The 57,671-nt window shown below is 36.7% G+C and carries 44 protein-coding genes (1 of these 44 only partly in view); 11 read left to right on the plus strand and 33 right to left on the minus strand.

What is annotated here, in order from left to right; translation table 11 throughout:
- Nucleotides 1-219: 219 nt before the first annotated feature.
- The 3 genes from GVN22_RS01215 to GVN22_RS01225 all read left to right on the plus strand — a co-directional run bounded on the left by GVN22_RS01215 (nt 220) and on the right by GVN22_RS01225 (nt 7,762).
- A complete protein-coding gene (locus GVN22_RS01215; RefSeq protein ID WP_166549239.1) occupies nt 220-2,196 on the plus strand; it encodes an alpha-1,4-glucan--maltose-1-phosphate maltosyltransferase in 1,977 nt (658 codons plus the stop codon).
- Nucleotides 2,197-3,020: 824 nt separating this feature from the next.
- On the plus strand, nt 3,021-6,062 hold the full coding sequence (locus GVN22_RS01220; RefSeq protein WP_205690743.1) for a TonB-dependent receptor: 3,042 nt from the start codon (nt 3,021-3,023) through the stop codon (nt 6,060-6,062).
- Nucleotides 6,063-6,076: 14 nt separating this feature from the next.
- Nucleotides 6,077-7,762: a RagB/SusD family nutrient uptake outer membrane protein gene (locus GVN22_RS01225; protein WP_166549240.1), complete on the plus strand. Its 1,686-nt coding sequence runs from the start codon at nt 6,077-6,079 to the stop codon at nt 7,760-7,762.
- Between the two features lie 144 nt (nt 7,763-7,906).
- Here GVN22_RS01225 and GVN22_RS01230 read toward each other — a convergent pair whose 3' ends face one another.
- From GVN22_RS01230 to GVN22_RS01320, 19 genes are all read right to left on the minus strand, one after another.
- Nucleotides 7,907-8,338 (minus strand): nuclear transport factor 2 family protein, encoded by a 432-nt coding sequence (locus GVN22_RS01230; RefSeq protein ID WP_166549241.1) that lies wholly within the window; start codon nt 8,336-8,338, stop codon nt 7,907-7,909.
- Between the two features lie 99 nt (nt 8,339-8,437).
- Nucleotides 8,438-9,238: a lipid II flippase Amj family protein gene (locus GVN22_RS01235; RefSeq protein WP_166549242.1), complete on the minus strand. Its 801-nt coding sequence runs from the start codon at nt 9,236-9,238 to the stop codon at nt 8,438-8,440.
- Between the two features lie 77 nt (nt 9,239-9,315).
- Nucleotides 9,316-10,674: a M56 family metallopeptidase gene (locus tag GVN22_RS01240; RefSeq protein ID WP_166549243.1), complete on the minus strand. Its 1,359-nt coding sequence runs from the start codon at nt 10,672-10,674 to the stop codon at nt 9,316-9,318.
- Nucleotides 10,671-11,042, minus strand: a complete 372-nt coding sequence (locus tag GVN22_RS01245; protein WP_166549244.1) for a BlaI/MecI/CopY family transcriptional regulator — start codon at nt 11,040-11,042, stop codon at nt 10,671-10,673. The genes GVN22_RS01240 and GVN22_RS01245 overlap by 4 nt, the downstream gene beginning before the upstream one ends.
- Before the next feature lie 122 nt (nt 11,043-11,164).
- Entirely contained in the window at nt 11,165-11,905 is a 741-nt protein-coding gene (locus GVN22_RS01250) for a hypothetical protein (protein ID WP_166549245.1), read from the minus strand.
- A 75-nt stretch (nt 11,906-11,980) separates the two neighbouring features.
- Nucleotides 11,981-13,366 (minus strand): PAS domain S-box protein, encoded by a 1,386-nt coding sequence (locus GVN22_RS01255; protein ID WP_166549246.1) that lies wholly within the window; start codon nt 13,364-13,366, stop codon nt 11,981-11,983.
- Nucleotides 13,367-13,696: 330 nt separating this feature from the next.
- Nucleotides 13,697-16,123, minus strand: coding sequence for an outer membrane beta-barrel family protein (locus GVN22_RS01260; RefSeq protein ID WP_205690744.1), 2,427 nt, complete (start codon nt 16,121-16,123; stop codon nt 13,697-13,699).
- Nucleotides 16,124-16,382: 259 nt separating this feature from the next.
- Nucleotides 16,383-17,669 carry a HAMP domain-containing sensor histidine kinase gene (locus GVN22_RS01265; RefSeq protein WP_166549247.1) on the minus strand — a complete coding sequence of 429 codons (1,287 nt, stop codon included), beginning with the start codon at nt 17,667-17,669 and terminating at the stop codon, nt 16,383-16,385.
- The gene (locus GVN22_RS01270; protein ID WP_166549248.1) at nt 17,666-18,340 is read right to left on the minus strand and encodes a response regulator transcription factor; all 675 of its coding nucleotides are present in this window, start codon (nt 18,338-18,340) and stop codon (nt 17,666-17,668) included. The genes GVN22_RS01265 and GVN22_RS01270 overlap by 4 nt, the downstream gene beginning before the upstream one ends.
- Before the next feature lie 271 nt (nt 18,341-18,611).
- Nucleotides 18,612-20,438 carry a YncE family protein gene (locus GVN22_RS01275; protein WP_166549249.1) on the minus strand — a complete coding sequence of 609 codons (1,827 nt, stop codon included), beginning with the start codon at nt 20,436-20,438 and terminating at the stop codon, nt 18,612-18,614.
- Between the two features lie 238 nt (nt 20,439-20,676).
- The gene (locus tag GVN22_RS01280) at nt 20,677-23,940 is read right to left on the minus strand and encodes a TonB-dependent receptor (RefSeq protein ID WP_166549250.1); all 3,264 of its coding nucleotides are present in this window, start codon (nt 23,938-23,940) and stop codon (nt 20,677-20,679) included.
- Between the two features lie 86 nt (nt 23,941-24,026).
- Nucleotides 24,027-24,383 (minus strand): hypothetical protein, encoded by a 357-nt coding sequence (locus GVN22_RS01285; protein ID WP_166549251.1) that lies wholly within the window; start codon nt 24,381-24,383, stop codon nt 24,027-24,029.
- Between the two features lie 152 nt (nt 24,384-24,535).
- Nucleotides 24,536-25,795 carry an MFS transporter gene (locus GVN22_RS01290; protein ID WP_240915541.1) on the minus strand — a complete coding sequence of 420 codons (1,260 nt, stop codon included), beginning with the start codon at nt 25,793-25,795 and terminating at the stop codon, nt 24,536-24,538.
- Between the two features lie 110 nt (nt 25,796-25,905).
- Nucleotides 25,906-26,967, minus strand: a complete 1,062-nt coding sequence (gene arsB, locus GVN22_RS01295) for an ACR3 family arsenite efflux transporter (RefSeq protein WP_166549252.1) — start codon at nt 26,965-26,967, stop codon at nt 25,906-25,908.
- A 132-nt stretch (nt 26,968-27,099) separates the two neighbouring features.
- On the minus strand, nt 27,100-27,573 hold the full coding sequence (locus GVN22_RS01300; protein WP_166549253.1) for a DUF6428 family protein: 474 nt from the start codon (nt 27,571-27,573) through the stop codon (nt 27,100-27,102).
- A 310-nt stretch (nt 27,574-27,883) separates the two neighbouring features.
- On the minus strand, nt 27,884-28,216 hold the full coding sequence (locus GVN22_RS01305) for a helix-turn-helix transcriptional regulator (RefSeq protein ID WP_166549254.1): 333 nt from the start codon (nt 28,214-28,216) through the stop codon (nt 27,884-27,886).
- A gap of 32 nt (nt 28,217-28,248) precedes the next feature.
- The gene (locus tag GVN22_RS01310) at nt 28,249-28,869 is read right to left on the minus strand and encodes a protein-tyrosine-phosphatase (RefSeq protein ID WP_166549255.1); all 621 of its coding nucleotides are present in this window, start codon (nt 28,867-28,869) and stop codon (nt 28,249-28,251) included.
- Between the two features lie 376 nt (nt 28,870-29,245).
- Entirely contained in the window at nt 29,246-29,752 is a 507-nt protein-coding gene (locus tag GVN22_RS01315) for a GNAT family N-acetyltransferase (protein ID WP_166549256.1), read from the minus strand.
- A 144-nt stretch (nt 29,753-29,896) separates the two neighbouring features.
- Nucleotides 29,897-31,924 carry a glycoside hydrolase family 3 N-terminal domain-containing protein gene (locus GVN22_RS01320; protein WP_166549257.1) on the minus strand — a complete coding sequence of 676 codons (2,028 nt, stop codon included), beginning with the start codon at nt 31,922-31,924 and terminating at the stop codon, nt 29,897-29,899.
- 134 nt (nt 31,925-32,058) lie between these two features.
- Between GVN22_RS01320 and GVN22_RS01325 the strand changes: the two genes are divergently transcribed.
- The 5 genes from GVN22_RS01325 to GVN22_RS01345 all read left to right on the plus strand — a co-directional run bounded on the left by GVN22_RS01325 (nt 32,059) and on the right by GVN22_RS01345 (nt 39,965).
- Nucleotides 32,059-32,919: an AraC family transcriptional regulator gene (locus tag GVN22_RS01325; protein WP_166549258.1), complete on the plus strand. Its 861-nt coding sequence runs from the start codon at nt 32,059-32,061 to the stop codon at nt 32,917-32,919.
- A gap of 543 nt (nt 32,920-33,462) precedes the next feature.
- Nucleotides 33,463-33,882 carry a hypothetical protein gene (locus GVN22_RS01330; RefSeq protein ID WP_166549259.1) on the plus strand — a complete coding sequence of 140 codons (420 nt, stop codon included), beginning with the start codon at nt 33,463-33,465 and terminating at the stop codon, nt 33,880-33,882.
- A gap of 174 nt (nt 33,883-34,056) precedes the next feature.
- Nucleotides 34,057-35,142 (plus strand): efflux RND transporter periplasmic adaptor subunit, encoded by a 1,086-nt coding sequence (locus GVN22_RS01335; protein WP_166549260.1) that lies wholly within the window; start codon nt 34,057-34,059, stop codon nt 35,140-35,142.
- A 181-nt stretch (nt 35,143-35,323) separates the two neighbouring features.
- Nucleotides 35,324-38,530, plus strand: a complete 3,207-nt coding sequence (locus GVN22_RS01340; protein ID WP_166549261.1) for an efflux RND transporter permease subunit — start codon at nt 35,324-35,326, stop codon at nt 38,528-38,530.
- A complete protein-coding gene (locus tag GVN22_RS01345) occupies nt 38,523-39,965 on the plus strand; it encodes a TolC family protein (RefSeq protein ID WP_166549262.1) in 1,443 nt (480 codons plus the stop codon). The genes GVN22_RS01340 and GVN22_RS01345 overlap by 8 nt, the downstream gene beginning before the upstream one ends.
- 301 nt (nt 39,966-40,266) lie before the next feature.
- Here the strand turns inward: GVN22_RS01345 and GVN22_RS01350 are convergent, their stop codons facing one another.
- The 9 genes from GVN22_RS01350 to GVN22_RS01390 all read right to left on the minus strand — a co-directional run bounded on the left by GVN22_RS01350 (nt 40,267) and on the right by GVN22_RS01390 (nt 46,597).
- Complete coding sequence (locus GVN22_RS01350; RefSeq protein ID WP_166549263.1) at nt 40,267-40,611, minus strand: hypothetical protein; 345 nt, start codon at nt 40,609-40,611, stop codon at nt 40,267-40,269.
- 290 nt (nt 40,612-40,901) lie between these two features.
- On the minus strand, nt 40,902-41,243 hold the full coding sequence (locus tag GVN22_RS01355) for a hypothetical protein (protein WP_166549264.1): 342 nt from the start codon (nt 41,241-41,243) through the stop codon (nt 40,902-40,904).
- A 252-nt stretch (nt 41,244-41,495) separates the two neighbouring features.
- Nucleotides 41,496-41,879, minus strand: coding sequence for a hypothetical protein (locus GVN22_RS01360; protein ID WP_166549265.1), 384 nt, complete (start codon nt 41,877-41,879; stop codon nt 41,496-41,498).
- A gap of 115 nt (nt 41,880-41,994) precedes the next feature.
- Nucleotides 41,995-42,360 carry a hypothetical protein gene (locus GVN22_RS01365; RefSeq protein ID WP_166549266.1) on the minus strand — a complete coding sequence of 122 codons (366 nt, stop codon included), beginning with the start codon at nt 42,358-42,360 and terminating at the stop codon, nt 41,995-41,997.
- Nucleotides 42,361-42,740: 380 nt separating this feature from the next.
- A complete protein-coding gene (locus tag GVN22_RS01370; RefSeq protein WP_166549267.1) occupies nt 42,741-43,652 on the minus strand; it encodes an AraC family transcriptional regulator in 912 nt (303 codons plus the stop codon).
- 84 nt (nt 43,653-43,736) lie between these two features.
- On the minus strand, nt 43,737-44,171 hold the full coding sequence (locus GVN22_RS01375) for an ester cyclase (RefSeq protein ID WP_166549268.1): 435 nt from the start codon (nt 44,169-44,171) through the stop codon (nt 43,737-43,739).
- Nucleotides 44,172-44,184: 13 nt separating this feature from the next.
- Nucleotides 44,185-44,949: an SDR family NAD(P)-dependent oxidoreductase gene (locus GVN22_RS01380; protein WP_166549269.1), complete on the minus strand. Its 765-nt coding sequence runs from the start codon at nt 44,947-44,949 to the stop codon at nt 44,185-44,187.
- A gap of 298 nt (nt 44,950-45,247) precedes the next feature.
- Nucleotides 45,248-45,643, minus strand: a complete 396-nt coding sequence (locus tag GVN22_RS01385; protein WP_166549270.1) for a hypothetical protein — start codon at nt 45,641-45,643, stop codon at nt 45,248-45,250.
- A 363-nt stretch (nt 45,644-46,006) separates the two neighbouring features.
- Nucleotides 46,007-46,597 (minus strand): hypothetical protein, encoded by a 591-nt coding sequence (locus tag GVN22_RS01390; protein WP_166549271.1) that lies wholly within the window; start codon nt 46,595-46,597, stop codon nt 46,007-46,009.
- 2,164 nt (nt 46,598-48,761) lie between these two features.
- Here GVN22_RS01390 and GVN22_RS01395 point away from each other — a divergent pair.
- Entirely contained in the window at nt 48,762-49,154 is a 393-nt protein-coding gene (locus GVN22_RS01395) for a hypothetical protein (RefSeq protein WP_166549272.1), read from the plus strand.
- Nucleotides 49,155-49,380: 226 nt separating this feature from the next.
- On the opposite strand, the gene GVN22_RS01400 is transcribed toward GVN22_RS01395, so the two are convergent.
- Genes GVN22_RS01400 through GVN22_RS01410 form a run of 3 tightly spaced genes read right to left on the minus strand, consistent with a single transcriptional unit; the run spans nt 49,381 to nt 51,810 of the window.
- Complete coding sequence (locus GVN22_RS01400; protein WP_166549273.1) at nt 49,381-50,124, minus strand: hypothetical protein; 744 nt, start codon at nt 50,122-50,124, stop codon at nt 49,381-49,383.
- Nucleotides 50,125-50,134: 10 nt separating this feature from the next.
- Nucleotides 50,135-51,142, minus strand: a complete 1,008-nt coding sequence (locus tag GVN22_RS01405; protein WP_166549274.1) for a bestrophin family protein — start codon at nt 51,140-51,142, stop codon at nt 50,135-50,137.
- Nucleotides 51,142-51,810, minus strand: a complete 669-nt coding sequence (locus GVN22_RS01410) for a potassium channel family protein (RefSeq protein ID WP_166549275.1) — start codon at nt 51,808-51,810, stop codon at nt 51,142-51,144. Before GVN22_RS01410 ends, GVN22_RS01405 begins: the two co-directional genes overlap by 1 nt.
- A gap of 774 nt (nt 51,811-52,584) precedes the next feature.
- Between GVN22_RS01410 and GVN22_RS01415 the strand changes: the two genes are divergently transcribed.
- Nucleotides 52,585-53,076: a hypothetical protein gene (locus tag GVN22_RS01415; RefSeq protein WP_166549276.1), complete on the plus strand. Its 492-nt coding sequence runs from the start codon at nt 52,585-52,587 to the stop codon at nt 53,074-53,076.
- A 486-nt stretch (nt 53,077-53,562) separates the two neighbouring features.
- Nucleotides 53,563-54,276, plus strand: coding sequence for a metallophosphoesterase (locus tag GVN22_RS01420; protein ID WP_166549277.1), 714 nt, complete (start codon nt 53,563-53,565; stop codon nt 54,274-54,276).
- A 175-nt stretch (nt 54,277-54,451) separates the two neighbouring features.
- On the opposite strand, the gene GVN22_RS01425 is transcribed toward GVN22_RS01420, so the two are convergent.
- The gene (locus tag GVN22_RS01425) at nt 54,452-56,401 is read right to left on the minus strand and encodes a RagB/SusD family nutrient uptake outer membrane protein (protein WP_166549278.1); all 1,950 of its coding nucleotides are present in this window, start codon (nt 56,399-56,401) and stop codon (nt 54,452-54,454) included.
- Nucleotides 56,402-56,419: 18 nt separating this feature from the next.
- A protein-coding gene (locus GVN22_RS01430; protein WP_166549279.1) for a TonB-dependent receptor crosses the window boundary here: on the minus strand, nt 56,420-57,671 show its end. 1,886 nt of this gene lie beyond the right edge of the window; only the last 1,252 of its 3,138 coding nucleotides appear in the window; the start codon falls outside the window, past its right edge; the stop codon is at nt 56,420-56,422.

Raw genomic sequence — 57,671 nt, forward strand, 5'->3', positions numbered from 1 at the left:
GCATTGCTTGTGTCAATCTTTGGTATTGCTCTACTATTAAATAACATTTTTATAAACAAAAACATTCTGTGTATCTAGAGTAAGTTTTGAACAATGTTTTGGAGATCTCAGCTTGCCGAAATGATAATTATCTAATAATCAACCTTTAATCTCTTAACTCATTTTTCTTCATTGTTATTTAGATACCAAAACCATTTTCCCATTTTAGAACAAATAGCTATGGCTAAGACAAAACAATCTTCAAAAAAACCACAAAACGGACAGAGTCGAGTAATTATCGAACGTGTAACTCCTGAAATCGATGGAGGGCGTTTTGCTATTAAAGCTGTACAAGGGGATACCATTCATGTAGAGGCTGACGTTTTTTTGGATGGTCACGATATTCTCGCAGCAAGATTGCTCCATAAGCGCAACAATGCCAAAGACTGGATTGAAACCCCCATGTATTTTATCAATAACGACCGCTATGGGGCATCGTTTGGAGTCGAAGACAATGGTTTATACGAATACACCATCGAAGCATGGGTAGACCATGCCGCTAGCTGGGAGCACGAAATCAGCATGAAAATTAAGGATGGACAACATGTCAATATTGAACTACTCGTAGGCGCTAATTTATTAGATTATATGGCAACAGTAGCTTCAGCATCGGACAAGCCGCTGATTGAACATGCGGCAAGCCTATTCCGTAATCCTGAAGAATACCAACATGCTATTGAGTTTGCTACAGGAGCTACCATGCACGATTGGATTCAGTTATACCCTAATAAAAAGTATATTAGCACTTACAAGACACTCAAACTTTGGGTTGACCGTGAAAAAGCTGCTTTTTCTTCTTGGTATTCGATGTTTCCTCGTTCAGCTGCATCAAAAAAAGGAGTACATGGTACTTTCAAAGATGTTGAAGAAAATGTAATTCCTCGTATCAAATCGCTTGGGTTTGATGTGTTGTATATCCCTCCTATTCACCCAATTGGACATCAGTTTAGAAAAGGGAAAAACAACTCGACCACCTGTGAACCTGGCGAACCTGGAGTTCCCTATGGTATTGGTTCTGAGTTGGGCGGCCATACAGCAATTCTTCCAGAATTAGGCACTTTGGATGATTTGAAACATCTGATTCAGACTTGTAAAGAAAATGGTATTGAATTAGCTACTGATTTAGCCATTCAATGTTCGCCAGATCACCCTTATACTAAAGAACATCCAGAATGGTTTAAGGTTCGTCCTGATGGAACCATTCAGTATGCAGAGAACCCTCCTAAGAAATATCAAGATATCTATCCCATCAATTTTGAGTCAGAAAACTGGGAAGCACTATGGGATGAATTGAAAAATGTCATCATGACTTGGGCAGACTGGGGTATCCGTCTTATTCGTGTAGACAATCCACATACCAAATCATTTAATTTCTGGGAGTGGGTTATTGCAGAAGTACAAGCCGTATATCCTGACATGATTTTCTTGGCGGAGGCATTTACTAAGCCAAAAGTAATGGCGCAACTTGCCAAATTGGGTTATGCCCAATCATATACCTATTATACTTGGCGCAATAACAAAGCCGAATTGACAGATTATATGATGGAGTTGACGCATACCGAACAGAAATATTATATGCGTCCTAACTTTTGGCCGAATACCCATGATATTTTGCCATGGTGCTTGCAAGGTGGTTTAGAACCGATGTTTATCACACGTTATTTTATGGCAGCTACACTTTCGGCTAATTATGGTATTTTCGGACCTGTATTTGAAAGCATGAACCACGAAGCAAATCCTGGAAAAGAAGAATATCGTAATTCGGAGAAATACGAAATCAAGCACTGGGATTGGTCTTTTGAAAATAAATTGACCCATATTATTCGTTTGACTAATCAAGCTCGTGTCGAAAACTCGGCTTTGCAACGAACCAATAACATTACTTTCTGTCAAATTGAAAATGACCAAGTATTAGCGTATCTAAAAACTCATGCAAATGGCAACCGTATTTTATGCGTTGTAAACTTAGACCCTTACAATCGCCAAGGAGGTGTAGTGAGAGTACCACTTTCGCAAATCCATAAGCATCAAGACCAAGAATATGTCGTTCATGATTTGTTGACAGGAGCCAAATATCACTGGAAAGGCGAATATAATTTTGTGGATCTTGACCCACATATTATGCCAATGCACTTGTTCAGAATTGAAGATATATAGTTACTGTTTTTTATTTAGGTTAATGAGTAAAATTAAAATGATTTTACCTGCACTGGGCTCTAGGCTTTATGCTGTAAGCTAAATGTTGAAAGGTATTTCTCGTGAAATAACGAAAGCTTTTTTGCCTAATGCCTTAGGCTTAAAATCTAAAGCATAATATGGCAATCTTATGTTGCATTACTTCTTAGGTGTTTAGTATCAAATCACATTTAGAAATTGCTTATTACTACCTAAGTATATTAAGAAATTATTAAGCCCAACTTCATACCTTAAGAAGTTGGGCTTATTTTTGGTTAAAATCATAAGCAAAAATACAGATACAATTGCATAGAGCCATTTTTTGAAACAATTCGGTTTACAATCGATTTCATAAAAATACTTGCCAAAAAATGATTTATTAATAAAAAAAATAATTAAATTTCTATTCCTAGGCTTAATTCAGATAAATTTCAGCTGTAAAGTTATCTCCAAACCAATATGACCATTTGAATATGATTATAACACATACTCTCTATCCAGCTCAATTATTCTTACCAAAATCCTCCTGTTTTTTCGGTAAAAAACGGCAATAGCTAGCCCTCTAATATTTCACTTTTTCTTAAAATCTCCATATTTCATTATGTGAGACTGGATAAACTTTGCCCAATGTTAAGAATAAATCAAGTTGACTTAATGATTTATTTACAGCCTCTCGGTTTTGATGGGATAACTTGCGCCTCCAAATTAAGCATTGGTGAATGCTAGAGACAGGATACTCGTGATTTTCTATAATTCTAAAAAGTATACAACATCCTGATACTCATACTTATCAACCCAATTTTATCATGAACAAACTCTACTCTCAGAGTCTTACCAGCAAACTAGCCGCTGGTTTGCTATTAGGTGTTTGTGTGGGGCTTTCGCCCACACCGCTTCATGCTCACAACCGTGCAGCATTATCTAATTACAGCTTAGAAAAATTAATGACTAGTGAAATTCCTGTAAAAGGAAAAGTCATTGATGCCACAACTAACGAACCGCTTATTGGTTGTTCGGTTGCAGTGAAAGGTAGCAAGCGTGGTGTAAATACCGACGCAAAAGGAAATTTTGCATTGAATGTTGACGAAAAGGCAACTTTGGTCATCACTTTTGTAGGATACGAAAGACAAGAAATAGCGGTAAATGGCCGTACACAAATAGAGGTTTCGTTAAAATCAACTGCGTCTGACTTAGAACAAGTTGTTGTCGTAGGTTATGGTAGTACAACGAAAAAAGATGTAACAGGTTCGGTAAAATCATTGAAAAGTGCCGAATTTAACCAAGGTATTATCAACACTCCTGAATCTTTATTACAAGGTAAAGTATCTGGGGTAAATGTAACTTCAGCGAGTGGTGAACCAGGTGGTACACAAAACATTACGGTTCGTGGACCAGGTGGTGTTCGTACAGGTAGTACTCCATTGTTTGTAGTTGATGGAATGGCGCTTGATAACTCGTCAACAGGTGGTGCAACCAACCCTTTGACATTTATGAACCCTCAAGACATTGAGTCTATCGACGTATTGAAAGATGCTTCAGCTACGGCTATCTATGGATCAAGAGGTGCCAATGGGGTTATTTTGATTACTACTAAAAAAGGAAAATCAGGATTCTCTTCGTTGACATATTCTGCTAGCTACGGTTTGTCTACTATGGCTCGTCCGTTGAATGTATTTACAGCTGATGAATATCGTAAGCAAGTAGTAGCTGTTGGTGGTGTATTAGAAGATTTTAAAGGCAATACCGACTGGCAAAAACAAATCAGCCGTACTGCTGTGACACAAAACCATAACTTATCTTTTGGTGGTGGTGCTGACAAATTGACTTATTATGGTTCATTTGGTATCCAGAATCAAGAAGGTATTATCAAAAATAGCCAGTTGAATCGTTACTCTGGTCGTTTGAATGTTACGCAAAAACTATTAAAAGACCGTTTGACTGTTGATGTAAACTTAAATGCGTCACAGACCTACAACGAACGTCCTCCAATCGGATCTGTATTGGGTAGTGCTATTTCTACAAACCCAACGATTCCTGCTTATGACGCCAATGGCAATATCTATTTGTACCAATCAGGTACAAACCCATTGTTGGCTTTAAAGTTGGAGAAAGATGCAACAACCACTACCAGACTTTTGGGGAATATCTCTCCTTCATTGAAAATTACAGACCACTTAACGTACAAACTTAACTTCGGGATTGACTATTCAAGCGCACACCGTGATTTGCAATCCTTGGCTAACGCTGTACCACAACAAGATGGTCGTTTGGAATCGATTGACACTTGGAATACTAACCGCTTGATTGAAAACTATTTGACTTATAACAGAAACATTGGCAAAGATCATACTTTCTCAATGTTGGTGGGTCACTCTTATCAAAGATTCTACTTCCAAGGTCGTGGCTATAGTATCAATAAATTCCCTATTACTGACCTTGAGCCAATTTATAACCCAGGCTTAGGACAAGAATTGACTTTGGCAAACAACAAGCCTTACGGTTATGCGACTATCAACGAATTACAATCATTCTTTGGTCGTGTAAATTACTCATTCAAAGACAAGTATTTGTTGACAGCAACAGTTCGTGCTGACGGTTCATCAAAATTTGGTGCTAACAATAAATACGGGGTATTCCCATCATTCTCGGCAGGTTGGAGAATTTCTGAAGAGGAATTCATGAAAGGTTCGGCTGTAAGCAACCTAAAGCTAAGAGCTGGTTGGGGTAGAACAGGTAACCAAGAAATTCCTTCAAAAATTACTCAAGCACGCTTTACTTCAGTGGTTTCTGGTACAACATCTTATCCTTTGGATGAGTCGTCTACTTACCCTGCTGGTACTTCATATACTCGTTTGGCTAACCCGAATATTCAGTGGGAACAGTCTACTCAAACTGACTTAGGTTTAGATTTCGCATTTTTGAATGGTGCTTTGAGTGGTACAATCGATGCTTTCCACAAAGTTTCTGGTGATATTTTGTTAGAAGTAATTCCTTCTGACCCAGTACAACCAGCAGGTACATTCTGGACAAACGTGAAGGATATGACTATCACCAACAAAGGTTTGGAATTAGAATTAAACTACCGTCATTCTACGAAACAAGGTTTGACTTACGAATTTGGTGGAAACATTACTTTCATCAGCAACGTAGTAAACAAATCACCTTACTCGGTAATTCCTTCTGGTTCGGCTTCAGGTTCTGGTTTGACTTCAGCTACTATCAATGGTTATGTAAATGGTCAACCTATCGGTACATTCTTCTTGAAAGAATTTATTGGTTTGGATGATAAAGGTTTGAGTAAATACAGAGATGTTGACGGTGATGGTATCGTTACTGACAACGACCGTATTGCAGCAGGAACAGCTTTACCAAACAAACAATATAACTTCTTTGGTCGTGTGAGCTACAAAGGTTTTGATTTGGCCGCTAACTTTAATGGCGTATCTGGAAACAAAATTTATGACAACACAGCTAACGCAAACTTCTACAAATTGCGTCTTTCAAAAGGAATCAACACTACTCCAGAGGTATTAGCATTCTCGAATGAGTCTGTTAACAACTCTGCTCCAGTATCGACAAGATTCTTGAAAGATGGCGCATTTTTACGTTTGAATAACCTTGCATTAGGTTACACATTCGATACCAAAAAGCTAGGAATCAACGAATGGATTTCGGGCTTGAGATTATCAGTAACTGGTCAAAACTTATTCGTAATTACCCAATACAATGGTTATGACCCAGAAGTAAACACCGACCGTACTATCAACGGTATTACTTCTTATGGTATCGATTATTTAAGTTATCCAAAAGCAAGAACGGTTGTATTTGGACTTAACGTAACATTCTAATTTTCTAAAGAAACATGAAAAAACCAGTTATATTCCTTTCATTGTTAGCTTCTTTGATAGCAAGTCAAAGTTGTACTAACCTCGAAGAACAAGTACTAGACGAATCTTTTTCTCCGAGTATTTCTTATGCTGATATTGCTAATGGTACTTTAGCACCTGTATATGCTTTATTACCAAGTGTATTTTTACATACTAACTATTTTGCTATTCAAGAAATCTCTACAGACGAGGCTATTTTGCCTTACCGTGGAGGTACAGACTGGGGTGACAATGGTATTTATTTAGCCTTGCACCAGCATACACAAACCAGTACAGATCCAAACTTGAAAAACACTTGGAACTTTATTCTACAAGGTATTTCTCGTTCGGTTTCAGCTATCAATGAGTTTCAAGGTAAGACAGATGCAACTTCTCAGTTGTACTTGGCAGAATCACGTGGTATGCGTGCCTATTACTCAATGTTGACGTTGGATTTGTTTGGTGTTGTTTTTGTAAAAAATAGTGTTGGTGAAACTTCGAAAGTAATCCGTGGTGCTGAAGCAGTAGAATATATCAAATCAGAATTGTTGGCAATTGAGCCAAACCTTTCAACTACAGTAGGTCCTGGTCGTTTGAACAAAGCTGCTGCTTGGGGTTTATTGGCTCGTTTGTACTTAAATGCTGCTGTTTATCGTAATGTGACAGCACAGACTGTAACTTTCTCGAATGACGATTTGGACAAAGTAATTGAGTACACTGATAAAATCATTAACTCAAATCAGTACCAATTATCACCAGATTATTTCTCAATTTTCAATAGCGATAACCATAGCAACAAAGAAATTATCTTTGCTGTTGACCAACGTGCCGAGTTGAATGGTCATAACCGTTTGGCATACTTCTCGTTGTCGGGTGACCAATTCCCATTGCCAGCATTCCCTGCGGCAAATGGTACTGATGGACCTGCCATTACTTCTGATTTCTATCGTACTTGGGTAAATGCTTATGGCTCGCAAGACCCTAGCGTTGATCCACGTTTTTACAAGCAAAACCTTTCGATTTACTCAAACCCTGCTGACTCATGTGTAACGGCTGAGAGCTTTAATATCAACCGTGGTATTTTGCGTGGTCAACAATATGGTTTGATTCGTAAAAATGGGGTATTCTTGAAATGTCCAGATGGAAAAATGAAGGTAGGTAAACTTTACAATGACACACGTAACCGTCCAACTACTCCAGTAATCTTTACGGAAAAAGTAGACTTTACAGTAGCAGGTTCTGATTACTCAACTGGTTACCGTGTTGAAAAATACGAATTCTCGAAGAAATCTACTTCAGGTCGTAACTTAGGAGATGCTGATATTGTAATCTTACGTTTGGCAGATGTGTATTTGATGCGTGCTGAAGCAAAATTGCGTAAGAGTAACGATGCCGCTTCGGCTTTGGCGGATGTTAATACGGTTCGTGCATCAAGAAAAGCGGCAACACCTCCTCCAGCCTTGACAAGTATGTCATTAGACTTATTGTATCGTGAAAGAGGTTTTGAGTTTTACTGGGAAATGCTTCGCCGTACAGATATGATTCGTTTTGGTAAATACGAAGATACTTGGACTGAAAAAACAAATACAGACCGCAACAAACGTATTTTCCCAATTCCACAAACAGCCATCGACGGTGCATCTAACCTTCCAGGCTACTTAGTGCAGAATCCATCATACTAATTATTTCGGATTGTAGATTTTTGAATTCGGATTTCATGAACACCCTTTTCTAAAAAGTTTAGAGAAGGGTGTTTTTTTATGCTGCTACTATGTTAGAATGCTGATACCTTTTAATCCGAAATCAGCCATCTCAAATCTGCAATCTCATTGGTTGTTATAATAAGTAAAATCCTTTGTGATTTTTCCATTCTGTAAGGTAAAAATCGTGCAGATGGGTAACTCAAAAGTATTGCTTGGCATAGAGCCTTTCGAGATAAACTCTACTATGATATGGTTCGAATCTGAAGGATAAACACTAATAACACTGTCCCGAATATCTGGAAACATTTTGGCTAGTTCGGTATATTTAGCAATAGTTTGCTGCTGTGATTGCTTAACAGTACCATTACCAAAAGAGGGGTCCTTAAAATCTGCGGAGTCGACATACATCGCTGCCATTGACTTAAAATCATGACGGTTAAAGTGTTCAAAGTAGGTTTTGACAAAGGCCTCTGCTTTTTGTTTATTGGAATCTTCTTTTTGAGATTGACAACTCCAAAGGGTCATCACCGATAGTATTACAAATAGATTTTTCATAGCAATAAAGGTTTATGTGGAGGGTATGTAAATGATGAGATAAAGCTATCATCTAAGAAGTTTGTAACTAAAATACCTGATTATCAATACTATTCCAAATCACATCTGGTTACTCACAAACGCAATAACCTGTGCGGCAGGAATCAAAAGTGCTTGCGCCAATACCGTTCCCAATAATCTTGAAATCATCATAAAAGAGATATTGAAACGAAATCGGCTCTCGCTTATTTCTTTTGACATAAATTGGTCAGTCAAAATAGACAAATATGGATCGATAAAAACAAACAAAATGATTGTAGAAAACCCATTGATTAGTGCGGACAAATTACTGGCGGTACTTCTATAGGTAGGGTTCAAATATCCTGCATAAACGGAAGCAATAACCCCAACAGAAAGAATGGCTGTAGCCAGCATATTGAGAATAAAAATCTTCCAAGGATAATTTTCTTGTCCTTGCAACATCCTCCAATTAGTCCATTGTGGCAGAACAGAATAAGATTTGACCTTTTGCCAAAATTGTTCTTTTCTTAGAAAGCTTCCCATCATTTTCCCGAAAGTCTTTACCTGATAAAACTCCAAAATCGCACGGTGGAATATTCGCTGGACACTCGGAGTCAGTACTATGCCCATGACCGTGGCTATGGTAAACGACAACAATATCATCCTAAAAATAAGTGTTGTATTGTCCAAATCAGCATCAATGGTTTTCTCTACATAGTTGGCAAGTAATGGGGCTTGAAAACCATTAGCAGTTCTAGAAATTACATTGAGAATATTGAAGAGCGAAAATGCCAAAGCTATCTTGCCTGTCCGAATGCCAGCAATACGTGCAGCAAAAGAAAAGGTGGCAATCAGGTTTATTACGAGGTTTAAAACTAAAATAATAATCACTATTTTCATCTGAAGAACTGGTTAGAAATTTGAAAAGGGATTCGAAAGGAAAATTACTCCTTTTCGAATCCCTTTTCAAATTTTCATTATTTTACCAACACTATTCCTAGAAGTTTTTTATCCTCTCCATCACCAGTTTTACTAAAGAAATGAGGGTTTGCCAAAGCTTCTTTTTTGTAAACATTTTCGTAATAGTTATTCGTCATTAAGTCAATTTGGTATTTCCGTTGACCTACTTGTGCATTTTTAAAAAGTCGACTGACAAAGTAATTTGAAAAGTCTTCAGGTTTGTATTTCGCTAGCGTTTGATATGGCACACGTTTTCCATCAATCCAAATACCACAACGTGGGTGCGTCCAGATTTTTAGCATTTCAGCAGTTGGTCGTTCGAAGGGTAAATAGCTCGGCTTTTTCAGGGTTTCTCGTTCTTCCTGAGTTAATTCAGCATAGGTTTTCATTATTTCATGTCGGCTATTTGGTTTACTTGGATAAAAGGTTGTAACCAAATATTTCACTTTGTTGGAATCAATTGCTACAGGCATTGGTTTCTGAATCTTTTTCTCGTTTTTTTGCCCTAAAGACCAGTCTGAAAATCCAGCAATTAATACCAAAATTAAAGGCAAACAAGCTACGCCACGCAAGATACGTGCGGTTACGGAGGTGTGATGTGTCATCATAAGAAAACGTTTTTTAGTAATAGAAAAGGTTGAACTGCTTGTTAAATAAAGAGCATTACCTGTGACGTTTTGAAGTAAAAGTTGCTGATAGGTCGGTACCTGTGTATGAGCGAGAACTTCTCTGTCAGCCAAAAATTCATGATTCAATTGAATGGCTTTTTTGTACAAATACAAGATGGGATTCCACCAAAAAACTATCAGAAATACCTCAACGAAAAGAATATCCCAAGTATGTTTTTGCTTTACATGAGTCAATTCATGCAAAAGAATATCTGATTCAATTCCTTTGGTTTGATAAATGGACTTGTTTAAAAAGATGTAGTTCCAAAAACTAAACGGAGCGATTTTCTCCTCAATCAATACCAAATGAGCATTTTGGTGTATTAGCTTCTCGTTATTCACAGCTTTGCGAGTAATCAGATACAGTCCTCGCAAAAATCTGAACAACATCACTCCTAGTATTAGACCATAGATGTAGAACCCAATGGGCATTTCGACTGTAGGCTCATCACTCGGTTGAATTGGCTCAATCGTAGGTATGTTCCCATCAATCGCATTTGCATTTTTTATAGGTAGAACTATTTCCATAACATGTTCTTGATACCATGGAATCTCGAATGAAATCAACGGAATCGACGTACTCAAGACTAATCCTATGAGTAAAAAATAGCGCTTGAACACATGAAAGTTTTCACCTTCGAGACATAGTTTATAAAATAGGTATATCAAACCCAGACAGGCTGAAAATTTGAGTAGATAGAGTGTCATTGCTGTTTCTGTTGAAGTTGATCATCAATGATTTTTTTCAATTCTTCTAATTCTTCTGTACTCATTTCACTTTGTTGAGTAAAGAAGGACGCAAACTGTCCTACCGAGTTGTTAAAGAAATTCTTAATGAGTCCTTTTACGTGCTTCGTAAAATAATCGTCTTTGGATACAAGTGGGTAATACTCCCTCGAATTTCCGTATTCGCGATATGCCACAAATCCTTTATCAATCATTCGTTTCAATAAAGTTGCTACGGTAGTCGTGGCTGGTTTGGGGTCAGGATATGCCTCTAGTAAATCTTTCATAAAGGCTTTTTCCTTCTGCCAAAGGTATTCCATCAGTTTTTCTTCAGTCTCTGAAAGCTTCATTTCTATATATTTAGAATTTACTCTACAAATGTAGAGTAAAAAATTAAATACGCAATACTAAATTGATTTTTTTGGAAAAAATGATGGGATGTACTGAGGCTACAACTGTCTAGTTCGAGGCATTATTGACAATTAACATAGTTTGTGGTGGGCATTTTTTCCCATCCATTCGCAGGAATTTTATCTATAGAAGTAACACAAATAGATTTAAGTCCATAAATCTGCAATTTACATTGTTGTAGCTTGGTATTTTGCCTTAAATCAATTGATTCCAACTTGTTATACATAATCCATGAAGCATAAAGCTCCACTAGATTTGTCAGTTGAGATACATTGAACGAGCTTAAACTACTTCCTGTACAATTCAAGACTTTAAGCTGAGTGGAGTTATTCAAGAAATCTAAATTTGAAATATTGGTATAGGCACAATTAAGATTTTGGAGATTGGCGAAGGGGCTTAATTGTATGGTTTGGATTTGTTTATAGTCGGTTACACCAGCAATCAACTCTTGAATACCTGAGCATTTTATATAAGTCAGTTTATGGTTTTTACTCAAATCTAAAGTGGATAAGGAATTGTAGGAACAATCAAGATATGTTAGGTTTTCAAACTCCTCTATTCCTGCGAGGTTTGAAATGGTGTTAGTAATGTTTGAAACATCTCCTTGAATCAGTAAGGTATCCACTTTCATGGCATCTATTTTTGATATTTTCCCATTTACTTGCTGGTCGGAATCAATTCCTTTGGTGACAAGCATTTTTTCAAAAATAGGGTCATTAATCGTGACTGCTTCAGCAATATCTTCCGTTTTTTTACAACTTAGTAAAACAAAGAAAGGTAATAAGTATAGTAGATTTTTCATAGGTATGATGGTTTTAGAACTGAATCGCTCTAGTCCAAGACTTGATCTTGAACTAGTAATTTTTTACGTCTTCTATTATTTTTTTCCTTTATAATCTCGGTAGGTATCTGCTACAATTTTGTGAATCACTTTATCTAGTGTTTCTACTTCTTGTTCGAGAAAAGTCCAAGTAGGAATCGAACGAAAAGCCTCATAATCCATATTGATGAGGTCTATTAAACCTTTGATATTAGCCACTGGTCGACGAATTTCATGAGAATGTTGCCATGCAATTTTTTCTAAAATCTGCACTTGATCCTTTAGTTGAATTTCGTTTTGAGTACGAGCGGTTACATCTTGAATCATGGCTAACACTAACTGTTTACCATTAACAATAAAAGAATTGAGACTAACCTCTACAATTAATTCTTTGCCATCTTTTGTAATAGCAGGAATAAACCTTCCTGCTCCCATGTGATACATTCTTGGTGTTTCTAGGTACTCGGCAGTGTGCAAATGATGGGTATTTTTAAAACGAGAAGGTATCAGCAAATCAATATGTTGATTCATAATTTCTTGATGTGTATAACCAAAAATCTTCTCAGTCTCAGGATTACTCAAGGTAATTTTCATTTGATCATTAACGATCAAAATGGCAATAGGTGCTGTTTCAATGATACGACGGAACTTCATTTCGCTTTCCTGCATAGAGATTTCGGCATTCTTTTTTTCATCTATGCTAAACGACTGCACCACTACACCAAGTAATTGTTTATGCTTATCAAAAACAGGGTACATTTTTACAGTAAACCATATTTCCTCACCATAAGCCGTTTTCGTGAGCATTTCCTGTTCAATCGTTTGTCCCTCACACGCAAGCGTAAATAAGTCTAGTAATTGCTGTGGTTCTTTGGCATAAATAAATTCACGAAAGTCAGCTCCAACATAGATTTTTTTACCAATATTTTCAAATAGCCTTTGAGCAATTGCATGATTAAATTGTAACACTTTAAAGTACTTACTAATCAGGATTAATCCTTCTGTATTGTTGGCAAAAATCGCTTCAAATGTAGTGTTTGCTAACTCAAGTGCTAATTCCGCTTTCTTTTGAGCGTCAATATTTTTGATATATAAGGCTATACCAATAAGCTCATGGTTTGCATCATAAACGGGATTCATTTTGTACTCAAGCCAAATGGTAATATCACCAACAATAGCCTCATTCTGAACGATTGTAATCTCCCCTCCTAAAGCTTTCTGAAAACTTTCGGCATATAACTGCCTTGTGGATTCAAAGAGATAGTCGTGATAATCATCGCCTATTTGAAGTGCTTTATTGAAAAATCGGGAAATCGTTTGTTGAAGAGTACGATTAAAAAGAATAACAGAATGGTTGGCAGAAAGTAATACAAAACTCTCAGGTGAACTATCGAGTATCGCCTTAAAGGTATCATTTAATGGGATTTCAGATGAGTTTAGCATTAGATAGGTATATACCGTAAAAGTGTTAGTAGCGGTTTTTTATAATGGTGATATTTGTTAGTTAACAAATTTACATAGATTTCTAATTTTCTACTCTCTTTTTAAAAATAAAGCTTTCAAATGTATGACTATACTTATTTTTGAGTAAAAAATGAGGATATATTGGTATGGGCTTCCACTGGACAAACTGGGAGGTTTAATTGATTTCGAATTGTAGAAAAGCGCTGTAGATATACCCATTTGTTATACCTACTGCGCTCATTAAAAGATACCATTTTATATTAAACTGTTACTCCATTTTTGTTCCCAAATCATGAAGCAGATAGCTCGTTAAAACTTATAATTATACCCTACCCGAATAACTTGTGTTTCGTAATAATCTGCGCTATTGTATTTGAAACCATCGCCATTGATCGTTTTCTTAATTTTCATCGTGTTAAACAAATCTGTTGCATTCACAAACACCTCGTGCTTACCGTTGTTCATAGACTTTTTCAAGCCTACATCACATGAAAAACGTTGTTGGATGCGTCCTTGTGGAATAAGGTCTGGCGCCAAATAGGTGAATAAAACTTGTAAGTCCGTTTTGTTGGGTAAATGAATGATATTGTTCCATTTAGTATTCCATGAAACCAACATTTGCTCATCCGAACTCGATATATGTGGGGTCGGATAAAGGTTCAAAATAGCAAAAGCATTGATTTGATTTCGGTAAACGTTGGCATTGATATTTAACGAATACCAAGGAGCTATTTCCTTGCTAAATACCATCTCTATTCCCGTATTATAGCTTTTGTTTACGTTCTGAAAAATGGCATAAATCAAGGTACTATTAGGCACTGTGCTCGAAATACGAGTGATAGTTCCGTCTACAATTTTGTGATACAATGAGGTATAAAAATAACCTTGTGGGATACTGGTTTTATAACCTAATTCTAGACTATTGGTAAACTGTGGCTTGAGGGCAGGATTACCCACTTTGATAATTTCTGCATCGTCATATTTCGGAAAAACACGAATATCTACCTCATTGGGGCGGTCTACTCGACGATTGTACAAGAAAGTTAACTGATGATTATCACTGATTTTGTAACCCAAACGTACATTCGGGAAAGGTTGTGTGTACGAATATCCATCACTTTTGTATGTATTGTGTGTCGGACTCACCTGATAATTTACCGATACATATTCCATACGCAAGCCAATTTCGGCTTCGAGTTTTCGAGTTTCAAAAACCAAATTTCCATAAACCGCAGGAATAGACTCTTTATAGGTTGCTGGTCCACCCGCCGAAGAATCTAATGGAGAATTAACCCCAGGGAAAAACTGCATATTGGTCGGAATATCACGTTTACGATATTTTACGCCTGTTTCTACTCTTCCAAATTTGAGCGGTTTGATGTAATCTAAGTTAAAATCTGAAACCGTTTCATCAGAGAGTAATTTGAATGAATCTTTACCCGTAAAAGTCGGCATAGCATTGGTAAAAAAGTATTTCTCATCCTCACGGTGGAAGGTATAATTGTAACCAAAATTCAGCAAATGCCCAGGGTCTTGAAATTTATGCTGATAGGCAAGTGTTGCCATAGCAGTAGTTTTCAATTCATCTTCCAAGAATGTCCACAAACGTAGTCTTTTGCTAAAATCTCCGTTAAAAAATGGCTCATCGCCATTATCTAAGATTTTTTCAGTGCCAAATAAGCCTGAAACAGTCAAGGTATTTTGACTATCCAGAAACCAATCAAAGCCCGCCTTTGAGTTAAAGAAGTTAGTATCGCGATTACGTTTTAATTGTTGTTTTATGACAGTTCCATCGTCATAAGTACGAGTGGTATATTCGTTTTTGTTGAGCGTATGCGTGTAAAGATTATCTACCTGAACGAAAGCATTGATTTTATTGGTACGGTAATTTAATGCCAACGATGGATTGATTTTGGGCGTCATCGTGTACTGCGGACGCACATCAGGATAGTTATCTTGGCGCTGCCAAAGAGCACCCAAACCCGTGGCTAAACCCAATTTTCCATTGAAGCCTTGCTTAATATTTTTCTTCATGATGATATTAATAATCCCTGCACTACCGTTGGCGTCGTACTTGGAGCTAGGGTTATTAATTACCTCAATTTTATCGATGTTCGAGGCAGGAATATTATCCAAACCATATTGGGCGTTAAAACCTGTCAAAGCCGTTTGTTTGCCATCTATTAAGATAGTCACCTTGTCATTGCCCCTTAATGATACCTTTCCGCTTTCGATTGTCACACCTGGTACGCTTTGCATAGCTTGCAAAATCGAGCCTCCACTTTGCGAAATATTATTGGCAATAGAAAATACCTTTTTGTCCATTTTGGCACTCACTTCATCGGCTTTTCCTTGTACGGTTATCTCCCCTAAAGTTTGTATATTTTCGCTAAGTTCCATAACGGGCAAGTCCAAGAATGCGGAAAGTTTTCCTACGAAAATCTTTTGTTTGGCAACATTAAATCCAACCAATGAAACCGTCAAAACATAATCATTGGGCTTTACATTGGTCAAAGTAAAACGTCCCTCCTCATTCGAGACTGTTCCTGTCACGAAGGCGCTATCCTTGGCAGTTTTCAAGATAATATTGGCATAAGGCAACACAGTTGTATTAGTCTTATGCTTGATTTGACCCGAAATACTCACAGACGTAACCTGCGCCTGAGCGACATTTCCAAGCCACATCATCAAGCTTAATAATGTTAGTTTTTGAATGAGAGAGGTTAATGTTTTCATATAAAATTGTTTGGGGGCTTTTGGCAATGTGCTTTAAGCAGAATAGTCTTATTCGCTTCAAATATTAGCCAAATGCCTAATATTAATATCCTAGAGCATATTAATTTAATATAATATTGGTGTAGTGGTAACTCTTGCAGTTACCACATTCAAAATCGCAACTGCAAGGGTTGAAGCTACACCTAAAAACCATAAATGGGGATTTGTTTGAACAAAATAGAAACTTTCGTTATAATGTTGACTCAGCACTTATAATTAGCTAAAAACAAACTTTAAATTGATGCTTATTCGTATCAAAGGCATACTCCATTTTCCAGTTGTATCTATGGCAAATTTCTTTGGCAATGGCCAGCCCCAATCCACTACTTACTTGCTCGGAGGAGGATACCGAAAAACGTCGAAAAATATGTGCAGGATTTAAGGATGTTATCCCTGTATTCTGAACAGATAATTGCTGACTATCTAAAAATATGACTATTTCACCGTCTTCTGATGTATATCTGATAGCATTGGTCAATAAATTATACAAAAGTGTTTCTATCAAAAACTTATTCCCTTTAATATCTGGACGAGCTTCCAGCCGTACCTGAATCGCTAAGTTTTTGCTTTCGGCATAATCTTGTAAAAGCTCCAAAATATCATTTATCATACCTCCGATATCTAGTATTTCTACGTTTTCGAATTGGTGATTTTCGATTTTTGCCAAGAGCAAAAGGTTTTTATTAATACGAGAAACTCTGGCAAGCGGCTTTTCGATACCTTCAAGCACCTGTAATTGAGCCTCATTGAGTTCTGGTAATTGATAAAACAAATCTACTTTTGATCTTAATATTGCTAAAGGTGTTTGCAACTCATGCGAGGCATTTTCGATAAAGGTTTTTTGCTGTTTGTAAGCACTAATAGCCGCATAAAGCATCTTTTGAAGGGTATTATGAAGGTCTTCAAATTCCTGTATTTCGGTTTTCTCAAAGTCGATGGTCTCAGTTGCAGACAGGTCGAAGCTTTTGAGCTGTCCTAATGTTTTTTCAAAAGGACGCCAAGCTTTTTGGGCAATAGTTCTATTCAAGAAAATAAAACCCAAGGCTAATAGAACAAAAAAGAACAACGACACCACCGAGATAATATATACGATTTCGTCGGCCTCCTCTACATTGGTTTCAATCCATAAGCTGTACCGCTTTCCCTTAAAATGAATATGACTGGCTAGACCTCTGAAGCGATCTACTTCGGTATGCTTTTTATGCTTATTCTTGCGCATGACCAAATAGGTACTATCCGACTTTTTGAAGTGTTGTCTTTCGGGAAGAATCCTAGTTCCAGACTGCAATACATTCCAAATGTGAGTAACACTATCAAATTGTGCTTGGGTGAGCGACAAATTTTGCAATTGCGAAACGATACGTTCTTTGATAATCAGATTGTGTTCGTCTAATTCTTTTTGCCAAACTGTTTCTACCACCCAATAATAGGCAGGAATGCTCAAGCTCAGAATCGCAAAAGCATAAATCGTAAATGCCTTTAGGGGCTTATCGAGGAGTTTGGTCATTTTTCCCATTTATAGCCTACACCATAGAGTGTTTTCAAGTAATTATTCCCGCCAACTTCAAGCAGTTTTTTCTTTAAATTTTTGATATGTGCATACACAAAGTCATGATTATCAAACATATCGGCAATATCGCCCGAAAGATATTCGGCGAGGGCACTTTTGGAGATAACTTTATTTTTGTTACTGATAAAAAATACCAATAAATCAAATTCTTTACGAGTCAGATTGATTTCTTGATCCTTGACTTTTACGTTTTTTGACAAAAGATTAATTTCTATTTCCTCAAACTGGACATTGTTGAGGTTATTAAAATTCTTTCGTCGGATGACGGAGTAAATTCTCGCCAGCAACTCGGATTGGTGGAAAGGTTTCGGGAGATAATCATCCGCTCCTAACTGCAATCCTTTCACTTTATCCTCAACCGAGTTTTTGGCCGAAAGTATTATCACACCCTCCAAACGCTGCTGGTGATTCATCGTTGCCAGCAAATCAAGTCCGCTACCATCGGGTAACATCAAGTCGAGCAATACACAATCATAGGTATGACAGGCCAGTTTTTGGCGGGCATCTTCCAAAGTAAACGCCAATTCACACAGATAATTTTCGTCTGCAAGATAGGCACCCATAGCGTAAGCCAATTCTTTTTCGTCTTCTATGATGAGAATTTTCATATTCAAAATTAGGATTAGATTCTGAATAAATTCTGAATTTTTGGAGAGCGACTGAGTTTGTTTGAGATAATCCCAACAAAGGTATAATGTGTTAAAAGTCAAATCCCCAAAGCCAAGAAGACTTTGGGGATTTAGATTTTTCGCCCTAATTGAAGTTTTATCCAACTAGCCTACCAACAGCAATAGTTTTTATAAAAAACTAACACACTACATCTCAAAAGGGTTTGATGCTTAAATTGTAGATGATTCAATTCTAGCAAAACCTGAGAAATTACGGAATTTTCACAACTTCAACTGCTGTGGAACCCGCATTTAATGCTGTTCTACTCAAGGATACAATATTATTGCCTTTCACAAATATTTTATAAGGAAATCCTTTACAGAGTATTTCGTTGATACGAGTTAGTTCTGGATATTTTCCTATTTGTATAGACTGTCTATTACTCGTTGCTCCATAAAACACACTCCCATCAGCATTGAATGCAAAATCTGAATAATAAAGCGCATCATTACCCCTTAATGAACCTAAGTATTTCATACTTTCATTCGCTAAATACGCAGCACCACTTGAAGAGGTTAATACATAATTGCCCTTGGGCGAAACACAAAAGATATTAGGATCTAAAGGGAAATCACCGTGTTGAGAATCCTCCTTGCAACTTGTCAGCTTTCCTTGGCTATCATAAAAAATCAAATCCATATCAGTCGGTGAAATACTTGTACTAATAGCCATTAGCGTATTTTGATTCGGTAATTTTCTTAATCTTGCGCCACCGTAAATACAACTATAACTATTAGTTCCCCCATTTATCAAACCCGTTTCTTCATTAAATGAAACAATAGGATTTGTCCATTGATTATTTTGCGTCACAAAAACATCACCTGTTCCACTTACAGCAACATCTGTGGCTGGTGCAGTGGTCAACAAGCTCTTTTTGAGCTCAAAGGTATTGGCATCAAAAATATTTAGGGAATTGTTATACGATGGAATGTAAAGGTTTAAGCCATTACCATTATTCGCAACCAACAAGTAGCCTGAGTGTCTAGGCGTGGCTACCTCTGTCACCACTTGAGATTTTTCATAGTCATAAACAACCACAATCCCTTTATCTTGCTGTGAAAGGTACAACCACGGTTTTGTAGGATGAATCGCAACATCTTTGGGCGTATATTCAAAAAATAACCCTGCAGGATACTCTACCTGCTGCTGATTACTTCTCCTAGTTCTTAATGTATTCGTGATAATTTCAACAAAATAACAAGACTTCGTACTGAAAGGAGGACGAGTATCTGTAAAAGTATTTTTTGACGCATCTTGAACTACTCCAATCAGTGATTTTGAATATTCTTCGCAATTTTCGTTCGCTCTATAAATTCTATATTCTTTAAAGTCGCTTTCAGTAGATTTTGACCAATTCAATACGATACTTCCATCTAATTTGCTAGGTGTTTCTAACTTAATTTCCTTAGGAGAAAGTGTAGAAACAAGGATAGAATCTCGACCGATATTACCAGATTGGTCTTTTACTATCAATCTAATAATATGGTTATTTGCTGATAACTTTGTGGTTGAAAAAGTACTAATACCGTCTTTATCAGCACCGCTTTCGCTAATAAGACCGTCCAAATTACTCTCCCATCTGATAGTTAATTTTTCAAAAGGGGTATCATTATCTTTTATATAAGCTTTAAACAGAATGCTCTCTCCAACTGCATAGTTAGCAGGCTGAACTGGGAACTCAATCTTAACTATTGGAGCAAAAGAGGCAAAAACCCCATACTCAAGACTGATATTTACAGAGGTAACATCTTTACTTTTCACCACTGCAACAGCCTTTCCACTTCCATATTGGGCTTTATTAGCTATAAGTTCATAAGTACCTACATTGAGATCTTTCACCAAAATAGAGCCAAAACTATCTGTATTAGATTGAGGTATAATGGGATTTCCTGTAATTTCTGCTCCACTTACATTTCTTCCATACTGATCTTTAACAGCAATAAAAAGAGAACCTTGGTCTGGTATAATTTCTTGAGTTTTACAACTGAGAACTATAATAGAAAGGAAATAGGTTAAAATTAAAAGTGCTTTTTTCATTTGATATGATTTATTATAGGAGTTTTTTTCGTAGTATTCTTAAATAGGCTACTATTTACTCAAAAAGATAAAAGCACAAATATATAAACAAGTAAAGAATTTAGATGAGGTTTCTATTTATTTTCGCACTTTTTCATCTAAAGCATTAATGAGTTCAAAATTCAATTATAGCAAACATAAACCACCGATGTCTTTAATTGACAGATCGGTGGTTTATTGTAGTGAATTCCCTTAAAGCTTAGAACGAGTATCTCAACCCTAACTGAGCTTGGTAACGTGACGATAATTGGTCAACTGAGAACGGTGCTGTAGTTGGTTTGATAAAGTTGTAAGTTGGGTCTGTAGCTGTACCTGAGTTTTTGCGCACTAAACCAATACTAGCTGTTGAGTTGAATGTATTTGATACGAAGTAGATTCTTCCCCACTCGCTATTCAACAAGTTAGTAAAGTTGATAACGTCTAGTGAAATCTGTAAGGTATGAGATTTCTTTCCTGCTGTAGTAATATTAATGTCGTGCATCAAACGTACATCGGCTGTTGTATTCCAAGGAGTTCTACCAGTGTTACGTTCTGTGAAGTTTCCTTTGCGAGTACTCAAGTAAGAATCGCCGTTTACAAAATCCATAAACTGTTGTGCTTGTTGAGCTGCTGTAATCGTGTTACCGCTAGCATCTTTGTAATCAACCATGTATTTTGTGGCTTCTGTTGCATCTTTGAACACATACGCTAAACCAGCAGCCTGTGGAGTGTTAGCAATCGTTGAGTTCACAAAACCCCATGTGAATGGATTACCTGATTGAGCATTGATTACTGCCGAGAACTGCGTTGCGTGATTTTTGTTCCACTGTTTTCTATAACCCAAAGAAGCAATAATACGGTGACGAATATCAAAGTTTGAGTGAGCCAATGCTGGATCATTTGGTGTCAATGACTGGTTCAACTGCCAGTTAGATTCCATTGAGTTACGAATACCGTTGGTCAAATCCCAAGATTGTCCGTAAGTATAAGCTACTGAAGCGTTCAACCCAAATGAGTATGTTTTAGCAATTTGCGCTGTTAAGCTATAACGGTATCCTTGTGAAGTATTCGACAACATATAAGCATTCGAGAATGAAGAATTCACTTTTTGCCCTGTCGAACCACCCGACAAATATACTGGCATTTGGTGCTGAGTATCATAAGAGAAATAAGTAACCGAGTCTTTCAAGTTAACTTGTTGGAATTTCAAGTCGTTGATTGTTTTGGTATAAATCCCTTCCAAGGTAATTTTATAACCTTTTACGTTATAATCTACCGCCAAACTACTTCTCCAAACTTGTGGCATTTTGAAGTTATTACTTACTACGTCCACTTGTGTTTGGTTTCCTTGACCGTTATTGAAAGCGAAAGTTTTAGCACCATCTTTCAATACATCGCCTTTTACACCTGATTTTGTTGCCAAGTTGTTTACGTCAAATGAACCATAACCAACACCGTCGTTGTAGAAGGCATATCCTAACCAAGCAAATGGAATTTTACCCGTGAAAATACCACTACCACCACGTACGATAACCGATTTATCACCATTTACATCATAGTTGAACCCAATACGTGGAGAAACTAATACCTGTCCAAAGATCTTATTATTAATTTGTGATAAAGGCGTTGATGTGTAAGTAGTTCCTGCATTTTTGTCAATTGCTGTGTTTTTAGTAGCCGAACTAATCGATGGAGAATCTGTAGTTGCTAAGTCAAAACGTAAACCTGGAGATAATCTCAAACGGTCATTTACTTGAATATCATCCTGACCATATACACTGTACATTCCTACGTTGAATTTCGCATAAGGATTGTCGAAGTTATAATCACGGTCGTTGTTTGTAAAGCTATATGAACCTCTAACACGGTTTACTTTTCCCGCAAAAAACTCATCCAAACTTCTGTAAGATACACGACCATTCCAAGAGTTAACAAAACCATAATTGATTGAATACAACTCGTTGTGCGTACCTACTAAGAAAGTGTGTTTTCCTCTAAACCAAGTAAAGTTATCCGTAATTTCAAATGTTTTTTGACGCATGTTAAATACTGTAGCCTCACGGTCGTTACCGAAAAATACTGTTCCACCGTTTACAGCAATCTCCACTTGTGGCATCGATACGTTACCACTCAATGGCTGTCTGTAGTCATGAATATCTGAATAACCCAAAATCAAACTGTTTGAAGCATTACCAAAACGGCTTTTTAATTCTGCTACAGTAGAGTTTTGATTGTTCACTTGTTTGAAGTCCATACTCGCAAATCTGAAGTTAGCAGCATCTCTTTCCAAGTTGGTCGCTTCAGAGGTAATATAGTTGTTACGAAGTGACAATTGGTGTTTGTCAGAAATATTCCAATCCAAACGGTTGAAGAATTTATTACTTCTTGAAGAAATGTTATAATCTCCTGCCGTACCTACATCAAAACCGTAGTTTGTTTTTACAAAATCAGAGATTTTTTGAGCCGTTGCTGCATCAATCAACGATAACGTATTTCCATTGGCATCTTTATATCCTGCACCATAGAAAAGGGGTTCTTGACGACGAGTGATTTCTTCGTTTGTAAAGAAGAACAATTTATTTTTAATCAAAGGCAAACCTACTCTAAAACCTGTTTGGTAGTCATAATAGCTACTTGGGATTTTAGCACCATCACCAGCGTTGTTTGGACCAGTGATTGTTGCATTACGACCAAAACCATATACCGAACCTGTTACATCGTTTGTACCACTACGCGTTACAGCGTTGATAGAACCACCTGTGAAGTTACCGATTTTTACATCGTAAGGAGCAATATATACTTGAATATCTTGAATCGCATCTAAAGAAATAGGATTGGTACGAGTACTACTTCCAGGCATACCCGAAGTACCACCTTGTCCACCCAAAGATGGGCTAAAACCAATCGCATCGTTGTTGATAGTACCATCAATTGTTACGTTGTTGTAACGGAAGTTTGTACCTGCAAAAGAGTTGTTGGCACTTTGTGGCGTCATACGAGTCATGTCGGTAAGACTGCGGCTCAAGGTTGGCAATGATTTGATTTGAGCTTCGCCCAAATTAGTGCCTGCACCTAATTTAGCCCCACCTTTTTCGCCTTTTACTACAACCTCAGCCAATGACGTACTTTCTTCTTGAAGTACAAAATCAACGTTAGAGTTTGAACCTAAATTGAGTGTAATACCCTCTACTACTTGCGAACGGTATCCTACAAACGTCACAACGATTTTGTAAGGACCGCCTGGGTTCATGTTAGCAATAGTAAAGTGACCATCACCACTAGAAGCTACACCGTATTTGGCACCTGTTGGCAAATAGGTAGCGATAACTGACGCTCCTGGTACTTCCTGACCAGTTTTATCTTTTACTTTTCCAGAAATAGAAGATGTTGTTACTTGAGCTTGGATTGCAGTCATGCTTAAGAAAAATACAGCAATAACTGTCAACAACTGTGAAAGTTGTTTAGCGTAAACGTTCGTTTTCATGATTTTACGAAAGAGTGAATAAAGAAATACCATGTTGCATTCAAGATGAATGCAAGAAAATGTGATTAGAATAATGTAGGAAAATCTTAAATGAGGAGTTGTAAAAACAAAATGTAGCGTCCAAACTTAAATAGACTTCTTAGCTGTGTAACCAATGTTTTTGACAATGGTTGAAACGAAAAAGAAATAGCTTCTATTTCGCGAGCAATCGACGCTTTAACTTCCTGAATATCATCAGTATCGTCTGACTCTATATTTTCAAGAGAAGCATTAGTTTGGCTATCTACTACACTCAGTAGTTTTACAGCATGCTGGTTGGAATGATGAGAAACAGATTTCGTCGTAGCATGAACAAGCTTGTGCTCATGACTAATCACCGATTCTCTTGTGCTAATAGAAAAGAGTGTGATTAGGGTTATGACGATATGTTTCCAGAATTTCATGGTACAAACTTACATCGCCAATATTAACTAATATGTATTCCAATGTTAAATTAATGTTAAGGGTGAGTTTAGGCTTTGAGCTATCGGTTATCGGCTTTCAGTTATTGGGTATCTAATAAAACATATTTTCAAATCTTCAAATTACCAAATTTTCAAATTGTAAAAGGTTTTCCAACACGAACCAATATGACCAAAGAAGAAATAATCGTAAGAATACCAATCAATAAGATAGACATTTCTATACCGAAATAATCTGCCAAAATACCTGTCAACAAAGCCCCTGCCGCATAGCCCAAATCACGCCAGAAACGGAAAGTACCCAAACTTTCGGCTCTTTGTGAAGGATGTGTATAATCTGCAATAGCATTGATAAAAGTAGGATATACCAAAGCTGTGCCCAAACCTAAAAGGATACCTATTCCTCCAAACATCACGAATGAATTGGCCTTGATTAAACCCATAATAGCAATACCTTGAAACAACATTCCTCCAAAAAGCAACATCTTCTTGGAATACACATCGGAAAGCTTCCCCGTAAAAAGCTGACTCAAGCCCCATACCATCGGGTATATCGCTGTAAGAATACCGATATTTGTTTGCGAAAATCCTTTACTGAGTAATAAAATGGGTAATAGCCCCCAAACCATCCCGTCATTAAGATTGTTGACCAAACCTGCTTGCGTAATTCCGCTAAGGGATTTATGAGTAAAAGATGTATTCAGAAAAATATTTTTGAGTAAAGGAATCGTGCTTTGGGTACTTTCTTGCCCCACATGTAGACGAGTATCTTTGACAAAAAGTACTGAAAGCAATAAACCCATGATCGAAAAACCTATACCCAGATAAAAAGGATATGGTCTAACTCCGTAGGTATTGGCAATATATCCTGTCAAAAACGCCACAATACCAACCGACACATATCCTGCGAATTCGTTGATTCCTACCGCTAAACCTCTTTTTTTACTACCAACCAAATCTATTTTCATAATCACCGCCATACTCCAAGCCAAGCCTTGATTGATACCCAGTAAGATATTTGCCAAGATAACCCAGTTCCAATTGTTGGCATAGATTAAGATAAAAGGTACAGGCAAGGCAAATACCCAACCTATCACCAAAAGATTTTTTCGCCCAATAAGATTAGCCAGTTTTCCTGTAAAATAATTACAGACTGCCTTCGTGATACCAAAGGCAATGATAAATGAAAACACAGCAGTTTTAGAGGAAATCCCAAAATCTTTCTCAGCCAATTGTGGCAAGACCGAACGCTCCAACCCTATCATCCCTCCCACAAAGGCATTGATGATGACAAGAATCGAAAATTGCTTCCAGTTCTCTTTTAAGCCAAGTTGTACGGTATTCATAGCTTGATGTCTGAAAATTTCTAGTTCAAGACTTAGTCTTGGACTCATTTTTTAAACAGTTTATAAACTGAAACAAACACTAGTCCGAGACTAAGTCTCGAACTAGGCAAGTCATAAAATTACACTCAAAACTCAGCACTCGAAATTCAGCACTCTACCTAAGTGTACCATTTTTTTCTAAACCAAAAGGCTAAGTTTACCAATCCAATCAAGGCTGGAACTTCTACCAATGGTCCAATAACACCTGCAAAAGCTTCGCCACTATTGATGCCAAATACGCCAATTGCTACGGCAATCGCCAATTCAAAATTGTTTCCAGTTGCGGTAAAGGCGATAGAAGTACTTTTGGCATAATCTGCGCCAAAGTTTTTTCCAATAATGAAACTTACCACAAACATTACCGCAAAATATATCCCCAGAGGAATAGCAATACGTACCACATCCATCGGAATCTGTACAATAAGTTGACCTTTGAGACTAAACATAATCACAATGGTAAACAATAACGCTATCAAAGTAATCGGCGAAATCATAGGAACATACTTTTCTTGAAACCAAGTTTCGCCTTTGGTTTTAATCAAAATCCATCTACTAAACAGTCCTAAACCAAAAGGAATCCCCAGATAAATCCCCACACTCTCAGCAATCTGACTCATTTTTACCTCAATATTCAATCCTTGAATACCAAAATAAGTGGGCAAGACTCCGATAAAAATGTACGCATAAACGCTATACAATAGCACTTGAAAAATACTATTTAGGGCAATGAGTCCAGCGGCATATTCACGACTTCCATCAGCTAAATCATTCCAAACTACCACCATAGCAATACATCTGGCCAGTCCAATCAAAATCAATCCAACCATATAACTAGGATATTCTTTGAGAAAGGTAACAGCAAGGAGGAACATAAAAATGGGTCCAATAATCCAATTCAGTACCAATGACGCTGATAATACTTTTATGTTGGAAAAGACTTCTCCCATTTTTTCGTACTTCACTTTCGCAAGCGGAGGATACATCATCAAAATCAAGCCAATTGCCAATGGAATATTGGTCGTTCCACTCGAAAATGAGTTAATCCAATTGGAGGATTCAGGATAAAAATGCCCGATTCCAACGCCAATCGCCATCGCCAAGAATATCCAAAGAGTCAGATATCTATCTAAAAAACCTAGTTGCTTGCGTTCTACAACTGGGGCACAATTATTTGCAGACATTTCGTATCGTTTTTGCTCTAGGCTATAAGCTTTATGCCCTAAGCCAAAATATTAATTGTTTCTTATCAATCTTGTTAACCTCAATGCCAAAGACTTAGTCCTGATGATGCGAAGAAGTTAGATTAAACATTTTTAACAACATCCGCTTCCAGGCGTGCAGCATGCTGACTGACTTGCTTGCAAATCACTCAAGCGAACTTTAGGTTTTTGGGCAGGGACGCCACATGCATCTTGCGCCAAACAAGCTGTTTTCTTCGGTAGCAATTGGAAGTTTGTGCCATCAAATCCTAATCCATACTTCCCAATGGTATCAGACTGATACTCAACCTCTACTTCCAAATCTCCAATACCTAATTTATTTTCGGATAATGCGATGATATTCAATAACTTTTGTGGTTTCAAACGATGTTCGAAGTCATTTGCATCCCATAATTGGAAGTTAATAATCTTCTCGATACGCTCTACTCCACCACAATCAATAAAATGTCTGGTGATTAGTCCGACTTCTGTTACATGAAAATGTTCTGGTACAAAAGTGCCATTTGCTAATTGAAAATTTACCGATTCGGCAGTTGCTAAATGTTGTTTTACTTCTGAAAGTTTCATGATTTTATGCGTTTTGATGAAAATAAGTAATCGTGCAGAATAAGATTTAAGCTATGTGTGTAGGCACTAGGCAACAGGCACAAGGCAAAGAGTGTTAAAAGGTTTTTTAATAACCACAGCCATGCTTTTTTCCAAAGCCCACCGCCGAAAGCCGTTACCTGAAAGCCCAAAGCCCAATCTTAAATTTTACCCGCTTTAAGCTCTAGGCTTTATGCGGTAGGCAAAAAGTTAAATAGTATTTCTCATGAAGTAATAGAAACTTTTTTGCCTAATGCTTACGGCTTATAGCCTAGAGCGTATTAATGCAATTTTATTCACAACAACCTTTACGGCTATTGAGCGTGGAGAGAATATTTCCAAAATAACGTTGAAGCTTCTCGACTCCTTTTTCGTCGATACAATAACAAATAGCATTACCTTCAATAGCACCTTTGATTAATCCTGCATTTTTGAGTTCTTTCAAATGCTGAGAAATCGTAGGTTGTGCCAAAGGAAGCTCATTAACGATATCGCCTGTAATACAAGCATTTACCTTCAAGAGATAGTCTAGTATAGCTACTCGAGCAGGGTGACCAATGGCCTTAAACATAATGGCTAAGTCATTTTGCTCTTCAGAAAAAAAATCTGTTTTTGTAATACCCATGTTAATTGAGTGATTGAATGAGTGAGCGATTTTTATTTTACCAAAGAAAACACATATAGTGTCTCCAAAGCGATTTGCTTGCTTCTGGCTTCGTACATGGCAAATTCTTCAGGAGTGCCATCAAAGGCTTTGGGGTCTTCGTAAGGCGTTGCAACTCTTGCACTCGCGCCAAATACTACAGGACAATTTTTGTCGGCACTATTGCAGGTCATTACAGCACAAAATCCAGCCTTTGGATTAGCATCACTATCATACTTTTTAGAAAATGCGGTAACAGGCGCTACATCATCAGCAAAATAGACTTGATAGACAGGATTAGCGCCATCTGTAGTTTTCTCTATTCTAAATCCTAAACGTTCGGATGCCGCAACTGCTCTTTCATTAAAAGCTGTTTCTTCAGTTCCACCCGAATAAGTTTCCAATTGTGGAATACCATAATAAGCGGCCGCCACACCAGCCCAAATTTGCCCATAATGACTCCTGCGAGAATTGTGTGTACATATATATACCAATCTCACAGGCTCTTGATTAGCTACCTGTGCGCTTATATAGCTTGAAATTTGTGTCAGAAGAGCTTTTCTTTCTTCTGAAATCGTATCAAATTGAGCAATTGAGGCTTCAATTAAATCTTGAATTGGACTGAAAATCATCATTAGAAATGTTGGTTAAAATATAAATTCTGAATGTTGAGTGATGACGCAAAATAAAATTGATGTAGTGGTAACTCTTGCAGTTTCCACCTTCAAAATGGCAACCGCAAGGGTTGCAAGTACACGTTAAAAAACAATGAATAAGAACTCTTTTGAACAAGATAAAAACCTTCTTAAGCACTAACTCACAAATCATCATTAGGCTTATACGAAGGATTATAGAAACTGTTTATATCGGATGTTGGATTTCGGAAGTATAATCATATATACTTTGTAAAAATTAAAGGTATTTTACTTTATTTCCGAAATCGGAAATCCCAAATCTACAATAGTCAAAAATCCTTCGTACAGCCCTCATTCATCATTCACAATTCACCACTCAAAACTCTCTGGTGCTTCTTCTCTCTAGGATATAGGTATTGCGCCAAATGCCGTTTCTTTTAGCAATCCTTTCCCGATACCCTACTATCCTAAAACCTGCCTTTTGATGCAAATGAATGCTAATGGTATTCTCTGAAAAAATACTTGACTGGAGCGTCCATATCCCTGCGTTTTCGCTTTCTTCTATCACTCGACTCATTAGGATACTTCCAAGACCTTTACCCTTGGACTCAGTTGCCACATATATGCTCAATTCGGCAACTCCTGCATAGACAGCTCTCGTAGAAACGGGGCTTAGAGCAGCCCAAGCAATAACTTTATGATCTTGTTCTACGACCAAACGGCAGATTTTTAAATGCCCACTATCCCATTTCTCCCACGAAGGCACTTGTGTTTCGAATGTAGCCATATCGGTATCCATACCTGCTTGGTAGATATTAGCGACACTTGTCCAATCACTTTCTTTCATGGCACGAACAGGTATATTATTTTTAATATCTGTCATACGATTTGGCAAATTTTAAAGACAATACAAATCTATATCGCAATATTGCGATATACAAATTTAACGATATATTTTTTCAAAAAAAATCTTGCTCGCTTTATTCAAACGAGCAAGACGTAACAACTAATTATCCAAATATTAACCTTATTTCAATGCTTGTAAGCCATCTCCAAATTTATAGAGTGCATAGTCTCCTTTTTTCATAAAACCTGGAACGTCTGATAGATTTTCTAACACTGCTTTAGATGACGCAGGAATGGAAAATGGAAGTTTACCAGAAGGTTTAAATTTGCCTAGCACGATATCCAAAATAGCCTCGGGAGTTGTACCAAAAGTAGCTAACAATGCATTACTTGGCGCCAATTCTTCCATTACCCAAGGACTCGTAAAATTGACACAAAGTGTGCTTGATTTACCCGACTTTAATAATTTGTTGACATATTCAACATCAATTAAGTTTTTAGAAAGACGTAAATCAATTGGTGCTCCTGTTGAACCAAATAAGCCACCTGCTGTTCCTGGCATCAACCAAACAATAACCTGATCGGCTTCTTCAGGTGTTTTCACAAACTCTACCGCATAATCCGCTGAAGATTTTGGTTGATACACATAATGAGGATTATTTTTGCCACTCTCCAAATACGTTTCAAAATATACCTTAGTTTTAGCTTTGATTGGTAAAACCTTTTCGTTTTTCAACACCACAATCGATTTTCTTAAAGCGATATCTGCCACTTTTTGAAAATTGGCATTTCCTACTGTTTTTTGAGCCGCTTCGGCATCTACATAAGGATTCTCAAAAAGTCCTAATTCAAATCTTTCTTTCAAAATTCTCGAAACAGATTCATCAATACGTTTTTCGCTAACAAGCCCTTTTCTAACCGTTTCTATCAATAAACTTGGGTCGGCAGAACCAGAGTATAAATCAACGCCAGCGTCTAAACTTTTTTGATAACGCTCCAAAATCGAAAGCCCTTCTACGCCCCAAGGCATCATTTCGATAGGTCCAGTATCTGAGTTGACAATACCTTGAAAACCTAGTTTTTTTCTCAATAAATCTGTGATAATAGCTTTGCTGTAAGCAAAACCAACTTCTTCAAATTCAGTTTTGATAGGTTTGGCATAATAGGGCATCATCGAAGAAGTACCCGCTTTAATAGCCGCAATAAATGGTTTGAGATGGTATTCAAACATTCCTCCAGGATAATGCTGGTCTTTCCCAAAATCAAAATGCGGATCTTGACCTTCCACTTGAGGTCCTCCTCCTGGGAAATGCTTGGTTGTAAGTGCCACAGAATTGGGATTCAGTTTTTTTCCTTGAAAACCTTGCACCACTTCAAAAATCATGCTAGCAGCCCAGTCGGCATTTTCGCCAAAAGTGCCTTCTATTCGTTGCCAACGAGGTTCTGTCGCCAAATCCGCCATGTATTGATAGCCCTTGCGAAGTCCCACAGCCTTCCATTCCTGAGCGGCAATTTCAGCAAACTGGCGCGTTAATTTCAAATCATGCATAGCTGCCAAACCAAGTTCTCCCGGCCATTTGGAAAACACGGTTGTACCTACACTCAAGCCCACAGAGTTGTCTCTGGTAATATGATTACGAGGATTGGACGCCACAATCGCTGGGATACCCAAACGAGTATCTTCGGTAAGTGCTTGCAGATTGTTAGACCATTCTGCTATCGTTTTAGCATCGGTGTTGGCACGCAAAATAAAATTTCGCAGGTGTTTTTCTTTCACACCCTTGGTCGTTCCCGATGCCGATAGCAATGGATATGGCAAAGGCTTTCGACTAAACATATTGATATTTTGAACCAAATCTTCCTCGTTAAAACCGCTTGTAATAGGTCCTTTCGGCTTACCTTGTTCGAAAGCAAAATCACCGGCCATACGGGTTGTACTAATAAGCATCATACCAGCCTTTTCGTCCAAAGTCATTTGGCTTATAAGGTTTTGGATTCGGGTATTGATGGGTAATCGCCAATCTTCATAGGCGTCGAGTTTCCCATTTTTGTTCAGGTCTTTAAACTTTAATTTCCCAACCGTCAAAATGGGTACTGTTCTATGCCCCAAGTAAGGTTGTTGGGGATTTTGAGCATATCCTACTCCCCAAATATTTACTAAACCAATAGTAAAAATCGTCTTTAATGAATAAGGTATAATATTTTTCATAGTAAATTTTATTCAAAATTTTCTTTAAATATTTACACAAATGTATCAAAGTAATACAAGTAATTATTTACCAATTCTTCTAATTTTCAATACTTTTTTGACAATTTTAGTTAGAAATATGTAGAATCAATACCATGAAACCACAGTTACTGAAGATTAATAAGCCTTCGGGTTTATCGTTCAACATATTTGAGCAATCCTGCCAGTTTTTTCCAACGCCTTGGCATTTTCATCCAGAAATTGAGATCGTTTGGATGAAATCGAGCACTGGCAAAAAATATATTGGTACAAGTATTGAGGAATTTGGACCCGACGATCTAGTAATTATTGGCTCGTACGTACCACATTTTTACAAAAATGATAGTGATTTTATGGAAGGTAAGTCTTCAGAAATGGCGCAATCGGTTGTGATACATTTTACAGAAGATTTTTTAGGAAATGACTTTTTCTTAAAACCAGAAAATCATAAAGTATGGGAATTGTTAGAAAACGCTAAGCGAGGGATTCAATTTCGTAAAGAGTTTTGTCAGCAAATAAAACCGATACTTGCCTCACTTAGTCAACTGGAAGGTATGGACAAATTGTTAAGTTTTTTATCAATACTCAATCAGATGAGCAAAGAAACTACGATTAAGTATTTGAACTCTTATACCATTACCATCAACAACTCAGAGGAATCGGCAAGAATCAAACAGGTATTTGCTTATATGATGCAAAATTTTCAACATGAAATTCATCTCGAACAAGTTGCCAGTTTGGTCAATATGAGCGAATCGGCATTTAGTCGATATTTCAAGCATCGAACTCGGGAGACGTTTAGCCATATCTTGACCGAAATTCGGATTGAACATGCCTGCAAAATGCTTCAGGAAAAAGATATTTCTATCGCAGATATCTGCTTTGAATCAGGCTTTCAGAATGTTTCTAATTTTAATAGACAATTTAGAAAGATGAAAAAAATGACGCCTTTGAATTATCGCCAATTGTTTAATTAAGCAGTTTTTAGCTCCCAAAAAGCCATTTCATAAGGTTATATATTACTGATGAACATTTTTTGATAAAAATCTTACTTTTTTTTAATCGTGCATTAAACCTTTAGAAACGGAATGAGTCTCAACAAACAAAAGCTTCTTAAATTGAGGTCAAATATTGAACAAAAACTAGATTTGGGTTATATTTGACTGAAAGTTTAGATTGGACAAATCCAAGATTTAAAACTACTTGGAATAAAAACTGAGCTAAATTAAAGAGCGACCACAGCATACAGATTGAATTAATAGTGCCACATACAAAAGTCAACTCACTATATTTCAAACACTTAAAAGCTTCGCTTTTTTACTTCTTTGTATACTCGCCCTTCTAGCTCAATTTGAAGTTTTTGTAGATACTGAAAAAGTACAAAAAAATTTAGACTCACAAGTATTTTTAATAAGAAATAAGGATATAATATAACTAATACAAGATTCTTGTTTCCTTAATAAAAAATTTGAGTTAAAACATTTGCAAGTGTTATTTCAACACACTACTTTTCGCATCAAATGAACAAGACGTTTGTAAAATATCTCTTCTCACTAGTTATCCTCGTGTTGAGCTTCACGAACCAGTTGATGGCTCGCTCGCACAAGGAAGGAGAGAATATTGTGTCTTCTTCTACCTCAAATTCGTCTTTTCACAACGCACTTCTTGACTCGCACCAAAGTCCTGTATTCTCTGTACCTGTTTCAGAAAGAGGAGAAAAAGTATTTTTTGATGCTAATGAAAAAGAAGTCGAAGAGGATGAAGCCATTTTAGCTTCGTCAGAACATATCCAAGGTGGCAATGCCATTGCTTCTCTTTTCTTTAGTTGGTATCACCGTTTAATCCAACTTCGCAGTCCTCAATTTTCTTATTACGATAAGAACCTTTTACAATTAACTCCTAATAAGTTATTCATAGTCTTTCGTGTAATTAGACTATGAGATGATACTTTTGGGGGTTATGCTCCCGTCCTCATTCCAACTATTGTTTCAGTTTCCTAAGTAAGTGATTATTAAGACAGTATGTTTAGGTATTGACTTTGCCTATACTTATTGCCTAAATTGCTTCTAGAACTGATTACAGTAATCTATCTCACAATTTCACAATACAAAATCATGAAAAAAATTCTCATCCTAATGGGTGTGGCTGTGATGCTATGCCATACTAGCTGCGATTCTAAAAAAGAGGAAGAAAAGAAAGAAGAGATCAAACTTCTTGTAACCAGCCCGCTAAAAAAAGACACAACCGCCATTCACGAGTTTGTGAGCCAGATTCGCGCGATTCAGCACATCGAGTTGCGTGCTTTAGAAAAGGGTTACTTAAAAAAGATTTATGTTGATGAAGGTCAGTTTGTGAAGAAAGGACAGTTGATGTTCCAAATTCTTCCTTTGCAATACCAAGCTGAGTTCCAAAAAGCACAAGCTGAAGCAAATTTTGCTGAAATCGAATACCAAAACACTAAGTCGTTGGCTGAAAGTAATATTGTTTCTAAAAACGAATTAGCCTTGGCAAAAGCAAAATGGGACAAAGCAAAAGCTGAAATGGATTTGGCAAAAGTACACTTAGGCTTTACTGAAATCAGAGCACCATTTGATGGTATCATGGACCACTTCGCTGTACGTGAAGGTAGTTTGTTGGATGACGGTGATTTGTTGACAACACTTTCAGACAACAGCAAAATGTGGGTTTATTTCAATGTGCCTGAATCTCAATATCTTGACTTAAAAACAAAGTCAAAAGGAACAACTTTACCTGTGGTAAAATTGAAAATGGCCAATCAAGATATATTTTCTCATACGGGTGTGATTCAAACGATTGAAGCTGACTTCAACAATGAAACAGGTAACATCGCTTTCCGTGCTACGTTTCCAAACCCAGAAAAATTGTTGAGACATGGTGAAACTGGTAGTATTTTGATGGAATCTCCATTGAAAAATGCCGTTATCATTCCACAGAAAGCTACTTTCGAAGTACTTGAGAAAAAATATGTGTTTGTTGTTGATAAAGATAATACGGTAAAATCACGTGAAATTACTATTGCTGCTGAATTGCCAGATATCTATATCATCAAATCAGGTTTGAAAGGTGATGAAAAAATACTTCTTGAAGGTATTAAGAAAGTGAGAGACAACGATAAGATTAAGTTCGATTACGAGGATCCACAAAAAGTGATTTCGCACTTAAGAGTGTATGCTGAATAATAGTAGAAATTGTGAGAGTTAACTATTATGCTTGAGTGAATTCTTAATGCGTGAGTTCTGGAATTCGCACGCATTGGGTTATGGATGAGGTGGTTGTGACTCATAACCACCAATTCACTCAGCTTCAACTCTTTCAATACTTACTTCAATCACTTGTGTATTCAAAAACTTCAAGAAGAATATGTTTAGTAAATTCATACAGAGACCGGTATTAGCGATAGTAATATCGATCGTCATCGTTTTTATGGGGATTTTGTCTTTGAAGACACTCCCTACTTCACAATTCCCAGAAATTGCACCTCCAGTAGTAATGGTAAGTGCATCTTATCCTGGTGCTAGTGCCAAAGTACTTACCGAGTCTGTGCTTATTCCCCTTGAGCAGGCTATCAACGGTGTTTGGGGTATGCGCTACATGACTTCCGATGCTACCTCTGCGGGTGAAGCCAACATTCAAATTGTATTTAACTTAGGTACCGACCCCGACCAAGCCCTTGTACAGGTAAATACTAGGATTGCCCAAGTATTGAACCGCCTTCCGACCTTGGTACAACGTGAAGGGGTTGTTGTAAACCGTGTAATGAACAGTATGTTGATGTATGTCAACCTCTACTCGAAAGACAAAAATGCGGATATGAAATTCTTGTTCAACTTTGCTGGGGTGAACATGATTCCTGAATTACAACGTTTGAATGGTATCGGTCAGGCTCGTATATTGGGTAGCCGTCAGTACGCTATGCGTATTTGGTTGAACCCAGACCGTATGCGTGCTTACAACGTTTCAGCAGACGAAATCATGGAAGCTTTGGGTGACCAAAGTGTGATTGGTTCGCCTGGTCGTATTGGTCGTGCCGATGGTAAACGCGCCGAAGCGCTCGAATATGTATTGACGTATCAGGGACGTTTTAACAAACCTGAACAATATCAAGATGTCATTATCCGCTCGAATCCCAACGGGGAAATCCTGAGGTTAAAAGATGTTGCCAAGGTAGAACTAGGTAGTGAATATTATGATATTTACTCCAACCTAAATGGTTATCCTTCAGCGGCGATTGTCTTGAAACAAACTTATGGTTCAAATGCGAGTGATGTAATCAAGAGTGTTAAAGATAAATTAGATGAACTGAAAAAGTCGTCATTCCCTCCAGGTATGGACTATCAAATCAGTTATGACGTATCTAACTTCTTGAATGCTTCTACCGAAAACGTAATTCATACCCTTCGCGATGCCTTCATTCTTGTGGCATTAGTAGTATTTGTGTTCTTGGGAGACTGGCGCTCAACGTTGATTCCAACGCTTGCAGTACCTATTTCATTGATTGGTGCATTCATCTTTATCAAGTTGTTTGGTTTGACCATCAACATGATCACCTTGTTTGCCTTAGTATTGGCTATCGGTATCGTAGTGGATGATGCCATTGTCGTCGTCGAGGCCGTCCATGCCAAGATGGAAGAGGAACATCTGTCCCCTTATAAGGCCGTAAGAAAAGTATTAGGTGAGATTAGTGGTGCCGTTATTGCGATTACTTTGTTGATGACAGCGGTATTCGTACCAGTAGCATTTATGAGTGGTCCTGTAGGTATTTTCTACCGTCAGTTCTCTATTACAATGGCGAGTTCAATTATTCTCTCGGGGGTAATTGCCCTTACAGTAACGCCAGTACTTTGTGCTATGATTTTGAAAAATAATCATGGTAAGCCTAAGAAGAAAAATATCTTAGACAAAGCCTTGGATGTTTTCAACGCAGGTTTCGAAAAGCTGACAAACTTCTATGTGAATATATTGAAGGTAATTGCTCACCGCAAACTAGTTACTGTTGTATTGTGGATTGTATTTGTGCTTGGTATCGCTGGTATTGCATCAAACCTTCCTTCTGGTTTTATCCCAAGTGAAGACCAAGGTATGATTTATGCCATTATCCAGACACCTCCAGGGTCAACATTGGAGCGTACCAACGATATTTCACGTAAACTTCAAGAAATTGCTGAAAAAGTAGAAGGTATTCAATCGGTATCAGCCTTGGCTGGTTATGAGGTACTTACCGAAGGTCGTGGTTCGAACGCGGGTACTTGTTTGATTAACTTAAAACCATGGGATGAACGTCATCACTCTGTTTCTGAAATCATTTATGAGTTAGAAGAAAAAGCACATGAAATCCCTGGAGCGACCATCGAATTCTTCGATCCACCAGCGGTTCCTGGTTATGGTGCAGCGGGTGGTTTTGCCCTACAATTGTTGGATAAAACTAACTCGGGTGACTACAACCAATTGGAAAATGTGAAAAATGATTTCATGAAAGCCCTAGAAAAACGTCCTGAGCTTACAGGTTTGTTTACTTTCTTTAGTGCCAACTATCCTCAGTACGAACTAGAAATTGACAACCAATTGGCTATGCAAAAAGGCGTATCAATTGGTAATGCCATGAACACTTTGTCTATCTTGATTGGTAGTACATACGAACTAGGTTTTATCAAATTCCAACGTTTCTTTAAAGTATTCGTACAAGCTTCGCCAGAGTTTAGACAATTGCCAGAGGATGTCATGAAATTGTATGTGAAAAATAACCGTGACGAAATGGTTCCTTTCTCATCTTTCATGAAAATCAAAAAAATGCAAGGTCCAAACGAAATTAACCGTTACAACATGTACACCACAGCAGCGATTCGTGGTGGTGCTGCTAAAGGTTTTAGTTCGGGTCAGGCGATTGCGGCGGTACAACAAGTTGCCAAAGAAACATTGCCACACGGATTTGATATTGACTGGGCTGCCCTTTCTTACGATGAAGTTAGACGTGGTAACGAAGCTATCTATATCTTCCTTATCGTATTGGCCTTCGTTTATGTAGTATTGGCTGCTCAGTACGAAAGCTTTATTATTCCATTGTCGGTAGTATTATCGTTACCAGCAGGGGTATTTGGTTCATTCTTAATGATTAAATCAATGGGATTAGCCAACGATATTTATGCACAAGTTGGTTTGGTTATGTTGGTTGGTTTGTTGGGTAAAAACGCCGTATTGATTGTAGAGTTTGCCATGCAAAAACACCACCAAGGCGCAACAGTACTCGACGCTGCTATCGAAGGAGCTAGAGTTCGTTTCCGTCCAATCTTGATGACTTCATTTGCCTTCATTGCAGGTTTGATTCCATTGGTATTGGCACATGGTGCAGGTGCAATTGGTAACAAAACAATTGGTGCTTCGGCATTGGGTGGTATGTTATTCGGTACCATCTTCGGGGTAATCATTGTGCCAGGCTTGTATTATATCTTTGGTTCAATGGCAGAAGGTCGCAAACTCATCAAAGACGAAGAGAACGACTCATTGACAGAAAACCTTGTTCATCAATTAGATTCATTCCCTCAACCAGACGACAGTAACGACGATGAATAATATAAGAAAAATCAATTATTTAGCAACGGGCTGTGTACTGATGATGGTAGCGGCCTGCGTACCAAAGTCTTTGGTACCTGTGACTAAAACAGAAAATCGTAATACACCTGCTACTTATAATGGCGGTACAAGCGACTCGACCAATGTGGCTAAAATCAAGTGGAAAGAGTTTTTCACTGATCCAAAATTGGAAGCCTTGATTGATACAGCTTTGTTAAACAATCAGGAATTGAATCTTACTTTACAAGAAATTGAAATTTCGCGCAACGAAATCAATGCTCGTAAAGGGGAATACCTTCCTTTTGTAAAACTTGGCGGTGGCTTGGGTGTAGACAAGGTTTCGAGATATACCAGTCAAGGTGCGGCAGACGATATGTCTGAAATCCGTCCTGGCGTAAGAACTCCAGAGGTTTTGCCTGATATGATGGTGGGCGCAAGAGCGAGTTGGGAAGTGGATATTTGGCACAAATTGCGTAACGCACAAAAAGTAGCTGCACAAAACTATTTCGCAAGCATTGAAGGCAAAAACTTTCTGGTAACCAATTTGGTAGGCGAAATCGCTAACTCTTATTACGAGTTGTTGGCATTAGACAACCAATTGGCTATTATCAAGCAAAACATCGAGATTTTGAACAATGCCTTGAATATCATCAGACAAGAAAAACAAGCAGCTAAAGTTACTGAACTAGCTGTGCGCAGATTCGAGGCTGAGGTATTCAAAACGCAAAGTTTACAGTATGAAATTCAGCAGAAAATTGTTGAAGCCGAAAACAAAATCAACTTCTTGGTGGGACGTTACCCTCAACATGTCGATAGAAGTTCGGACAATTTCAACACTTTGGCACCAACAAAGATATATGCTGGCTTGCCTTCGCAATTGATTATCAACCGTCCAGATGTAAGAGCCGCAGAGTTGAAACTATCGGCTGCGAAACTAGACGTAAGTATTGCGAGAGCCAACTTCTACCCTTCTTTGGGTTTGAGTGCTGGTTTGGGCTTTAGATCTTACAATCCTTTGTATTTGGTCAATCTACCTCAAGCATTGATTACCTCATTGGCTGGCGATATTGCAGGTCCATTGGTAAACAAATATGCCTTGATTGCTGGCTATAATACCGCTAGCGCCAAGCAAATCAAAGCAATCATCGAGTTTGAAAGAACGGTGTTGAATGCTTGTATTGAGGTAACAAACCAATTATCAAACATTGATAACTTGGATAAGAACTTCAACATGAAGGCTAATCAAGTAGATGCACTTACACAATCTACGGAAATCTCTATCAAACTCTTCAAGTCGGCTAGAGCAGATTATATGGAAGTGTTGTTGACCCAACGTGACGTATTAGAATCACGTATGGAATTGATTGAAACAAAAATGCGCCAAATGAATGCTTTTGTAAATGCTTACAGAGCACTCGGCGGCGGCTGGAATTAATTTGTATTGTGTAATCGTTAGTGCAAATAACCCCATTTTACCGAGTAAGATGGGGATTATTTTTAATTATGAGTTTTGAGTGATGAATTGTGAAACTATTGTAGATTTGGGATTTCTGATTTCGGATATAAAGTAAAATAGACTGTGCTGGTGCTGGATAGAATCCAGCACCTTTTTTTTCTCTGGATTCTATCCAGAAGCTTTCTTTCCAAAACTTTACAAGGGAGTTGATTTTTATAATAGGATTGGAATCCTTAGATTGAGTTAGTACTGGCTAGGAAGCCAGCACCAGCTGAGAAAATTACTTAGCCTCTCTAATAATTATTTTATCTTCACCATCATGTAGGATATAAAAGTAGTTTTTATCTTCATATTTTGCATTTACAGTATTCCTCCCCTCAACATTATGAAATGTTGGAATATCAATTGAACTAACAGGAACATTTATTTTTTTAAGTTCGCCATTAACCATTTCATTCTCTATGATTGTTAGATATTGGCTCTCTCCAAATTTGATTAATAATTCTCCCAAGATACCTTTATATATTGGGAATTTAATTTCTTTTGAGAGCCTAATATTCAATTCTTTATGAACGAATACTAGCAAAATAACAAAAGCTACACATAAAAATATTTTCTTAACCATAATTCTATTTGTCGTTTAGAAGGTCAAATAATTGTACATTAGCTGGTGCTGGCTTCCTAGCCAGTACCTATTTTTTCTCTGGATTGTATCCAGAGACTATCTTCTATCTTCCACAACTTCACAAATGAGTTGACTTTTATCATAGGCTTACCTCATAGACAGATAGCAGAATTATAGAAAGGATTGGAGTCCTTAGATTGAGTTAGTACTGGCTAGGAAGCCAGCACTAGCTGAGTTCCGTTTGGATTATCAATACCTCCCTGCTTTTTATAGATTGGAATATTAATGTTTTATTTGCTATAATTAGTAAATAATGTGTCTGTCTCCATAATTATCCACTTTTCTTTCGTTCTTCTTAGAGTACCTTTTAGAGTCATTTTTCGTTTTTCTCTAAATAATGTTAATTCAAATTTTGTTGGTAAATCTTTGTAATAATTTGCATCGTCAAAAGTATATTTGTAGTCATCAACTTTACCAATTTCACTCTCTATTGAGGAGTCTTCTTTCATTTTTTCAATAGCCTCATTTAGGATTTCAGGAGATATTCTATTGAAGATTATATTATTCACCGTATCTAAAAAAACATTTCCTATTATTAGAGTAATTATGATTTTAACGATTTTATTCTTCATTATTTTTAATTGACAATTTGAATTCAACTCCTATTATTAGTTTTGCACTAAATGAGAACACAATAGCTGATTTTTTCTAGCTTCCTATGTACCAATGCTTCTCTAGATTCTATTCAGAAACAATCTCACACTTGAGTTAACTTTCAACATAGGTTTACCTCATAGACAGATAGCAGAATTATAGAAAGGGTTAGAGTCCTTAGATTGAGTCAGTACTGGCTAGGAAGTTGGCACTAGCAGGGGGAAAAAGATTTATTCTACCTTTATGTCTTCATCTCGAATGTACTTTTGCCAAAAAGATAAATATTCACTTTTATTCAAATAACAGTAGGCTTTACCATTTCTGACATCAATAACTGTATACTTTCTCTTCTCTATTGGGATGTCTTTCAACTTCAAACGACATGAAATTGAGTCAGTTGATACAGCGCAAATAAAATCGTCGTTAAATTTTAGATCCTTTACCGACTCTATCAAATTACAGCTTCCACCAAGTCCACCTCCTAATGATAGACGATTCGTGCAAGAACCTTCTACATAATATGCATTGTTTCCAGGCAGTTCAATCATACCATCTGACATATTGCAGCTATTTAAGATAAAAAAGCAGGCAGTAAATAATAGTTTTTCTTTCATAATATATTCACCTCGTGGATTGATAGCAGGGTTGAAGTTCTTAGATTGAGTTAGTACTGGCTAGGGAGCCAGCACTAGCGGGTGTCCAAGTCATAGACTTGAACCATTATCATATTTATTTAATCCGTTTGAAAAAACTTGACATAAAAATAGCATTTGCATGAACATAGTCTAATTGCATAGTATCATTATAAAATACGCATTTATATGTGGTTCCACCTGAATTCAGAAACCCATTATTTTCCCAAAAGTATTTTTCTACAACCATATTGCCCGTAGTATATTGCTGGTGTAAAAAAACACTATCCTCAAGATATTCATCATACCATTTTACGCCAGATGGTGCTTCTATTCTTCCATTACCGAGACCGATGAATTCCCATTTCCCTAAAATCGCTTTTTGTGGAGAAATATCTTCGTCTTTACAGCCTGTAGAAAGCGTAAATAACAATAGTAAAATAAGTGCAGATCGTGTTTTCATTTTTGCAGAAATAAAGTATTGAATGTGTAAAATATAACCCTGTATTAAAATCTAATTTTAGATAAATTTCAAGTTTAATAATGAGATTAATCTAAAGATACTTCACGGATAATAATGGTTGTAATTAGCCTCCACTTTTATAGAATCAACCAACACTGGTGCTAGATTCTATCCAGAGGCTATCATCTCAAAACTTCACAAATGAGTTGACTTTCATCATAGGTTTACCTCGTAGACAGATAGCAGAATTATAGAAAGGATTGGAATCCTTAGATTGAGTTGGTGCTGGCTGGGAAGCCAGCACGAGCGGGGAACTTTCCTTCTAGAAGTATAGATGTATATTTGAAGAAGGCTATTTTATGATTTTATGCTAACGTTTCTTAATTAAATGATCTTCGAAAATCCAATGGCGAAACGCTTGTCTTCTTTTTGAAAAGTTTGCTAAAAGACTGAGGGTGCTCAAACCCCAGTTCATAGGCAATTTCACTGACTGAAAGTTGAGTAACAGATAACTTCTCTTTCGCCTTTTCGATCAGTTTTTGATGTATGTGCTCCTGAGCATTTTTACCAGTGAGTTGCTTCAACATACTACTCAGGTAATCAGGTGAAACATTCATAGCATCAGCAACGTTTTTCACGAAAATAAGACCGTCTTTTTTGGGAGCTTCAGATGAGAAATAGGAGTTCAGATAGTTTTCAACTTTCGTCAGCATTTGGTGATTGCTGATTTTTCTGGTAATAAACTGTCGGTGATAAAACCTCTCACAATATTTGAGTAGAAGTTCTATCTGAGCAATAATAAGACCTTGTGAAAAGCCGTCAATATTAGCATGATATTCCTGCCTGATGTTTTCGAAAATATTGAGGATAGTAGTTTCTTCTTTACTGGAAAGGAATAGAGCTTCATGAATCGAATAATCAAAAAAGGAATAATTTTTAATATTCTGTGCTAAATGCGATCCCCATATAAAGTCAGGATGTACTTGCAACAAATAACCGGACCCATTGTTTAATGAGTCCGGGTTTCTTTCGATCCGTAGAACCTGCCCTGGTGCAATAAAAGACATCAGTCCTTCATCAAAATCGTAAATCTGTTGCCCGTAATAAAGTTTGGCTCCAATATCGCGCTTTAAAGCTATCGAATAAAAATCCATGACAATATTCACAGCTTGAGAATATTCGGCAAACTGCAACATCGAATAATCAACGAGGCTGATTAGCGGATGTTCGGGCTTGGGGAGTCCTCTGAAACGGTGGTATTCAGTAATTGATTTAATTCTTACGATTTCCATATAGGCAAATGTAAAGTTTTCTAAGCTATTGCGGAATGAACAATTTGAAAAAGACAGATAGAGAGCAGACCATCTGACGATTTTCTACGACTTACTTTTCATTAAAAGCCCAAACCAATCTTCCAGATGCCAAGTGTGGGTAAGCTTACCTTCTTTTAGGTAATGAAATTCGTGCAATGCTACAGAAACCTTTTGGTGTGTTGGCGCAATCCCCATGATTTCATGAGCATGGGTAAACTCCATTGAAGCCCTTACAGCAGCCCGCTCATGGGTTCCGACAATGTCATGAACGACAACCTCTATATCTGGACAGAGTTCAAAAAGATGTCTCATAATTTTCTGAAGCCCCTTTGGTCCGTCTTCCTGACCGGGAGCAAGCGGAATATCTTTCCAGTCAGGCATGCAAATTTGATCTAATATTTCAGGATTCTTCATCTTGAATGCACCGTAAAATTTCATGATCGTATCGATCTCTGTTTCCGTTAATGCTTTAATGAGCATAGTTTCTCTATTTTCCATTTTGATTTAGCTATTAAAGATTAGATCCTCCTGAAATCTCGATTCGCTGGGCATTGATCCAACCTGCAGCATCACTACATAAAAAAGCAACAACTCCTCCGATATCTTCCGGAAGTCCGACTCTTCCCAAAGCAGTCTGAGAGGCTAAATATTGATTCATTTCTGCATTATCCCTCACGGCACCGCCCATAATATCAGTTTCAATCGCTCCTGGAGCTACTACGTTTGCCCTGATGTTTCTTTTGCCTAATTCCTGAGCTTGGTATTTAGTCAATGTTTCCATAGCACCTTTTAATGCGGCATAAGTTGCAAAACCTGGGGTAGTAAAGCGAGTAAGACCTGAAGAAACATTTACGATACCACCGAAAGCATTAATTTGGGGCAACAACTTTTGGGTGAGAAAAAATGGTCCTCGAAAGTGTACATTTTCCATTTCTATGAACTGTTCTTCTGTGATATGTTCATAAGCTGCATAATGAATAAATCCTGCATTATTAACCAGAAAATCAAAACGATCCGTATTCCATTGAGACTGTAATTCGGATGTTAAATCTGTTACAAATACATCAAAACTTGAAGAATCTGAAACATCAAGTTTCAATGCAATTCCTTTTTGTCCGAGTTCCTCAATTTGTTTTACGACTTTTTCGGCAGCTTCTTTTTGGCTATTATAGGTAAAAACTATATCCAATCCATTTTTGGCTAGACTAAGGACCATATCTTTTCCGAGACCACGGCTTCCTCCTGTTACGACTGCAATTTTGTTTTTAGTTGACATACTTTTGCTTTTTATATTAATGTGCAGCAAAGGTATGTCGAGAATATAAAGAGAATTTAGCCATATCCTGACTCTTCGTAGCTAAAACCAGAATTATATATAATATTAGTTTTTAGATATTCAATATCTTTTTTAATTGTTATTCGTATCAATACATTCATACTGGTGCTGGAGACTATCTTCCTACAACCTCACAATTGAGTTGACTTTCACCGTAGGTTTACCTCATAGACAGATAGCAGAATTATAGAAAGGATTGGAACCCTTAGATTGAGTTGGTGCTGGCTGGAAGTCAGCACTAGAGAGGGGATTTTATTTTTTTTGAAATAGAGACATTAAATATGGTTGAAAAATTATTAGTTTCAAGACGAAGGTTGTCATCATAAAATTGATACTTGTAATCGAATATCAACCAGAAGCCATCTTGACGTTGAGTTCCTATATGTAGAAGAGAATCTATCCAATATTTCTTCACAAATGACTTTTTTGTTGCATAATCATATTCAATAAGTACGCTATCACTAAGAAATTGACGATACCCGCTAGGAACTAATAGTGGTCTTTCTTCTCCATTACCTAGGTATATCTCTTCCCACTTACCTAAAATAATCTCTTTCGGAGAAATTTCTTCTTCTTTACAAGCAGAGGGTAATACGTATATGGATAGTAAAAAAATAATAGATGTCTTTTTCATCTTCGCTCAACTAACGTGATAATTGTATACAATTCAACAATAAAAAATATTCATGTTTTTGGTAAAGAATAATGCTAAAAGAGCCGTGAATTTCAGACTGAAAATATAGCCATTTATCCAAACTAGAAACATAACCCTTAATCTGTTTCCGATGAAGATATAATATTTATTGGCTACTTCCCTATCGGTTTTTATCAGAAAAATTTAACTCCCGCTGGTGCTGGCTTCCTAGCCAGTACCTATTTTTCTCTGGATTCTATCCAGAGGCAATCTTTCCAAAACTTCACAATTGAGCTGACTTTCTTTATAGATTGGAATCTAAGATTGAGCTAGTACTGGCTTGGAAGCCAGTACTAGCGGGGTTTAATTAGTACTTATAGCATTTAAAAATGCTTGATTTTCAACTAACTTCATCACTAATGCATCAATTGCGGGTGGCATAAACTCCTTAAAGCTTCCACCTTTAGTTTTTACTTTACCCACTAAAATATCTGTCCAAATAACCTTATTATTATTGTCTAATAGTTGAAACTTTACGGTAATTTCTGGAATCATTTGAACACTTGCAAAACCACTTATTGCCTCGTAGTCTAATTTTATCAACCAAGATTTGAGTATCAAATCCTCATGTTGAGAATTGTACTGTATTCCTTTTTCTTTTAGCCCATTTTCAATAGCATTCAATAGAATTTCAGTGACAGGATTTTCAGCAAGGTAAGTTCCAGACATAGTCTGACTGTACATATTCTTCTTGTAAAATATTATTCTTTCATCATCATACCCTCTTTCGTCTTTCATTGGCTCAAGTTTAACCTGTTTACTTGATGGCAGTTTATCAGAAATAGTCAATGATGGGCTGTAATTGATGCTTTGAACAGAATTAGTTAAAGCACAGCTAGTTAAAGTAGAAACAATAAAAGAATAGAGTGCGAATTTTAAAATTAGTCGATTCATGTGATTTACATTTTTGTTAAAATAGATTGATTTGGTGTGTCTAAAATCGATATTACATATTCAATGCATGCTTTAATTTTTATCTAAAAATCTGACTATCAGATAAATAGAAAATATAATGATTCAATAGAAATACATTTGGGGATTAAAACTTCATTTTTGAGCGATAAAAATTCAATGAACCATTATTTCACACTATTTATCAAATTATTAATATTTTGATTTTTGCGTTAAAGGATTAGCCCCTGCTGTATGCTTCTCAACTGATTTTCACTACTAAAATCTTATAGATTAACGTCCCTTCTGACACTTCAGCATTTAGTTTGATAAAATTCAGCGCTAAATCATCAGCTGCGTTGTATAGCTCCTTGAGTTATTTAGAATATTGCAAGATGAAATCTATGCTTATTAGTCCATTTATCATTGAGGAATTGTTACAATTTGAAGAATTCTGATACTTGGTTTTCTATATGATAGTTTTCTTTGTGGAGCAACATGAAAATGTTGAATGTTGAAATAATCGCAACTTTGAATTAAATGGCTGTTGAGGCTTTCTTCTTCCGAGGTTTAATGGATATTCAATTTATATCCTTGCATTATCCACAAATAATGTAGCAAACTCCATAGTCAGGTTTATAAAACTTTGGATATTGTTTTTGAGGTTGATTAACGTTTACAAATTCTTTTGTACAGTCATTTTGGAGTACGAATGGATTCTATGTTTGCTATCTTAATCACAGGTGTTTTTGATGATAAGCAACCTTATTTCTAGTCCAATCAGTTGATTCTTTAATAGCTGAGACTTGAGTATTCTTGACATTACAATGAGGATGGTAATCAAGCATGTTCGTATTTTGTTTTGGTGTGTAACTACTAAATATATGCAATATAATTAAAATTTACCTTGACAACTCTCGCAACATATTAAATTGACAAAGGTTTTGGGGAAGTTTAAAATTTATTAACAAAAATCAAGATCCAAATCCTTTCTCCCATCCCTCCTCATTTCTTAGAAAAGCATGATCATTATCAAAGGCTTCCTCCATGTGCAATCCCTCTAACAAGTACATCATAGTACACGAATCCTACATAGGATTGAAAGCCAGCACTAGCATAGGAATAAGACAAGTGTTGTGCATGCCTGCTTTTAATGTCGTTAGATTTCAAGTACAGTCCTTGGTCAATTTATTTGAAAGAGTTTATCAAAAAACAAATTTCAAGGTAAATGCATACGTTACTATTCAAAGAATAATTAATCCAAAAAGAAATTATTACGAGTAAATAGTCTTTATCTATTGCTCACATTAGCTCGAATGATAACAGGGAAAACTTTTACTCGGTTGAATCTAAATCCAATGAAGCTTCTAATTATTTGTAGAAAGCTATTACATATTATATCTATGAAAAATATACTCTTTAAAGTATGTGTGTTGATATACACTTTGGGTATATTCATAAATTTTATAGAATGACTTTTCATACTCGGTATCCCCGTCATCAGGATATATACCGTTGCAATTGATCATTACTTTTTTTCCGTTAGTGAGGGATATTTCTATTGTCTGACTTACAGTCAAAAAATTATTTCTATCAACGAAGACTATCTTTTCTATATTTTTCAAATAAATTTCTCTGTTTTCTTTGGACTCAATAATAATCTTAGAATTACTGATTATAAAGTTATTAGAGAAAACAAAGAAATGAATACTACTACAAACAGCAAAGAATAATGCTAACAGGGCTATGACTTTCAGACTGAAAATATAGCATATTATCCAAACTGGGAGCATAACGCCTAATCTGTTTACAACAAAGAAAGAATATTTATTTACTATTCTCATGCTATTTTTTATCAGTAACATTTATACCTATGCTAGATTTCACCTATTTTTCATCTTCTCACGCTACTCCCAGGCTCTATCAATAGGCAACAATTCCTGAATTTCACAATTGAGTCGATTTTTCTTTACAATTTTATAGTTTAAAAATATGTAAAAAACAGGTCCAACTTATAAAGTAAAATTTCTCAAATAAGATTAGAATCCTTAGATTGAGTTATTATTAGCGTGGAAGCCAGCACTAGCGGTGGAGGCTACAAAATACTTTATCTTCCAGTTTAATAAACAAAGAGCATTATTTGATTAATATTACCAAGACACTTACCATGAGAAGAAATGTTTTAAAATTTCATTATGAAGAAATAGTTTTCATATTGATGATTCTGGCTACTACTGATTTAAAAGACTATCATGAAGGAGATCTAATGAACTTTGCAGAGGCAATTTTAAGATTAGATTCTTTAGCCGACAAGGATTTCCTGAAAAAATTAAAGCCAATAAATATTAAAATTAATAATTATGTTATTAACAGACTTATTGATTTACAGCATGAACTATCTAGTCTTTATGATAGCAAGCTTCATAAGGCTTTGTCTAAAGAAAGTAATACTATAAGTAAATGCTTGATTATTTCTAGGCAATTATTGATGAGGTTAAACGAAGAGTATACTGAACCAACTAAGTATGCTGAGAAACACATGGACGTGGATTGGGATTAGACCTAATTTTGTATTGATACTGAATTATAACTCACATTAGTCCTAGATTCTATCCATAGGCAACAATTCCAGCATTTCACAATTGAGCTCATTTTCTTTACAATTTCATAGTTTAAAGATATTAAAAAAATAGGTCCAAGCCGTAGACTTGAACCTATTGGAATTTTTACTCAGGATTGGAGGCTAGCACTAGCATAAACTTACCCCTGAGAAGATAAAAGATTTGCTAGTCAAACAAGTACAAATTGTTTTGTCTTTCCTTGGTAATCAGATTTATGACATCAAATCTCCTAATCTGCGTAAATGATCCCATGTCACTATCACTGTTAATCAGTATAGATCCGAGTAAAATCACATATTTACAATTATAGTTAGTCAGTTCGACAAGTTCATTGAGTCGTTGATCGATTGCCTCATAAATTACTTCAGTTGCTTCAAATAAAGGGGATGAAGCAGTAAGTACTCGATTTTTTTGCTTGAGCAAAATTTGCTCAATGGTATTCATTTGATAATCCAATTCGGTCACATTACCTGCGATGATTTGGTCGTTGAGCAATTTACCAAGTGCTCCTTTTGCAGCACCACAACAGCCACTATTTTTATGTTGTCCTAGTCGATGAATCTCCCCAATTGTACCTGTTTTTGTTACACCAATATGCGGCCCATAATAAATGAAAACTGCACCATCATCAGGAACATGACTGGCAAATGCAGCCATCCCCGTAAGTCCAGTAAATGGATATCCATCCAATCCTCCCATCTTGAAAGGTCCTAAAAACTCTTGAGTCCTAGCTGGATATTGAATGCTGTTGACATCGTCGCTACAAATACTATCAGCAAGCATTACTTGTTTAGGCTCCAAATCTAGTTCGGATTCTACAAAATCAATGACTTTGTTTACACAATCAATCGTTGTCATTGCTTTGGGATACCATTGATGAACAATCCCTAGTTTTTCTCTTTTTTTCATGTCAAAGTATTTAAAGTATGATATTATTCTTAGGCTGTAGGGCTGGTGGCAAATCTGTTTCACCAAGCATTTCTCTCATATCTATTTCAATAGTTCGGCTCATTTGGGAAATTGGTACATCGTTCGCACTTCCTTCAAAAGGGTTTTCAGTACTTTCGCCCACTTGCTCCAAAGATGTATATATCCAAGAAATCAATACGCTGAACGGAATCACCAACCACACCATATATCCTTTCATCACACCCTCTATTCCTTCGTTGAGCTTGTCAAATTCCTTGAGCAAACCGAAAGGAAGAAGAATACAAAACAGCCTAATGAAAAATGTATTAATCGTTGCGAACTGCCTCGGATAAGGAAAATTTTTGATTCTTTCACTTTTGCCCTGATGATCATAAAATTCCTTCAACATCTTCTGCATTTCGACCATCAAATACGAATCAATCTCCTGATTAGCATAAAGCTCTTTAATGGTCTTACTTTGTAAACTTAGCAGCTGAGCTGCCTTATTTTTGGTAGACAGTATATACACTAACTCTTCCGCTGAAAGGTATTTTTTTAATTCCTCTTCTAGTGTCGTTTCTCTTTCTGGAATGGTATAAAATGCTTTGTACTCTTCATTGTAAGATTTGCTGGCGGTTTCCCAAGCTCTGGCATCTCTCATAGCATATCTAAGCGCAGTCAACCAAGCAAAATGACGATAAAATAGCTCTTTGGTTTTGTCAGCATTACTCAAAAAATCCCTACTCATAGTGCCCCATGCACGACTACTATTTAGAATTGCTCCCCAAATCTGACGTGCTTCCCATGTTCTATTATAAGTTTGTGTATTTTTAAAACCTACAATAAAAGCTGTAGCTGTACCCAATAATGAGACTACAGTCCAAGGTATTGCAAGCCATTTTAGGTCGGCGACCTCATACAACACCACTGGAACAATACCAATGAATAACGTCTTATAGATATTCCTGCGAGTCCAGACTATAAATTCTGATAGTTTGTAAGATTTTCCTGAATGCATTATTTTGATTGATTTGAAGTGAATTTGCTTATTAAAATACCTACCAGAACCACCGAATAAAACTGACCTGCTACACCAATGAGTGAAGTAGTCAATTTGGTAAAGTAGACATTGGGAGTTATATCTCCATATCCTATTGTCGTAAGTGTGACCGAACAGAAATATACGAGATCCATAAAAGTGAGTGCTGGGTCAGAATAATCTACCCCTTTAAATGACTGAGGATACCGATAAACCCACATTTGAAAAAGAAATACGAATATTTCAATTAGTAAAAACAGCCCGCAAGCTGCCGCCGAAATGATATCGGTATTAATATAGCTAGGTTTGATTAGGAATTTAAAAACTTCCAGAAAAATGAAGGAATAAAATATGACATAGCAAATATTCAATAGTAGCATAAATCCGATATTACCTCTGAAGAAAGGAAGCAGGATGGGAAGCAACACCACAAAAAATGTTAAGGCGTTTTTGATGGAATTTTTGGTACGCCCTTTCTCTATAAACACACCCACACTAGCTAAACCAAGAATAACCATGTTGATAGGCCAAATTACCTCAGTGTAAAAAGCTAAGTCAGTAACAAAAATCCCTATGTACAGGTGTTGAACTAAGGCAACCAGCAGTATTTCGTACTTTCTTTCATTGATAAAGCTTTTCAGATTCATATAGTTAAAAGAAATAGTTAAGGTTTTTGAAAAATTATACAAGCTGAGCTATATGACGAAATGTAACACGTTTGGTTACATACTAGCAGATTGAAGAAAGTGAAGAGGGTTCTCCATGTTCAAATGTTAGTCTTGCATTTGTTGAGTGGCTTTTGATTTCGGCTATGTTTATGATAAAATAACCTTATGATTTGAGCTATTGAACTAACTCCATTAGCGATTTCTGCATTAGATAACTATTAGAAAATTCCTATCATCTGCGCAACTAATAAATCCTAACAAACATCCATGGGCAGTCCCTTTCTGATGTAATCTAAAGTTTGAGATGACTTCAGTTTTGTGTTTTGTAGCACTCCAAATATAAAATAGATCTAATGAATTCATCTTGGTATAGAAGCGCTTTTAAAAAAATAGAATTTCCTAAAAATCATTCACTAAAAAGTAGTATCTTAGATTGTTAATCCACTATTTATCAGTTTGAGACATTTCAATTTTTAAAATAAATACTGATAAAATATACGAATACATGTGAGTTTAAATGGTTTGTTAGAGACTCTTTCAATACAACATTCACAACTTGTACTTTATAGTGGTGGCTACTTAAAATCCGAAATTCAATTAAAGAAAAGTAAAAGCCACAAGGCATAAACTTATCTGACACTATTCATATTTGATTCAGGCATCGAAGTTTTCGATGCCTTTTTTTGTACTTAGGACAATCTCGATTACATTTGAGTCTATAAAGTAAATAGCTACATAAAAAATTATATAAAAATGCGCCAGTATCTCTCACTAATATTACTATTAGTCCCTGCAATTTTGTTTGCAACACTTCTTTGGGTCTTTAAAACCAATATTCACTTAGGCATAAGACAAGTCTTCCCATTTTTACCTTGGCAGTTCTGGGCAATAGCCATCTTTGGAAGTGTGGCAACTTGTGGCGGAATTCTTGACTGGCGATACCATCGAAATCCTCTTAATCTAAAAATACCAAAAAAAGAACGAGATGCTGAAGCTGCCGCGCTGGGACTTGGTGGAATCCCAATGTTTGTACTGATGTGGGTTAGTATGATGAGCAACTCTCCCAAAGTCTACCTTATACCAATTTTAATTGTACTCATCTACACAGTTGTAGCGATCTGTTATGATGAATTTGTGTTTCATATCAAACGTTGTGGTAAGCTGGAGAACACCTTTCATAGAATGCTAGTTGGCGGGAATGGGATTGCATGGTTAGCTTGGTTTCATTTTATTTATTGCCAATGAAATATCAATATCTAATAAGGAAAAGCTCCGAAATCTTAGCTCAAAGCTCCATTCCCAATACAAAGTTATCCCTGCAATTATTTACGGATGGCGCCTTTTGGATGGCACAGTATCTTGAACTACTAAATCCCCATCAAGAAGTAAATCTCCCAAATAGGAGCTTTGAGTTATATGGATACTTAAAATATAGTCTTTGTATCTTTTTTTCTGTGATCCTTTTGGTTAAAACCTCCTTTTGGTACTTGCCAATTAGTCTTGCTATATTTTACCTAGTCGAAGTTCACTTCCTTTTTTTATTTCCTTTGTTAATTGAAAACACTAAAAATCCAATTAAAAAAAGTTGTGAGATACTATACCAATTAGGAGTTTTCTCAACAGTGCTATTGGTAATGAGAATTGGCATATTTATGCTTATAGGTTTACTTAATTATCGAAAACCCTTACAAAACTGGCATATAGGATGCCTCGCTGTTATCGTTTGGTATCATGAAGAAGTTAGAAATAGGCTATAATCATACTTTTGAGATTCGCACTGAAAATATTCAATCAGAGCTTCCAGAAGGATTTTCAATTCTATTTATATCAGACTTGCATTTATCTTGTTTTAGTCAAAAACTGATTCATAAAGTGATTTGTGAGATTGAGGTAATTAATCCTGATATCATTTTGCTTGGAGGAGATTATATAGATTTTGATGGTGGTTTGATTTATCTAAATTCTTTATTAGCGTACTTATCAACTAAAAGATATGTTTTTGCCATAGCTGGAAATCATGATTACTTCTTTGGTATATCGAAAGTGAAATCCTTATTTTTAGAAAATAACATTAAATGGATTGAAAATGGCTATCATATTTTTTCGATAAAGTCTATCAACCTATTGGTGTCGAATCTACATGAGAAAGTCATGTCGGCAGATTTCAATATCCAGATGGTTCATAATCCGAAAGATTTCGAAAGAACCCAACAGCACTTCCATTTACAGTTGGCAGGACATCTGCATGGTTGCCAAATTGTATGGTGGAAAAAAGACCATGGATTATATCCTGGAAAACTATTTTACCCTTGGAATCTTTTAAAAAAGGAAGGACTACACAACCTCAAGCTAATTAGCAAAGGATTGGGAGATACACTCCCTATTCGGTTTAACTGTCCTAAGGATATTATTTTGGTCAATGTATTAGCTAAAGAGACTAAATGATTTTTGATATTAATAAAAAAGGCGATATCCATTACTGAATATCGCCTATCATTAATAAATCAGGTTTTTATTAAAAAGTTTTATACAGAGTTAGATTCAACTTATTGTGAATGTAAAACATTGACAATAAAAGCTTTACATTCACAATTCATCATTCACAACTCTGCACTAATCATTAATAACCAGGGTTTTGCATAGCAGTTTTTTGATCAGATGTCAAAGGTTTTCCTCCGCTGTACACGCCATCCAAAAATGTCTGTGGAATTGGTCTCAACAAATGGAAATCTTTAATATTGTTAGCTGCACCAGGGTTGTAAGCTTTCGCTCTAGCTACCAATGTTTTAGTTCTGCTCAAATCTTCCCAACGGTGGAATTCACCGCAAAGCTCTCTTGTTCTTTCGTTCAATACCAAGCACAACATTTTGTCATACGTAGAAGTATAGCCTAACTTGTTGATTACGGCTACATCTTGCGCTGGCAAATTGGTAACACTTGTAATATCAAGCGCTGTTGCTGTAGTTGCGACAGGAATATTATTCGACTCATAGTATGAGTTTTCAGTCATAAATGAGTTAATGTTTACATTCTGACCTGATTGAGATACAACATACGCAGCAGCACCATCTGTATAAGCAGCTCTGTCCTCACCAGCTTTATAAGCAGCTCTTTTTCTTACAGCATTGATGTAAGGAAGCGCAGCATCATAAGAACCTTGACCAAGGTTTGCCAAGCGAATTTTTGCTTCAGCAGCCATCAAATACGTCTCTGCCGATCTAGCCAATACCATGTCTCTGTAACCTCTTACTTCGTTGATTGCCAAACGTGCTCCATCAAAATGTTTACTCAATGATGGGAAACGAACGTCTTGCACTAAACTTTTTCCATCTGAAGCATGCGCTACATATACCGTAGGGACGGTTTTGTTGGTTTTTGAATAAACAATCTCATCCACATATTTCGTTTTTGTAAAACGTGTATCTGATGGACTGTTGATAATAAACATCAAACCAAGGTCACCATTTACGTATTTACCACTACCGTTATTAAGTCTACTTTTTGTTCTAAAACTTTTCCAGAATCTTGAGTCATTCACTTGGTCGAAGGCATCATACGTAAAGTATGTAGGTGCCAAACGGCTAAACGGACGCATACCTGTCAAGTCACGTTGCATATACGGAAGGTCATCATAACGAGCCGTGAAGTACAAGTGCTGATTGTTGAAGTTTGTTGCTAACAAATTGTCCCCAAATTGTGCCGAAAGAATCAATTCTGATAGCGTTTCGTTTGTTCCATTAGGTTTGTTATAAGCCCAAAGGTCTCCAAAATTATTTGCCAGAGGGTGTCTTGCAATTACTTCGTCTGAAAGGGTCACTACCTTAGCTAGGTCTGCGGCCTTGGTAGAAGAGTTCCAGGCATCATTGATTTCACTAGCTCTCGATAAGTACGCTTTAGCTAAGTAATGCGCTACAGCATCTTTTGTAATTTTGGCTGGAGCACCTGTATTATCCAACAAATCATACGCTTTTGATAAATCATCGATAATTTGTGCATAAACTTTGTCTGGCGTTTCGCGAGTAAACTCTAATTCTACCGTTGTACTAACACTCAATTTCAATGGCACAGCACCATATTGACGCACCAATCTCAAGTAGTTATAAGCACGCAAGAAATAGCCTTCACCTAAAGCTGTTTTTTTGATGGCATTACTTGTCGACTTACTTTCAGTAGCTGATTTAACAATTTGATTGGCCAAACCAATGGCTACATAGTAAGTATCCCAAGCTCTTTCGGCGGCGATGGTATTACTTGTTACTACAGTCACAATCGACTTAAAACCACCATCATAGTTGTTCCAAGGGCTATTTGAACCATCACCTCCTACATGAAACTCATCTGTTCCGTAGTTGGTAGTTGCAAACTGAACCTCTCCACTCAATGGCACATTAAAGGTCTGGTTGTAAGCACCCGTCACTGCGGCTTGAATACCTTCGTCGGTTGAGTAATAGGCATTACTTCTTTGAGTAGTTAACTCTTCTTTTAGAAAATCTGACTGACAAGACGTTGTTGCTAAAAGAGCGAATGCACAAATACCTGTTTTTATATATCTAAACTGTACTTTATTCATCTTAAAAATCATTAAAAGTTAAAAATCAACATTGATACCCATTGTAAATCCTCTGTTCCAAGCTGAACTTTGTAAGTCCATATCAATCCAGTTGATATTGTTGTAAACCATTCCTAAGTTTTGTGCTTGGAAATAAACTCTTGCATGACTCAAGCCAAGGCTCTGAGAGAATTTGTCTGGCAAGTTGTATCCTAATGAGACGTTTCTAATTTTAATAAATGATCCATCTTTGTAGCCTAGTGCTGTGTAATAAGGGTCACCTGCTGCGGCTGTATAGTATGGGTGTTGATAATCTGCATTGGTATTGTTTGGTGTATAGTAGCTCACAACACGTTGGTTTGAACGACCTGTCAATGCCTCACCTCCTGTGTTATACAAGTATTTCAAACGACCATACAACATTACTGATAATGAAAAACCTTTGTAGTCAAATGTGTTAGTCATACCTACGATAAATCTAGGAATAGTACTTCCTAATACTCTACGGTCATTTGATGCATCGATTTTATAGTCTCCATTCTGATCTACAGGTCTTACAGAACCAACAGTGAATGCTTGTCCGTTAGCATTGAATTTAGCCATTTCAGCTGCATCAGCTTCTTTCCACAAACCAGCAGATTGGTAGTCATAAATTACGCCTTGGCTTTGACCAATAAACCATTTGTTGTTGATATCGTCTACTTTACCGTTTGCTAGAGATACAATCTCGTTAGCTTGCCATGAGCCGTTGAAAGTAGTGCTCCATTCAAAGCCTCCTCTGTTCAAGTTTACCGTTGTTACTGTTAAATCAATACCTTGACTTGATGTTTCACCAATGTTTGCATAAGTGTTTACAAAACCTGTAACAGATGGAATCGTTTTCAACATCAACAAATCTGTTGTACGAGACGTATAGTAATCTAATGTACCACTAACTTTTCTTTTGAAGAATGAGAAATCAATACCGTAGTTGATTTGGGTTGTTTTTTCCCAGGTTAAGTCTTGATTCGCTAAGGTTGAGTTATTCACTTGTCCTGTAGCCAAAGTACCTCCATAAGGGTAGTATATTTGAGAAAGACCACCTTGAGTAGCATAAGGATCAATTGCCGAGTTACCAGTAACCCCCACCCCTGCTCTTACTTTCAAGTCATCAATCCAACGTTGATCTGCCAAAAATGGCTCATTAGTCAATCTCCAACCTAAAGCAGTACTCGGGAAGAATGCCCATTTGTTTCCTTCTGCCAACTGTGACGCACCATCATAACGACCTGATACTGTAATCAAGAATTTG

Source organism: Cellulophaga sp. BC115SP (assembly GCF_009905545.1).
GTDB lineage: Bacteria > Bacteroidota > Bacteroidia > Cytophagales > Spirosomataceae > Flectobacillus > Flectobacillus rivi.

What these genes read in the sequence shown, in the direction of transcription:
- GVN22_RS01215 (WP_166549239.1), top strand. Translation starts at nt 220, where the DNA reads ATGGCTAAGACAAAACAATCTTCAAAAAAACCACAAAACGGACAGAGT.
- GVN22_RS01220 (WP_205690743.1), top strand. Translation starts at nt 3,021, where the DNA reads ATGAACAAACTCTACTCTCAGAGTCTTACCAGCAAACTAGCCGCTGGT.
- GVN22_RS01225 (WP_166549240.1), top strand. Translation starts at nt 6,077, where the DNA reads ATGAAAAAACCAGTTATATTCCTTTCATTGTTAGCTTCTTTGATAGCA.
- GVN22_RS01230 (WP_166549241.1), bottom strand. Translation starts at nt 8,338, where the DNA reads ATGAAAAATCTATTTGTAATACTATCGGTGATGACCCTTTGGAGTTGT.
- GVN22_RS01235 (WP_166549242.1), bottom strand. Translation starts at nt 9,238, where the DNA reads ATGAAAATAGTGATTATTATTTTAGTTTTAAACCTCGTAATAAACCTG.
- GVN22_RS01240 (WP_166549243.1), bottom strand. Translation starts at nt 10,674, where the DNA reads ATGACACTCTATCTACTCAAATTTTCAGCCTGTCTGGGTTTGATATAC.
- GVN22_RS01245 (WP_166549244.1), bottom strand. Translation starts at nt 11,042, where the DNA reads ATGAAGCTTTCAGAGACTGAAGAAAAACTGATGGAATACCTTTGGCAG.
- GVN22_RS01250 (WP_166549245.1), bottom strand. Translation starts at nt 11,905, where the DNA reads ATGAAAAATCTACTATACTTATTACCTTTCTTTGTTTTACTAAGTTGT.
- GVN22_RS01255 (WP_166549246.1), bottom strand. Translation starts at nt 13,366, where the DNA reads ATGCTAAACTCATCTGAAATCCCATTAAATGATACCTTTAAGGCGATA.
- GVN22_RS01260 (WP_205690744.1), bottom strand. Translation starts at nt 16,123, where the DNA reads ATGAAAACATTAACCTCTCTCATTCAAAAACTAACATTATTAAGCTTG.
- GVN22_RS01265 (WP_166549247.1), bottom strand. Translation starts at nt 17,669, where the DNA reads ATGACCAAACTCCTCGATAAGCCCCTAAAGGCATTTACGATTTATGCT.
- GVN22_RS01270 (WP_166549248.1), bottom strand. Translation starts at nt 18,340, where the DNA reads ATGAAAATTCTCATCATAGAAGACGAAAAAGAATTGGCTTACGCTATG.
- GVN22_RS01275 (WP_166549249.1), bottom strand. Translation starts at nt 20,438, where the DNA reads ATGAAAAAAGCACTTTTAATTTTAACCTATTTCCTTTCTATTATAGTT.
- GVN22_RS01280 (WP_166549250.1), bottom strand. Translation starts at nt 23,940, where the DNA reads ATGAAAACGAACGTTTACGCTAAACAACTTTCACAGTTGTTGACAGTT.
- GVN22_RS01285 (WP_166549251.1), bottom strand. Translation starts at nt 24,383, where the DNA reads ATGAAATTCTGGAAACATATCGTCATAACCCTAATCACACTCTTTTCT.
- GVN22_RS01290 (WP_240915541.1), bottom strand. Translation starts at nt 25,795, where the DNA reads ATGAGTCCAAGACTAAGTCTTGAACTAGAAATTTTCAGACATCAAGCT.
- arsB (WP_166549252.1), bottom strand. Translation starts at nt 26,967, where the DNA reads ATGTCTGCAAATAATTGTGCCCCAGTTGTAGAACGCAAGCAACTAGGT.
- GVN22_RS01300 (WP_166549253.1), bottom strand. Translation starts at nt 27,573, where the DNA reads ATGAAACTTTCAGAAGTAAAACAACATTTAGCAACTGCCGAATCGGTA.
- GVN22_RS01305 (WP_166549254.1), bottom strand. Translation starts at nt 28,216, where the DNA reads ATGGGTATTACAAAAACAGATTTTTTTTCTGAAGAGCAAAATGACTTA.
- GVN22_RS01310 (WP_166549255.1), bottom strand. Translation starts at nt 28,869, where the DNA reads ATGATGATTTTCAGTCCAATTCAAGATTTAATTGAAGCCTCAATTGCT.
- GVN22_RS01315 (WP_166549256.1), bottom strand. Translation starts at nt 29,752, where the DNA reads ATGACAGATATTAAAAATAATATACCTGTTCGTGCCATGAAAGAAAGT.
- GVN22_RS01320 (WP_166549257.1), bottom strand. Translation starts at nt 31,924, where the DNA reads ATGAAAAATATTATACCTTATTCATTAAAGACGATTTTTACTATTGGT.
- GVN22_RS01325 (WP_166549258.1), top strand. Translation starts at nt 32,059, where the DNA reads ATGAAACCACAGTTACTGAAGATTAATAAGCCTTCGGGTTTATCGTTC.
- GVN22_RS01330 (WP_166549259.1), top strand. Translation starts at nt 33,463, where the DNA reads ATGAACAAGACGTTTGTAAAATATCTCTTCTCACTAGTTATCCTCGTG.
- GVN22_RS01335 (WP_166549260.1), top strand. Translation starts at nt 34,057, where the DNA reads ATGAAAAAAATTCTCATCCTAATGGGTGTGGCTGTGATGCTATGCCAT.
- GVN22_RS01340 (WP_166549261.1), top strand. Translation starts at nt 35,324, where the DNA reads ATGTTTAGTAAATTCATACAGAGACCGGTATTAGCGATAGTAATATCG.
- GVN22_RS01345 (WP_166549262.1), top strand. Translation starts at nt 38,523, where the DNA reads ATGAATAATATAAGAAAAATCAATTATTTAGCAACGGGCTGTGTACTG.
- GVN22_RS01350 (WP_166549263.1), bottom strand. Translation starts at nt 40,611, where the DNA reads ATGGTTAAGAAAATATTTTTATGTGTAGCTTTTGTTATTTTGCTAGTA.
- GVN22_RS01355 (WP_166549264.1), bottom strand. Translation starts at nt 41,243, where the DNA reads ATGAAGAATAAAATCGTTAAAATCATAATTACTCTAATAATAGGAAAT.
- GVN22_RS01360 (WP_166549265.1), bottom strand. Translation starts at nt 41,879, where the DNA reads ATGAAAGAAAAACTATTATTTACTGCCTGCTTTTTTATCTTAAATAGC.
- GVN22_RS01365 (WP_166549266.1), bottom strand. Translation starts at nt 42,360, where the DNA reads ATGAAAACACGATCTGCACTTATTTTACTATTGTTATTTACGCTTTCT.
- GVN22_RS01370 (WP_166549267.1), bottom strand. Translation starts at nt 43,652, where the DNA reads ATGGAAATCGTAAGAATTAAATCAATTACTGAATACCACCGTTTCAGA.
- GVN22_RS01375 (WP_166549268.1), bottom strand. Translation starts at nt 44,171, where the DNA reads ATGGAAAATAGAGAAACTATGCTCATTAAAGCATTAACGGAAACAGAG.
- GVN22_RS01380 (WP_166549269.1), bottom strand. Translation starts at nt 44,949, where the DNA reads ATGTCAACTAAAAACAAAATTGCAGTCGTAACAGGAGGAAGCCGTGGT.
- GVN22_RS01385 (WP_166549270.1), bottom strand. Translation starts at nt 45,643, where the DNA reads ATGAAAAAGACATCTATTATTTTTTTACTATCCATATACGTATTACCC.
- GVN22_RS01390 (WP_166549271.1), bottom strand. Translation starts at nt 46,597, where the DNA reads ATGAATCGACTAATTTTAAAATTCGCACTCTATTCTTTTATTGTTTCT.
- GVN22_RS01395 (WP_166549272.1), top strand. Translation starts at nt 48,762, where the DNA reads ATGAGAAGAAATGTTTTAAAATTTCATTATGAAGAAATAGTTTTCATA.
- GVN22_RS01400 (WP_166549273.1), bottom strand. Translation starts at nt 50,124, where the DNA reads ATGAAAAAAAGAGAAAAACTAGGGATTGTTCATCAATGGTATCCCAAA.
- GVN22_RS01405 (WP_166549274.1), bottom strand. Translation starts at nt 51,142, where the DNA reads ATGCATTCAGGAAAATCTTACAAACTATCAGAATTTATAGTCTGGACT.
- GVN22_RS01410 (WP_166549275.1), bottom strand. Translation starts at nt 51,810, where the DNA reads ATGAATCTGAAAAGCTTTATCAATGAAAGAAAGTACGAAATACTGCTG.
- GVN22_RS01415 (WP_166549276.1), top strand. Translation starts at nt 52,585, where the DNA reads ATGCGCCAGTATCTCTCACTAATATTACTATTAGTCCCTGCAATTTTG.
- GVN22_RS01420 (WP_166549277.1), top strand. Translation starts at nt 53,563, where the DNA reads ATGAAGAAGTTAGAAATAGGCTATAATCATACTTTTGAGATTCGCACT.
- GVN22_RS01425 (WP_166549278.1), bottom strand. Translation starts at nt 56,401, where the DNA reads ATGAATAAAGTACAGTTTAGATATATAAAAACAGGTATTTGTGCATTC.